The sequence below is a fragment of the Paenibacillus haidiansis genome (genome assembly GCF_036553665.1).
GTDB lineage: Bacteria > Bacillota > Bacilli > Paenibacillales > Paenibacillaceae > Fontibacillus > Fontibacillus haidiansis.
Genome location: NZ_JAZHPZ010000002.1, coordinates 515,827 through 573,497, shown reverse-complemented (window position 1 = coordinate 573,497; position 57,671 = coordinate 515,827). Strand labels below are relative to the sequence as shown.

General features: G+C 54.5%; 58 protein-coding genes and 2 tRNA genes (2 of these 60 only partly in view). 40 read left to right on the top strand and 20 right to left on the bottom strand.

Annotated elements, in window-relative coordinates; genetic code table 11:
- Positions 1-125: the 3' portion of an IS110 family RNA-guided transposase gene (locus tag V3851_RS07080; protein WP_331845814.1), read on the top strand. It extends 1,114 nt beyond the left edge of the window; only the last 125 of its 1,239 coding nucleotides appear in the window; its start codon lies off the left edge, out of view; the stop codon is at positions 123-125.
- Positions 126-419: 294 nt separating this feature from the next.
- Positions 420-1,307, top strand: a complete 888-nt coding sequence (locus V3851_RS07075; protein ID WP_331845813.1) for a LysR family transcriptional regulator — start codon at positions 420-422, stop codon at positions 1,305-1,307.
- 111 nt (positions 1,308-1,418) lie between these two features.
- On the opposite strand, the gene V3851_RS07070 is transcribed toward V3851_RS07075, so the two are convergent.
- On the bottom strand, positions 1,419-2,018 hold the full coding sequence (locus V3851_RS07070) for a class I SAM-dependent methyltransferase (RefSeq protein WP_331845812.1): 600 nt from the start codon (positions 2,016-2,018) through the stop codon (positions 1,419-1,421).
- Between the two features lie 241 nt (positions 2,019-2,259).
- Here V3851_RS07070 and V3851_RS07065 point away from each other — a divergent pair, with 241 nt between their 5' ends.
- The gene (locus V3851_RS07065; RefSeq protein ID WP_331845811.1) at positions 2,260-3,249 is read left to right on the top strand and encodes a glycoside hydrolase family 43 protein; all 990 of its coding nucleotides are present in this window, start codon (positions 2,260-2,262) and stop codon (positions 3,247-3,249) included.
- 131 nt (positions 3,250-3,380) lie between these two features.
- Here V3851_RS07065 and V3851_RS07060 read toward each other — a convergent pair.
- The 3 genes from V3851_RS07060 to V3851_RS07050 form a co-directional block, all read right to left on the bottom strand.
- A tRNA-Lys gene (locus V3851_RS07060) sits at positions 3,381-3,453 on the bottom strand.
- Positions 3,454-3,466: 13 nt separating this feature from the next.
- Positions 3,467-3,542 (bottom strand) — tRNA-Ala (locus V3851_RS07055).
- A gap of 203 nt (positions 3,543-3,745) precedes the next feature.
- Positions 3,746-4,051, bottom strand: a complete 306-nt coding sequence (locus V3851_RS07050) for a hypothetical protein (protein WP_331845810.1) — start codon at positions 4,049-4,051, stop codon at positions 3,746-3,748.
- Between the two features lie 240 nt (positions 4,052-4,291).
- On the opposite strand from V3851_RS07050, the gene V3851_RS07045 reads away from it, so the two are divergent.
- The 7 genes from V3851_RS07045 (at position 4,292) to racE (ending at position 10,170) form a co-directional block, all read left to right on the top strand.
- Complete coding sequence (locus tag V3851_RS07045; protein ID WP_331845809.1) at positions 4,292-5,203, top strand: AraC family transcriptional regulator; 912 nt, start codon at positions 4,292-4,294, stop codon at positions 5,201-5,203.
- A 94-nt stretch (positions 5,204-5,297) separates the two neighbouring features.
- Positions 5,298-6,290 (top strand): N-acetylglucosamine kinase, encoded by a 993-nt coding sequence (locus V3851_RS07040; protein ID WP_331845808.1) that lies wholly within the window; start codon positions 5,298-5,300, stop codon positions 6,288-6,290.
- Positions 6,287-7,594, top strand: a complete 1,308-nt coding sequence (locus V3851_RS07035) for a 6-phospho-beta-glucosidase (RefSeq protein ID WP_331845807.1) — start codon at positions 6,287-6,289, stop codon at positions 7,592-7,594. The genes V3851_RS07040 and V3851_RS07035 overlap by 4 nt, the downstream gene beginning before the upstream one ends.
- Positions 7,595-7,757: 163 nt before the next feature.
- Positions 7,758-8,045 (top strand): Dabb family protein, encoded by a 288-nt coding sequence (locus tag V3851_RS07030; protein WP_331845806.1) that lies wholly within the window; start codon positions 7,758-7,760, stop codon positions 8,043-8,045.
- A gap of 29 nt (positions 8,046-8,074) precedes the next feature.
- Positions 8,075-8,503: a DUF86 domain-containing protein gene (locus tag V3851_RS07025; protein WP_331845805.1), complete on the top strand. Its 429-nt coding sequence runs from the start codon at positions 8,075-8,077 to the stop codon at positions 8,501-8,503.
- 194 nt (positions 8,504-8,697) lie between these two features.
- Positions 8,698-9,168 carry a YtxH domain-containing protein gene (locus V3851_RS07020; protein ID WP_331845804.1) on the top strand — a complete coding sequence of 157 codons (471 nt, stop codon included), beginning with the start codon at positions 8,698-8,700 and terminating at the stop codon, positions 9,166-9,168.
- 186 nt (positions 9,169-9,354) lie between these two features.
- Positions 9,355-10,170, top strand: coding sequence for a glutamate racemase (gene racE / locus V3851_RS07015; RefSeq protein ID WP_331845803.1), 816 nt, complete (start codon positions 9,355-9,357; stop codon positions 10,168-10,170).
- 69 nt (positions 10,171-10,239) lie between these two features.
- Here racE and V3851_RS07010 read toward each other — a convergent pair whose 3' ends face one another.
- Positions 10,240-11,157: a diacylglycerol/lipid kinase family protein gene (locus V3851_RS07010; protein WP_331845802.1), complete on the bottom strand. Its 918-nt coding sequence runs from the start codon at positions 11,155-11,157 to the stop codon at positions 10,240-10,242.
- A gap of 101 nt (positions 11,158-11,258) precedes the next feature.
- Between V3851_RS07010 and V3851_RS07005 the strand changes: the two genes are divergently transcribed.
- From V3851_RS07005 to V3851_RS06985, 5 genes are all read left to right on the top strand, one after another.
- Positions 11,259-11,894: a TraX family protein gene (locus V3851_RS07005; protein ID WP_331845801.1), complete on the top strand. Its 636-nt coding sequence runs from the start codon at positions 11,259-11,261 to the stop codon at positions 11,892-11,894.
- Positions 11,895-11,937: 43 nt separating this feature from the next.
- The gene (locus V3851_RS07000) at positions 11,938-12,852 is read left to right on the top strand and encodes a M14 family metallopeptidase (RefSeq protein ID WP_331845800.1); all 915 of its coding nucleotides are present in this window, start codon (positions 11,938-11,940) and stop codon (positions 12,850-12,852) included.
- 289 nt (positions 12,853-13,141) lie between these two features.
- Positions 13,142-13,399 carry a hypothetical protein gene (locus tag V3851_RS06995; RefSeq protein ID WP_331845799.1) on the top strand — a complete coding sequence of 86 codons (258 nt, stop codon included), beginning with the start codon at positions 13,142-13,144 and terminating at the stop codon, positions 13,397-13,399.
- 78 nt (positions 13,400-13,477) lie between these two features.
- A complete protein-coding gene (locus V3851_RS06990) occupies positions 13,478-13,780 on the top strand; it encodes an iron-sulfur cluster assembly accessory protein (RefSeq protein ID WP_331845798.1) in 303 nt (100 codons plus the stop codon).
- Between the two features lie 28 nt (positions 13,781-13,808).
- Positions 13,809-14,042 carry a YuzB family protein gene (locus V3851_RS06985; RefSeq protein ID WP_331845797.1) on the top strand — a complete coding sequence of 78 codons (234 nt, stop codon included), beginning with the start codon at positions 13,809-13,811 and terminating at the stop codon, positions 14,040-14,042.
- Between the two features lie 96 nt (positions 14,043-14,138).
- Here V3851_RS06985 and V3851_RS06980 read toward each other — a convergent pair whose 3' ends face one another.
- From V3851_RS06980 to V3851_RS06970, 3 genes are all read right to left on the bottom strand, one after another.
- Complete coding sequence (locus V3851_RS06980; RefSeq protein ID WP_331845796.1) at positions 14,139-14,441, bottom strand: putative quinol monooxygenase; 303 nt, start codon at positions 14,439-14,441, stop codon at positions 14,139-14,141.
- A 135-nt stretch (positions 14,442-14,576) separates the two neighbouring features.
- Positions 14,577-16,529, bottom strand: a complete 1,953-nt coding sequence (locus tag V3851_RS06975) for an LTA synthase family protein (RefSeq protein ID WP_414859278.1) — start codon at positions 16,527-16,529, stop codon at positions 14,577-14,579.
- 57 nt (positions 16,530-16,586) lie between these two features.
- Complete coding sequence (locus V3851_RS06970; RefSeq protein WP_331845794.1) at positions 16,587-17,741, bottom strand: THUMP domain-containing class I SAM-dependent RNA methyltransferase; 1,155 nt, start codon at positions 17,739-17,741, stop codon at positions 16,587-16,589.
- Between the two features lie 146 nt (positions 17,742-17,887).
- Here V3851_RS06970 and V3851_RS06965 point away from each other — a divergent pair, with 146 nt between their 5' ends.
- On the top strand, positions 17,888-18,526 hold the full coding sequence (locus tag V3851_RS06965; RefSeq protein WP_331845793.1) for an O-methyltransferase: 639 nt from the start codon (positions 17,888-17,890) through the stop codon (positions 18,524-18,526).
- Between the two features lie 312 nt (positions 18,527-18,838).
- Positions 18,839-19,633, top strand: coding sequence for a glucose 1-dehydrogenase (locus V3851_RS06960; protein ID WP_331845792.1), 795 nt, complete (start codon positions 18,839-18,841; stop codon positions 19,631-19,633).
- 102 nt (positions 19,634-19,735) lie between these two features.
- Here the strand turns inward: V3851_RS06960 and V3851_RS06955 are convergent, their stop codons facing one another.
- The gene (locus V3851_RS06955) at positions 19,736-20,947 is read right to left on the bottom strand and encodes an MFS transporter (RefSeq protein ID WP_331845791.1); all 1,212 of its coding nucleotides are present in this window, start codon (positions 20,945-20,947) and stop codon (positions 19,736-19,738) included.
- A gap of 191 nt (positions 20,948-21,138) precedes the next feature.
- Between V3851_RS06955 and hemE the strand changes: the two genes are divergently transcribed.
- The 7 genes from hemE (at position 21,139) to V3851_RS06920 (ending at position 29,020) form a co-directional block, all read left to right on the top strand.
- A complete protein-coding gene (gene hemE / locus V3851_RS06950; RefSeq protein WP_331845790.1) occupies positions 21,139-22,203 on the top strand; it encodes a uroporphyrinogen decarboxylase in 1,065 nt (354 codons plus the stop codon).
- Between the two features lie 29 nt (positions 22,204-22,232).
- Positions 22,233-23,174, top strand: coding sequence for a ferrochelatase (hemH, locus tag V3851_RS06945; protein WP_331845789.1), 942 nt, complete (start codon positions 22,233-22,235; stop codon positions 23,172-23,174).
- Positions 23,175-23,336: 162 nt separating this feature from the next.
- On the top strand, positions 23,337-24,734 hold the full coding sequence (locus tag V3851_RS06940; protein ID WP_414859277.1) for a CapA family protein: 1,398 nt from the start codon (positions 23,337-23,339) through the stop codon (positions 24,732-24,734).
- Between the two features lie 34 nt (positions 24,735-24,768).
- Positions 24,769-25,515 (top strand): glycerophosphodiester phosphodiesterase, encoded by a 747-nt coding sequence (locus V3851_RS06935; protein WP_331845787.1) that lies wholly within the window; start codon positions 24,769-24,771, stop codon positions 25,513-25,515.
- Between the two features lie 27 nt (positions 25,516-25,542).
- On the top strand, positions 25,543-26,184 hold the full coding sequence (locus tag V3851_RS06930; protein WP_331845786.1) for a fumarylacetoacetate hydrolase family protein: 642 nt from the start codon (positions 25,543-25,545) through the stop codon (positions 26,182-26,184).
- Between the two features lie 5 nt (positions 26,185-26,189).
- Positions 26,190-27,029: a DUF92 domain-containing protein gene (locus V3851_RS06925; protein WP_331845785.1), complete on the top strand. Its 840-nt coding sequence runs from the start codon at positions 26,190-26,192 to the stop codon at positions 27,027-27,029.
- 17 nt (positions 27,030-27,046) lie between these two features.
- Positions 27,047-29,020, top strand: a complete 1,974-nt coding sequence (locus tag V3851_RS06920; RefSeq protein WP_331845784.1) for an ABC-F family ATP-binding cassette domain-containing protein — start codon at positions 27,047-27,049, stop codon at positions 29,018-29,020.
- Positions 29,021-29,098: 78 nt separating this feature from the next.
- On the opposite strand, the gene V3851_RS06915 is transcribed toward V3851_RS06920, so the two are convergent.
- Positions 29,099-30,559: a DHA2 family efflux MFS transporter permease subunit gene (locus tag V3851_RS06915; RefSeq protein ID WP_331845783.1), complete on the bottom strand. Its 1,461-nt coding sequence runs from the start codon at positions 30,557-30,559 to the stop codon at positions 29,099-29,101.
- A 187-nt stretch (positions 30,560-30,746) separates the two neighbouring features.
- Between V3851_RS06915 and V3851_RS06910 the strand changes: the two genes are divergently transcribed.
- Complete coding sequence (locus V3851_RS06910) at positions 30,747-31,310, top strand: TetR/AcrR family transcriptional regulator (RefSeq protein ID WP_331845782.1); 564 nt, start codon at positions 30,747-30,749, stop codon at positions 31,308-31,310.
- Between the two features lie 48 nt (positions 31,311-31,358).
- Here V3851_RS06910 and V3851_RS06905 read toward each other — a convergent pair whose 3' ends face one another.
- The 8 genes from V3851_RS06905 to V3851_RS06870 all read right to left on the bottom strand — a co-directional run bounded on the left by V3851_RS06905 (position 31,359) and on the right by V3851_RS06870 (position 41,411).
- Positions 31,359-35,573, bottom strand: a complete 4,215-nt coding sequence (locus V3851_RS06905; RefSeq protein ID WP_331845781.1) for an acyl-CoA dehydratase activase-related protein — start codon at positions 35,571-35,573, stop codon at positions 31,359-31,361.
- 8 nt (positions 35,574-35,581) lie between these two features.
- Positions 35,582-36,085, bottom strand: coding sequence for a MarR family winged helix-turn-helix transcriptional regulator (locus tag V3851_RS06900; RefSeq protein WP_331845780.1), 504 nt, complete (start codon positions 36,083-36,085; stop codon positions 35,582-35,584).
- Between the two features lie 569 nt (positions 36,086-36,654).
- Positions 36,655-37,464 carry a hypothetical protein gene (locus V3851_RS06895; RefSeq protein ID WP_331845779.1) on the bottom strand — a complete coding sequence of 270 codons (810 nt, stop codon included), beginning with the start codon at positions 37,462-37,464 and terminating at the stop codon, positions 36,655-36,657.
- Positions 37,451-38,488 (bottom strand): M42 family metallopeptidase, encoded by a 1,038-nt coding sequence (locus V3851_RS06890; protein ID WP_331845778.1) that lies wholly within the window; start codon positions 38,486-38,488, stop codon positions 37,451-37,453. The genes V3851_RS06895 and V3851_RS06890 overlap by 14 nt, the downstream gene beginning before the upstream one ends.
- A gap of 35 nt (positions 38,489-38,523) precedes the next feature.
- The gene (locus V3851_RS06885) at positions 38,524-38,850 is read right to left on the bottom strand and encodes a LapA family protein (protein ID WP_331845777.1); all 327 of its coding nucleotides are present in this window, start codon (positions 38,848-38,850) and stop codon (positions 38,524-38,526) included.
- Between the two features lie 78 nt (positions 38,851-38,928).
- Positions 38,929-40,719, bottom strand: coding sequence for an oligoendopeptidase F (gene pepF, locus V3851_RS06880; protein WP_331845827.1), 1,791 nt, complete (start codon positions 40,717-40,719; stop codon positions 38,929-38,931).
- A 198-nt stretch (positions 40,720-40,917) separates the two neighbouring features.
- A complete protein-coding gene (locus V3851_RS06875) occupies positions 40,918-41,091 on the bottom strand; it encodes a hypothetical protein (RefSeq protein ID WP_331845776.1) in 174 nt (57 codons plus the stop codon).
- Between the two features lie 86 nt (positions 41,092-41,177).
- Positions 41,178-41,411 carry a hypothetical protein gene (locus V3851_RS06870; protein WP_331845775.1) on the bottom strand — a complete coding sequence of 78 codons (234 nt, stop codon included), beginning with the start codon at positions 41,409-41,411 and terminating at the stop codon, positions 41,178-41,180.
- 225 nt (positions 41,412-41,636) lie between these two features.
- Here V3851_RS06870 and V3851_RS06865 point away from each other — a divergent pair, with 225 nt between their 5' ends.
- From V3851_RS06865 to V3851_RS06810, 13 genes are all read left to right on the top strand, one after another.
- Positions 41,637-41,834, top strand: coding sequence for a cold shock domain-containing protein (locus V3851_RS06865; protein WP_009222768.1), 198 nt, complete (start codon positions 41,637-41,639; stop codon positions 41,832-41,834).
- A 243-nt stretch (positions 41,835-42,077) separates the two neighbouring features.
- Positions 42,078-42,605 carry a helix-turn-helix transcriptional regulator gene (locus V3851_RS06860; RefSeq protein ID WP_331845774.1) on the top strand — a complete coding sequence of 176 codons (528 nt, stop codon included), beginning with the start codon at positions 42,078-42,080 and terminating at the stop codon, positions 42,603-42,605.
- Complete coding sequence (locus tag V3851_RS27070) at positions 42,578-42,817, top strand: WYL domain-containing protein (protein ID WP_462686681.1); 240 nt, start codon at positions 42,578-42,580, stop codon at positions 42,815-42,817. The genes V3851_RS06860 and V3851_RS27070 overlap by 28 nt, the downstream gene beginning before the upstream one ends.
- Positions 42,786-43,136: a WCX domain-containing protein gene (locus V3851_RS27065; RefSeq protein ID WP_462686680.1), complete on the top strand. Its 351-nt coding sequence runs from the start codon at positions 42,786-42,788 to the stop codon at positions 43,134-43,136. The genes V3851_RS27070 and V3851_RS27065 overlap by 32 nt, the downstream gene beginning before the upstream one ends.
- A complete protein-coding gene (locus V3851_RS06850; protein WP_331845826.1) occupies positions 43,058-43,912 on the top strand; it encodes a prenyltransferase/squalene oxidase repeat-containing protein in 855 nt (284 codons plus the stop codon). The genes V3851_RS27065 and V3851_RS06850 overlap by 79 nt, the downstream gene beginning before the upstream one ends.
- Positions 43,913-44,314: 402 nt before the next feature.
- Positions 44,315-44,707, top strand: coding sequence for a hypothetical protein (locus V3851_RS06845; protein ID WP_331845773.1), 393 nt, complete (start codon positions 44,315-44,317; stop codon positions 44,705-44,707).
- Between the two features lie 403 nt (positions 44,708-45,110).
- Positions 45,111-45,491 carry a phosphoribosylaminoimidazole synthetase gene (locus tag V3851_RS06840; protein WP_331845772.1) on the top strand — a complete coding sequence of 127 codons (381 nt, stop codon included), beginning with the start codon at positions 45,111-45,113 and terminating at the stop codon, positions 45,489-45,491.
- A 138-nt stretch (positions 45,492-45,629) separates the two neighbouring features.
- Entirely contained in the window at positions 45,630-46,622 is a 993-nt protein-coding gene (locus V3851_RS06835; RefSeq protein WP_331845771.1) for a LacI family DNA-binding transcriptional regulator, read from the top strand.
- A gap of 198 nt (positions 46,623-46,820) precedes the next feature.
- Positions 46,821-48,170, top strand: coding sequence for an extracellular solute-binding protein (locus V3851_RS06830; protein WP_331845770.1), 1,350 nt, complete (start codon positions 46,821-46,823; stop codon positions 48,168-48,170).
- A gap of 44 nt (positions 48,171-48,214) precedes the next feature.
- Positions 48,215-49,588 (top strand): carbohydrate ABC transporter permease, encoded by a 1,374-nt coding sequence (locus V3851_RS06825; protein WP_331845769.1) that lies wholly within the window; start codon positions 48,215-48,217, stop codon positions 49,586-49,588.
- Between the two features lie 4 nt (positions 49,589-49,592).
- The gene (locus tag V3851_RS06820) at positions 49,593-50,438 is read left to right on the top strand and encodes a sugar ABC transporter permease (protein WP_331845768.1); all 846 of its coding nucleotides are present in this window, start codon (positions 49,593-49,595) and stop codon (positions 50,436-50,438) included.
- An 18-nt stretch (positions 50,439-50,456) separates the two neighbouring features.
- Positions 50,457-51,614 carry a glycoside hydrolase family 53 protein gene (locus tag V3851_RS06815; RefSeq protein WP_331845767.1) on the top strand — a complete coding sequence of 386 codons (1,158 nt, stop codon included), beginning with the start codon at positions 50,457-50,459 and terminating at the stop codon, positions 51,612-51,614.
- A 15-nt stretch (positions 51,615-51,629) separates the two neighbouring features.
- On the top strand, positions 51,630-53,699 hold the full coding sequence (locus V3851_RS06810) for a beta-galactosidase (RefSeq protein WP_331845766.1): 2,070 nt from the start codon (positions 51,630-51,632) through the stop codon (positions 53,697-53,699).
- Positions 53,700-53,949: 250 nt separating this feature from the next.
- On the opposite strand, the gene V3851_RS06805 is transcribed toward V3851_RS06810, so the two are convergent.
- Positions 53,950-55,182: an MFS transporter gene (locus V3851_RS06805; protein ID WP_331845765.1), complete on the bottom strand. Its 1,233-nt coding sequence runs from the start codon at positions 55,180-55,182 to the stop codon at positions 53,950-53,952.
- Between the two features lie 235 nt (positions 55,183-55,417).
- On the opposite strand from V3851_RS06805, the gene V3851_RS06800 reads away from it, so the two are divergent.
- Both V3851_RS06800 and pfkA read left to right on the top strand, forming a co-directional pair.
- Positions 55,418-56,497, top strand: a complete 1,080-nt coding sequence (locus tag V3851_RS06800; protein WP_331845764.1) for a tetraprenyl-beta-curcumene synthase family protein — start codon at positions 55,418-55,420, stop codon at positions 56,495-56,497.
- Positions 56,498-56,518: 21 nt separating this feature from the next.
- Entirely contained in the window at positions 56,519-57,490 is a 972-nt protein-coding gene (pfkA, locus tag V3851_RS06795) for a 6-phosphofructokinase (protein ID WP_331845763.1), read from the top strand.
- Positions 57,491-57,575: 85 nt separating this feature from the next.
- On the opposite strand, the gene V3851_RS06790 is transcribed toward pfkA, so the two are convergent.
- Positions 57,576-57,671, bottom strand: the 3' end of a protein-coding gene (locus V3851_RS06790; protein ID WP_331845762.1) for an MATE family efflux transporter. The gene runs 1,278 nt beyond the window's last position; only the last 96 of its 1,374 coding nucleotides appear in the window; the start codon falls outside the window, past its right edge; the stop codon is at positions 57,576-57,578.

Here is a 57,671-nt window from a genome sequence, read left to right as displayed (position 1 = left end):
CTAAGCACCAACACAAACGCGCCCTCGTCTTAACGGCAAGAAAACTTGTGCGGCTGGTCGATGTGCTGCTACGCAACGACCAAATTTACACGCCTCGAAGGAAGGTGAATGCGGCTAAGGATTGACCGCCTCCTTTAGCTGAATCCCTACGGTAATTCCCAGTTATTTTTTGGTAAATACTCGCCATTTTCAACTGGGTTAGTTTCGTGATGCCTTTTTTCCTGACTCGTAGGAGGTTACCCTCAAAACTTTTTCCAATTTACACGAATCAGGGACTTGACATCATACCGCTGGACTTTTCCGTTAAATTAATTTACTTTCATTCACAGTCTATATCGAATAAGATCATAAATATAATATATGTTTTGCTTGAACTCATAACTTAAATATATGAGTCGAAATGGAAGGAGGAGCTGAAATTGAACCTGCACGCTTTGCGCTTGTTTCACATCATCGCGTCCACCGGGAGCGTGACCCGCGCTTCGGAGCTGCTTCACATCAGTCAGCCGGCGGTAACCGCACAGGTGAAAAAATTCGAGAAGGAATTATGCTTACCCCTGTTGAAACCGGAAGGTCGGGGAGTGGCGCTTACCGAAGCGGGACAGGAGCTGGCCGTGCTGGCGGAGAGATTGTTTGCGGCCGAGCGCCAAATCGAACGGTTTTGCGAGGATTATCGTAGCGGCGCAAAGGGAAATATCAATATGGCGGCGACCTATCTTCCCGCGCATATTCTCATTCCCGCCTGGCTGGCCAAGTTTAAGCGGCGTTATGAAGAGGTGGAGATGACGATTCGGGTGACCAATTCCAGCGAGGCGCTCAGGCTGCTGTTGAATATGGAAGTGGATATAGCGATTTACGGGGGATTGCCGGAAACGCCGCAAAGCGGGATCCGGACGGAGGAGCTGATCAGGGACGAGCTGTGGTTCGTCGTGGCCCCGGATCACAAGCATGCCAACCGGCGGGTTTCTCTGCAGGAGATGATGAGGGAGCCGTTCGTGATGCGGGAGGAGGGGAGTTCGACGCGGGAGAGGCTGTTTTCACTGTGCCGGACGTACAATGCGCCCCCTCCCCAAATCTCGCTGCAGTTTAACGGGCTGCATGAAGTCATTATGGCGGTAATCGCCGGGTACGGAGCGAATTTCGTATCCTCGATGGCCGTGCGGGAATACGTGGAACGAGGGGAGTTATGCCGGGTGCATGTCGAAGGAATAAGCCTTGTGAACAGCATTGCCGTCTGCACTAGGTATAACGAGCCGCTGTCCAAAGCCGCCGAGCATTTCTTGGACATGATCCGGCACCATAAATGAGCGTTTCGTACGGAAGGATGAATTGAACTCACGCTATTTTCTGCCGAAAAACACTCCAAAATCCAAATACTTGTACATGCATTCGACTTCCGTAAACCCGGCCTCTTCCATTCAGGCGAGCTGGTCGTTCAAGCGGGCGTTGATATCGACCTTTCTGCGTTCTACCGATGCGTCGATGGCGGATTGCGCAAGCCCGCTTTGTCCGATCGCGTCCAGCCAGCGCTTGCGGAAATAGGCGTCGGCCCTCGGGCTGTTCCCGGCCACCTGATCCGCATTGACGAACACGCCTCCGTCTTCCAGAGCGCCGTAAACGGCACGGAACAGCCGGCGTTTGGCCGGATGGGTCAAATGATGGATCGACAAGGAAGAGACGACGATATCGTAGCTTTCCGCAAACGGATATTCCGTGTAATCGGCAACCACATACTCGAAGTTGGTCTTGCCTTGGAATCTTTGCTTGGCTTGTTCCAGCATATTTTCGCTTAAATCCATCAGCGTAAAATGAGCCTGCGGATATTTATGCCACAGAAAGCCCGAAAGAAGTCCGGTGCCCGCCCCCAAATCCAGAATGCGCGGGGAGGAAGCATCGCTTTCGGCCAGAGATAAAGCCATTCCGTAGAAGTCGTCGAAGCAGGGAATGAGCCCTCTGCGCTGCAAGTCATAATCCTTTGCGACAGCATCGAATAAAGTTTTTACATCGGCATGCCCCATATCTTTTTCTCCTCTCGATCGGGAATAGCCTCATTTTACCGGAAGCCAATAATCAATGGAAATATATAAATGCAATTCGACTTATAGGAATGTCCTATAGGAAAAAGATTCGAATGTGCTGTAAGATGTAAAGTTTGCAGGATACGAACTATATTTTGCTTTATTCACCCGGCCGTGTTTTTCTGGTACGATGGACTTTGAAAGCGATTAACTATTAACACTATTATAGGAGGAAAAAGACGTGACAAAACCTGTGCAACCCAATGAGCCGATAGTAACCCATATTTATACCGCGGATCCTTCCGCGCATGTATTTGAAGGCAAAATATATATTTATCCCTCCCATGACCAGGATCATGAAATGGTCTCGAACGACAACGGCGACCAATACGATATGGAGGATTACCATGTCCTGTCCATCGACGGGGAAGGAGCGCCTTGCGTGGATCACGGGGAAGCGCTTCACCTGAAGGATGTTCCGTGGGCCAAGCAGCAGATGTGGGCTCCGGACGCCGCTTTCAAAAACGACACCTACTATTTGTATTTCCCGGCAAGGGATCATGACGATATTTTTCGTATCGGCGTAGCGACCGGTTCTTCGCCTGCGGGACCGTTCAAGCCCGAGCCCAATTATATTCCCGGCAGCTTCAGCATCGACCCCGCCGCCTTCCAAGACGACGACGGCAAGGCGTACCTTTACTTCGGCGGCCTTTGGGGAGGCCAGCTCGAGAAATGGCGGACAGGCCAATTTAACGATAACGGCGAGGGACCTGCGGCGGACGAACCGGCACTCGGGCCGAAAGTCGCGGAATTGACCGAGGACATGCTGAGCTTCAAAGAAGCCCCGGCCGAAATTTCGATCGTGGACGACAACGGCAATCCGATCCTGGCCGGGGACGAGGAGAGAAGATATTTCGAAGGGCCTTGGGTACATAAGTATAACGGCTTGTATTATTTATCCTATTCCACCGGAACGACGCACAGCATCGTTTACGCCGTCAGCGATAGCCCGAAGGGGCCTTATGTCTTCAAGGGTAAAATCCTTACTCCCGTCGTAGGCTGGACCACGCATCATTCGATCGTCCAATTCAAGGATAAGTGGTACCTTTTCTACCACGACAGCTCTTTGTCCGGCGGGGCGGACAACAAACGCTGCGTCAAATTTACGGAACTGAAGTATAACGAGGACGGGACGATTCAAACGATCGATCCGTACAAGAGCGAAAACTAAGTAGGTGTTTAAAGGCTGATTCCGCGGATTCCATCGGAGTCAGCCTTTTTTAGGTCTCGGGCAATCCCGGGCGAATCCGTGAATGTGAGGGCAAAACAAAAAACCGGCAATTCTGCCGGTTTTCGTAATTATGGATCGTCAGGGGCTCGAACCCTGGACCCCATGATTAAGAGTCACGTGCTCTACCAACTGAGCTAACGATCCGTATGAAGTTGTTTGGTGGAGCCTAGGGGGATCGAACCCCTGACCTCATCGCTGCCAGCGATGCGCTCTCCCAGCTGAGCTAAGGCCCCTCAAATCTTCTCGAAAGAATATCGATCAAATCTGTCCGCTCAAATAATATACCATGCGGGCGCATATCATTGCAAGTGTTTTTTTAAAAAATTGTCGACTTTTTTTTGGAAGCAAATCAATTGGTATACGTGACCCCTTGGTATGCCTGAAATCAGCAGGTATATAAAAAAATCCGGCATTGCTGCCGGATAAAGGGGATGGTTCAGAACGATATGGAGGATATGCGCTGGAAGGGGATGATGACGGGGTGACCCCGAATATCTTTCAGCTCCAGGAAATCGGATTCGACCGATACCAACGTTCCTTGGATCACCGCCTCGCCGATGGTTACCGTCATGAAATTTCCCACGGCTTCGGACAGTTTGTCCTTGCTTAACGGGTCCGGGAACTCCGCTTCCAGAATGGCTTCGAGCTGATCGACACGAATGGCGAGCAGCTCCAAACGAGCTTCGAGCGTTCGGATGCGCCTGCGCATAGGAGTGGGCAGCAGGATTCGCAGTATACCCAAAGTGTTCACCTCCTTTCCCAAGTTTTTTGTCTCGCGCGCTATGGCGTTCCCGACCGCTGCGGGAGACAATATATGATATGTTTGCTAGTTTCATAGGGTTTGGACAAAGTGAAGAAATGCGCGATAACAAAGGATGCATTTATTCCGGGGCGGCTATTGTCCGCAAAAAGACCGTATGGTTCAATAGGAAATGGAGATATATGATCGGACTCATGATTTGTTAGGAAGGAGGATGAACCGGTGGAACTTTCCGATTCCATTTCATCGCGCCCGAAGATTCAACCGGACGAAATCGTGCTGCCGTCAAGCTTTCCGCTGTCGGTATCCAGCACGAAAGGAGTAAGCCCTTCGTTTCAACGGCTGCATTGGCACCGTGCGCTGGAAATTAACTGGATTATCGGCGGCAGCGGAATGTACGTCATCCAGGGCCGGGAATACCGGTTCCGGGAAGGGGACCTGTTTATCATCGATTCCCAGGATCTCCACCGCGCGTACGAGGGCAAAAATCTGGAAATGGCGATCGTTATGTTCGAGCCTTCCCTATTTGGGACGGAGCAAAGGTATGATCCCGATATTTTGCTCCCTTTCCGTCAAACCGGGAGGCAATTTTCCAATCACGTTCCGCACACGCACCCCGCGAGCGCAAAGCTAGGCTCGTACATCCGGGAGATGATGAGGGAATATAAGTCTAAGGAGCCGTCGTACATGTCGGCGATTCGGGGACTGCTGCTCCTGTTCCTTGCGGAAATGAACCGGCGGCTCAAGACGGAGCAGGAGGATTTCCGGCGCGTGAGCGAAGGGCATGTGGAGCGGATCCGCGAATGCATCCGGGTCATGGATGCGGATCCGATCCGGCCCTGGACGTTAAAGCAGCTTGCCGAGCTTGTTCATTTAAGCCCTTCGCGATTCAGCGCGCTGTTCGGTCAAATCGTCGGCACCTCCCCGATGAATTACCTGGTTCAACTGCGGCTTACGCATGCGGTCGGGCTTCTCGAGCGGGAGGGGCTAAGCATTCTGGAAGTAGCGGAGGCGAGCGGGTTCCGTAATCTTTCGAATTTTAACAGGCTTTTTCAACATCATATCGGGATTACTCCGAGCGCGATAAGAAGGCGGCTTCGCGGCGAAGGCGAACCGCCGCATCGGCCCAAATGAGAAATTCAGTAAGATCGTATCAGCGATCAAGACTATTGCAGGGGAATTGCAATAGTCTTTTTTGTATGCTGAAGAGGAAAGGGGGAGAAGGCGGATGGACTTTTTTATGGGCGTGGACGCCGGAGGCAGCAAAACTTACTCCCTGATTGCGGATGCAAGCGGCAAAGTCGTGGGGAGAGGGAGAGCCGGAAACGGCAACCACCAGATTAATCTCCGGGAGGCAAAGCGCAACATTGCGTCGGCTTGCTCGCAGGCGCTGGAGGAAGCCGGCCTTGCTCCCGGCGATCTGGCATTTGCCTATTTCGGTCTGGCGGGAGCGGACCGGGAGCCGGATTACAAAATTTTGCGGCCGATGATTGCAGGGCTCGCAATACCCAGGCATGCCATCACCTGCGATACGATGATCGCGATGCGCGCCGGCAGCAGCCGCCCTTACGGGGCGGTGGTCATTAGCGGGACCGGATTCAACGCGGCGGCGCGGAACCGGGCGGGCGACGAGCTTCAGTACGGCGGCTTCGGATTTATGTTTGGAGACGGCCACGGCTCCGGGCGGGGGCTGGCCAATTTGGCCTTCCGCTCGGCGGTCCGCGCCTGGGACGGGCGCGGGAAGCCTACGCTGCTCCACGACCTGGTGCTGGAGCGGACTGGGTTTGCCGGCGTGCCGGACATGCTGGATGCGGCGCTGGACGCCGGCTATGAACCGCCGCTGCATCTGGCCGAGCTGATGTTCCGGGCGGCGGCCCAGGGCGACGAGGTAGCCTCGGCTATTTTGGCACAGGAGGGTGCGGAGCTCGGCAACGCGGCGGCGGCTTTGATCCGGCGGCTCGGCATGGCCGGGGAGGAATTTGAAGTGGTCCTGGGCGGAAGCGTGCTGGCCAAGAGCGCGCCGGGCGTGATGCATGAGGCGCTGGCGGAACCGGTACGCCTTGCGGCTCCGAACGCCAGAGTGGTTCAGATTACCATGGAGCCCGTCGCCGGAGCCGTGCTCAGCGCCATGGACCATGCGGGATACCGCCCCGGACCGGCGGTGCTGGACCGACTGAGAAACATATCTTACGCCGATTTGAAGGGAGACGATGTGAAATGACGAAACAACGCGGGATCAAGATCGCGGTGATTGGCGGGGGCTCGTCTTATACGCCGGAGCTTGTAGAAGGGCTTATTCTGGGGTACGGGGAGATGCCGGTTTCCGAGCTTTGGCTGGCCGATATCGAAGAAGGCGGACAGAAGCTTGAAACCGTAGGGAATTTGGCCAAACGGATGGTAAAGAAATCCGGACTGCCGATCGACGTTCATCTGACGCTGGACCGGCGGCAGGCGATCCGGGGAGCGGACTTCGTCACGACGCAAATCCGCGTCGGCCTGCTCGCGGCCCGGAAGCTGGATGAGCATATTCCGCTCTCCCATGGCGTTATCGGTCAGGAAACGACGGGGCCGGGCGGCATGTTCAAGGCGCTGCGCACGATCCCGGTCATCCTGGGCATTTGCCGGGACATCGAGGAGTTGGCGCCGGATGCCTGGATGCTGAATTTTACCAATCCGGCCGGGATGGTGACGGAGGCGGTGACCAAATATTCGCGCGTGAAAAATGTCGGCCTGTGCAATTCGCCGATCAACTTCAAGAAATTTCTGGCCGAGGCTTACGAAACCCCGGAAAGCCGGGTGCTGCCGGAATTTGTGGGGATCAATCACCTTCACTGGATGACCTCGGCGCTGGTTGACGGCAAGGACCGGCTGCCGGAGCTGCTGGAAGGGAAGGGGGAATACACGGCGAAAAATGTGCCCACCCTGGGCTGGGATCCGGAATTTTTGTCCTCCTTGGGGGCCGTTCCGACTTATTATCTGAAGTATTACTATATGACGGAGGAGATGCTTGAAGAGGAAAAGGCCGCGCTGGCCAAGGGCGGCACCCGCGCCGAGGTCGTGAGCAGGGTGGAAAAAGAGCTGTTCGAGCTTTATGCCGACGAGACGCTGGAGGAGAAGCCGAAGCAATTGGAGCAGCGGGGCGGTGCCTATTATTCCGAAGCGGCCGTGCAATTAATGAAATCGCTCTACCTCGGCAAGAACGATATTCAGACTTTAAATGTGCCCAACGGCGGCATTTATGACTTTCTTCCGCGGGATGCCAGCATCGAAATCAACTGCGTCGTCACGGCGGAGGGGCCGATTCCGCTCGCTCCGAAGCGGATTCCGCGGCAGGTCAAGGGGCTTCTTCACGCGGTCAAAACCTACGAAAGCCTAGCGATCGAAGCTGCGGTGACCGGGGACCGCGGGACCGCCCTGCAGGCGATGGTTCATCATCCGCTCGTCCCGTCGGTTTCGACAGCCCAAGCGTTGCTGAACGAAATGCTGGAGGCCCACAAAGACTATCTTCCGAACTTTTTAGCATAAACGGCTAATCGGCGGAAACAACGAAACAAGGAAAGCGGCTTTGCCTTGAACTTTGGGCAGGGCCGCTCTTTTCACGTAAATCGCATTCGCCCGCCGTTCCCACCTTCCTTGCGCCTGTCCGGTATGTTATATTTTGAATAGTTAAGGAAAAGGAGATGGCGGAATGATCAAGCATATCGTGTTGTTCAAATTAAAGGATGCCTCCACGGAAAACATCGCGGATGCGGCCGAAGTGCTGCGCGGCCTGAAAGGCAAGGTGGAGCAGCTTAGAGAGCTGGAAGTCGGCATTGATGTCGTCAAGTCCGCACGCTCCTATGATATCGCGCTGGTGGCGACCTTCGATTCGCTGGAGGATCTGGAAGGATATCAGGTACATCCCGGACACCAAAAAGTGATCGAGTATATGAATCGGGTGCGGGAAAGCTCGGTTGCCGTGGATTTTGAATTTTAGGCCTACATACGAATAAGGGGGCGAGCTCCATGTACTATGTGAACCGGGAACAGATCGAGCGTAGATTGAATATACTTCCTGAACTGACGCAGGTGCTTCAGGCCGCCGTTTCGGCGGAGGAACCTTCCCTGGTGGAGCGGTTTGCCGAAGAGAGAGCGCTTCATTTGGCGATCGAAATCGTCACGGATGTGGGGAGCTATCTCATCGACGGGTTTATTATGCGGGATGCCAGCAGTTATGAGGACATCGTCGATATTATTCTTGACGAGAAAGTGATCGAAGCCGATCTCCACGCCGTACTCCGAACACTTGTCGGCTTGCGGAAGCCGCTTGTTCAGGAGTATTTCGACTGGGACCGCAGCGGAGAGCATGAAATGGCGAAGTCGCTGCCGCAGGCCCTGGAGCGCTTTGCTCGCGGGGTGCGGGCGTATTTGGACAAGGAAGGCATCCGCTCTTAAAATTCGCTTGGACTTTCGCCCAGATTTTTTTCGGGAAGTGTGACGGGATAAGCCCGTTTTGCTTATAATACATTATCGATATAGGCATTCGCCCTGGAAGAAGGATGGGAACCGGCCGATAGCGAAGCGGGGGCCGGACGCAAGTTCCCTGTTCCGTTTGTCCCGGGAGTGTGCCGGACAAGGAGAGATGAATCGTGGGCAAAGGGAATAAAGGCTGGATTTGGGGTGCCGCGATCGGGACGATTGTCGGCTCAGTGACGGCGCTGCTGCTTGCGCCGAAGGCGGGAAAAGAGCTGCGGAAGGATATCGCCGAAGGTGCGCGTCAGGTTGGCGAGAAAACGCAGGAGGTTGCCGGGAAAGTCAGCGAGCAGGGCAGCCAATTGGCCAGCAAGGTCAAGGAAACGGCCGAGAGCCTGGTGACCGAATATCAGGCCTGGCGCACGGCCAAGGGGAATGCGGAACAGGATGACAAGGATGTGCTGGTGTCTGCCGCCTCGGATGAGGAGGATACGATACCGGAAGAGACGGCCGTGATCGGTGTGGCGGAAGATGAAGCCTATGCGACGGCGGAAGCAGACGCAGCGGACGAGGCGGAAGAGAGCTTGGAACCGTCTGCCGAAGACGAAGCCGCCGCAGCCGATATTGAGCCGGAACAAAAATCTTAATCTGCAGAATATGAGCCAATAAGACCCGCAAGGGTCTTTTTGCTCGTCTAGAACATAAATTTGGCAATCCGTCCATTAGTTGTCCCCCCGCAAAAAATGGGGTAAGATTAGAGGTACGCTTTATGCCGGAAACTCATAAAGTAGTAAAGAAGACGTATTTCAAATTTTTTGGCAAAAGGAAGCGGTATGTTCGTGCAGCAAGCCATCGCAATACTAGACTCGGGCGTGGGAGGCCTCACTGTCGTCAAGGAAGTCATGAGACAACTGCCTAGAGAGAAGATTATTTATTTCGGGGACACCGCTCGCGCTCCCTATGGCCCCCGTTCCCCGGAAGAGGTGCAACTGTTTACCGAGCAAATTGTGGATTTTCTGATTCAATTCGCTCCAAAAATGATCGTAATCGCGTGCAATACCGCAACGGCCGCAGCTTTGGATTACATCCAGGATAAAGTCGCGATTCCGGTGATCGGCGTCATCTACCCGGGTGCCCGTGCCGCCATCAGCGCCACCAAGACCGGCAAGGTCGGGGTGATCGGGACGGTCGGAACGATCCGGAGCGGGGCTTATACGACCGCACTCAAGGAATTGAACCCGGCGATCGAAATCGTCAGCGAGGCTTGTCCGACGCTGGTACCGCTGGTGGAACAAGGAAACTACGAAATGCCGGAGGCGCTGGACGTAGTATCCGAAGCGCTTCGCGAAATTAAGCAATATCCGATCGATTGCATGATATTGGGCTGTACTCATTATCCTTTTCTTTCAAATGCAATAGGACAAGTGATGGGGCCGGCGGTCAAGCTGATCAGCTCCGCGGACGAAACCGCCCGGGAGATCAGCACGGTGCTTCATCAGAAAGGGCGTTTGGCGCGGGGGAGCGAATTGCCGGTGCACCAGTTTTTCTGCAGCGGGGACCCGGAAATGTTCCGCAAAATCGCGCTGAACTGGCTCGGCAAGCAAATTGAACTGACACCGATCGTCTGGCAGGTTGCAAATCCGGTTTGATGAAAAGGTAAAACCTTTGGACAGGAATTCTTTCCCGCCAAAGGTTTTTTTGCACCGTAAATGTTATATCTATATCACAAGGCCGTTTTGGCTTTGGCATATGACCCGCACGGCGCCAGGATCCGCCGTCGCGGTAAGCGGGGTGGAGGCGACATGCTCGCCGTCCCCCAAGGCCATTCTGGGCAAGCTGCTCTGAATGGCGACTTTCCGCCCGCGCAGCATTGTGACAAAGGAGAAGCGGGTATGCTTGCCAAACAGCAGCGTCGGAAACAGCAGCATCAGCTTCAGGCGGGAGCAGTCGTGAACGACGCAAACGTCGAGCATGCCGTCATCGGGCTCCGCTTCGGGACAGATCGCCAGCCCCCCTCCATAGGAGGTCACGTTATTTACGGCCGCAAGCCAGGCCGAAGCGAAAGTATACTTGGCCCCGTCGCAGTCGACGGTCAACGGGGCGGGCCGAAAGGTAATCAGCGTATGAAAGACGCCGATAATATAAGCAAGCCGGCCCATGCCGAGCAGGTTGCATATTTTCTTGTAGGCGCTGCGGTTTACATTGTCGGCGACCTCGGCGTCAAAGCCGACGGCCAAAGCGGTGAGCGTGCTGCCGCCTTCGATCGAAATAAGATCGGCCTGCCGGAATTTCCCCTCGAGCAAAATATTCAGCGCGTCGATCGTTTTGCGCGGAATACGGAAACCGCGGGCCGTGTCATTGCCGGAACCGGAAGGAAATACGGCGAGCGGAATACTTGAGCCGCGCATGGCCGGGAGCAGACTGTGAATCGTCCCGTCCCCGCCCACGACGCCCACCGCGTTCAGGCCATCGGGATGCATGAGTTTCTCCTGCAGGTATGAATGCGCTTCCTCCGCGCTGCGGGTAATTATATGATCATAAGGGATGCCGCGGCGCTCCAGTTCCTCGCGGATTTTTTTCCATACCCGGCCGCCTCCGCCGTTCCCCGATTTTTCGTTTACAATAAATAAATACATGGTCAGTCCTCCATCAATTCAGCAAGCGGTACACTGCATTTTCAGTTTAAGCAATTTAAGATTAAAAAGAAATAAATTTAAATAAAGAAGGAGTACATTTTATGCAGCTGATTGCAATGCTTACCATGCTGATCGATCATATCGGCCTGCTGTTCTTTCCCGAAAATGTAATCTGGAGAGTGATCGGGCGAATCGCCTTTCCGCTGTATGCCTACGCGATTGTTCAAGGCTATCTGCACACCTCCAATTTCAAACGATACGCGGCCCGGCTGCTGCTGATCGCCCTGATATCGCAAATCCCTTATCAGCTCGCATTGGTTCCCGATGGCCTGAACGTGGTGGCGACGCTGCTGGCGGCGCTGATCATGCTGCGGCTGCTGGACGGCATGAAGCCCGGACCTTTGCCGGTTCTCTTCATCGCGGCCGTCTGCCTGCTGATGGAGATACTTCCTTTCGATTACGGGGCATATGGACTTCTTCTCGTGCTTATATTCAGATATGCGCGTTCCGCGGAGATGCTGCTCATGCATCTATTGCTGAACCTCGTTTATTTGCTGGCCTACGGCTGGGTGATTCAAATGTTCAGCTTGCTGCCGACCCTGGTCATCGCTTTCGGTCCCGGAATATGGAGAAAACTGGAGAACCGAAGGGTGCCGTCTTGGCTTTGGCGGTCCTTTTATCCTGCACACCTCTTCGTCTTGGCGTTTATAGTTTACGGGATGCGCATGTGGCAGTAGCTTTGCGGAATGATGGATCATTCATTTGCGAAGGGAGATGATCATGATGGCTGGCGCTGGCGATTGCGATTGCGCAAAAACGCCTATAGCGGCTTTGGAGCGAGGCGGCTACCGGAGCGGGGATTTCGTTGGGCAATGTCACCGGCTGCTCGATAAATATCCCGCTCTGACCGTCCGGACCATCGGTACGAGCGTGCTGGGCAAGCCGATAGTGGCCCTGATTTTGCAAGGCGGGCCGGAAGCCGTGCATATCAATGCGGCGGTCCATGCGAACGAGTGGATCACCGCGCCGCTGCTGCTGCGCTTTGTGGAAGAGCAAGCCGCAATGCGGGCGGCGGGCGGAGCCCGCGGCCTCGAAGCGGCGACGCTGTGGGCGGTGCCGCTGGCCAATCCGGACGGCGCCGATTTGGCGCAGGACGGCATCCCGCCCGGCTGCGCCTGGGCGGAGGACCTCGCCGCGTGGAACGGCGGCAGCGGCGATTTCCGCCGCTGGAAGGCCAATCTCCGCGGCGTCGATTTGAACGACCAGTTCCCGGCTTGCTGGGAACTGGAGCGCGAGCGCCGGGGCGTGCCGTGCCCGGCGCCGCAGGATTACGGCGGCACGCATCCGCTCAGCGAGCCGGAGGCGGCCGCCCTCGCCCGGCTGACGCGGGAGGTGCCGTTCAGCCGGGTGATGTCCTTGCACACGCAGGGCAAGGAGATTTATTGGAACTACCGCGACCGCGAGCCGCGGGAGGCGGAAGCGCTGGCGGAGCGGCTCGCGGCCGCGGGCAGTGGGTACCGCGCCGTCAAGCTTGAGGGGAGCGATGCGGGCTACAAGGACTGGTTCATCGACGAGTTCCGCCGCCCCGGCTTCACCGTGGAGGCGGGGGAGGGCGTGAACCCGCTGCCGGCGGAGCAATTTGACGAGATCTATGCGGACCTCGCGCCGATTTTGGCGGAATTTATCCGGGGGTAAGGCACCCCCGGATTTTTTATGGGAATCTTGATTGGATTATTCCAATGAGTCGGAGCGTCTGAAGGAAAATTTTATATTCTCACTGGAAAAATCCAATGAAGAAGGCGGAAATCGGGGCAATACCGGCCGAATTCGTCCGCGAGATTGGAAATATCCAATCAGGCGCGCAAGAATTGTCATTCTGCTTGCCCTTCACTTGGATATTTCCAGTGGAACAGAGCAGATCTATTTATTCCTATGAAAATAGGGTATCTTATCGTATAACGTATTATAAAAGGGGGAACGAACGATGAAATGGTCGAAAATATGGTCGCTGCGCCGCTGGGGTTATGTTTTCCGCCGGGTTCCCCGGCTGCTGCGTTCTTCCCGGGTTCCGATTACGGACAAACTGCTGCTTGTAGTGCCCGCCTTGCTGTATTGGGTTCTGCCGGACGTTCTGCCCTTTGTCCCGATCGACGATATGGCGGTGACGATGCTGCTGATGAACTGGTTTGTGGAGCGGGCCGAGCGCAAGGAGCAAGCCGGCGCCAAATCGATGCTTAAATAACCGTCGGCCTTGCGCGTTAGGCGATGTTTCTTTACAATAGGAATATTGAAGATGTCATTTTTGGATAGGAGAGATCATATGGGCGTCAAGATTACCCGCAATGCGGCGAAAGTGATAAAGAAGGAAATGGAAAAGGAAGAGAACAAGGGGCTTGTATTGAAAGTTTTCATCACTCATGCGCATGGAGACCATGCTCATTACGGCCTTGATTTGGTCAAGCCGGGGGATAAAGATAACATTGTTTCGACCGACAAAGAAATCGACGTCATCGTCGACACGAACGAACCGCTGCTCGACGGCGTAAAGATCGACTACCTGTATTTCCCGCAAGAAGGCTTCGTTATCACGAACCCTTCCCATGGAAATCACGGGGATCACTAATTCAGCACGAAATAAAGAAGGTATTGGCATGGCTAACGATATACGAATCTGCGACAAATGCAATCATATCCGAATGAAGACATTCGTGCCGAAGCTGCAAAAGCTGGCGCCCGACGCCGAGATCAAAATCGGCTGCAAATCCTACTGCGGGCCTTGCGGCAAGAGAGCATTCGTCTATATTAACGGCCGCTATGTCAGCGCTCCGACGGAAGACGAAGTGCTGGCCAAGGCCGCACCCTTTGTTAAAAAGCCGAAGGAGTAACGGCTATAACGGCTATTCGCCCCGATAAACGACAAGCTGCCCGATTCCGTGGATTGGAAGGGGCAGCTTGTTTTTTTTCTTTCATGCGGAAGGCTGCTACAGTCCCTTGCCGCCGATGGGCCGAACCGGGTAGGATTCGACCCCTGCGATTAGCGGTCTTGCCTGCTGAATCAGGGCTTTGCCCGCCTCATTGTTCAGCGACGCTTGATGCGCCTCCTCACCGCTCCAAATCTCGGTGACCCAAACGGCATCCGGCTCGGTTTCCGACAGGCTGATAATGTATTTCTCACAGCCCTCAAACCCTTCCGCAGCCGCCGCAGCGCCGAGCAAAATTTGCGCGAGTGCGTCGCGTTCCCCGGCTTTAGCGGTAAATTTCACATTCATTCCATATTTGCTCATCGAATCGCCGCTTTCCAAAGTATTGATTAACGAAAAATATGGCAGATACACTCATGTCCCATTATAGCCCATGTAATTCCCCCGGGCCAGTGCGCGGAACGGACGAACTCAGGCGCCTCACGGCCAATCGGGTTTCTACCTGCTTGGGGCTCCTTCTTTCAATTCCGGAATAAAATCGCCCATTATCAGTTTATCCGACATTTGCAGCCGTTCCTTCGCCTCCTCATGCGGAATCCGGCATCGTTCGATATCTGTCTTCTCACGGGTGGTGAGATCGTAGCAGTTGCCGTTTTCAAACAGGTTGTCCGGGGAAGGAATGTAGTACAGCTTCCCGTCCGTAAAGGCGCCGGAGCGTAAGACCACGAATTTGTCCCCCGAGGCGAACAGGTTGTTGCCCATCATATAGTAGGCATCGCTAGGGATGCCGAGCAGATGCATAAGCGACGGGGCCATGTCGAGCTGCCCGGCGGGCTGGTCGTAAACCCCGGCCGCTTTGCCGTCCGGCAGATGGATCAGCAGCGGCACCTGATTCATGATTTGGTGCATATCGAGCTCGGAAAGCGGCTTGCCGAGGAATTTTTCATAATTGGCCTGCTCCGTAATCGAGTTGTCATGGTCTCCGTAAACATAAAGAATCGTGTTCTCCCAAAGCCCGTCCCGCTTCATCCCTTCGACCAGTTCGCCCAAAGCGGCATCCGCGTAATGGATCGATTCCAGATAGTTTCCGAATAGGGTATCCTTAAATTCGCCCGTATCAAGCTCGCGGATAGAGGCCGGAAGAGAGTACGGATGATGGCTGGATAACGTAATTAAGAAGGAATAGAACGGCTGCGGTTCCGCGACCATAAATTCAAGAGATTGCCGGAAGAACGATTTATCGCCGAGCGACCAGCCGAGCGATTCGTCCATTTGATAGTCTTTTTTGCTGTAAAAACGGTCGTACCCCATTGCCTTATACATATTGGTCCGGTTCCAGAAGCTTCCCTCGTAAGCGTGAAATGCGGCGGTTTCGTAGCCGGCCGATTTCAGGATCTGCGGCAGTACGTCATACGTATGGTCGGGATACCGTACAAACACGGACCCTGTCGGCAGTGGGTGCAGTGAGCTCTGCGAGGAGAAATCCGCGTCGGAGGTGCGGCCCTGGCCGGTTTGATGATAATAATTGGAATAATACAGGCTCTCTTGCATCAGCTTATTGAAATTCGGGGTGATTTCCTGTCCTCCGATCTCTTTGCCGATCATGAAATTCATGAATGCCTCCACCTGGACGACAAGAACATTGCTACCCTGGTAAGCGGCGAAGGTGTCATTATTCTCGGTTCGGGATTCGCCGGCTTGGCGGAACCAGGATGCGAATTTCTCCTTTTCGTCGGCCATAAGGTTCGGCTTGCCGCCGAGATGCTCTTTGGCGTAGCGGTAAGCGTCGTAATAGTGAAAACCGAGCAGGCCCGTGACGTTGTACAAGGAGATATTCCACCAGGCGCCTTCAAACAAGCCGACCGCCCACGTCGCGGCATAGAACCGGATGGGTCCAAGCGTCAGGACGAACCCGAGCGCGAAAACGGCCAGTCCCTGAATGAACCGGGACAACCGGCGCGGCCGGCCGCCTTCCCGCGCGCTGCGGATGTGAGACCGTACTCCGTCTCTGCGGCGATAGATCGACAGGCCGCATTTTATCGCCAGCCAGACGATCCAATCGGCAACGAGCCACAGATCGGAGAAGGAGATCAGCGACAGGATGCTGTCCCCGAGCTCGCCGACCTGACCGGCCTGGAGCAGCACCGGAACGGTGATGAAATCGCCGAAGTAACGGTAATATACCAAATCGGCGAAAATAAGTCCCGTCAGCAGCACGTTCAGAAAGAGGAGAGCGAATGACCGCCCCCGGCGGGGCAGCCAAAGCGTCCAGAAAGACACGAGCAATATCGATCCGATGGCGATGACATCGTCGAGAAGATTCATATCAATATATCTTGCGTGCAGGTTATTATGCAATATCACAAGCTTGAAAAAGATGATCAGAATAAAAACAATATATTCAAAATGGCGGTAAGCCGGCAGCTTGCGAATAAAATGATTGGATTTCATAGGTTTAGCCACCTTGGGCAACCTCCTTTCGAAACGGAGAAACCCTCCACCCGGGCGCTAATGCCGCGGGGGAAGGGGTCCGAGAAATTGCAGATATTGGCACTCGATCCGGCCGTTGAACAGCTTGCGGCGCTTGTCCGCCTTGCGCTGGAAATCGTGCTCGAATTGCTTGGTCGGCGTCAGTGCGAAGAACGACCAGGTCGGGAGCTCGGCGGCGACGCGGCCGAGCTGGGCAATGAGCCGGCGCACCTCTTTCTCCTCACCGATCCGCTCGCCGTACGGCGGGTTCGTAATCAGGCAGCCGTAGTCGCCCTCCGGCCGGATTTTGGCGGCCGGGAGCACCTGGAAGGCGATCTCCTTGGCCAGCCCGGCGCTTTTGGCCGCGGCTTCGGCCACTTCGATCGCCTTCGGATCGATGTCGCTGCCGGCGATATTCAGCGGAATATCGTCCCGTACGGCATCGATCGCTTCTTCGCGGGCCCGCTGCCACATGGATTCCGGCAGCGCCGGCCAGCTTTCCGCGTTGAAGCTGCGCCGCAGGCCCGGCGCGATGTTCCAGCCGATCATCGCCGCCTCGATCGGCAGCGTGCCCGATCCGCAGCACGGATCGTAGAACGGCCGCGCCGGGTTCTGGTTCCAGCGGCTGAGCAGGATCAGCGCCGCGGCCATCGTTTCCTTCAGCGGCGCTTCGGTCGCCACTTTGCGGTAGCCGCGCTTATGGAGCGCCGGGCCGGTCGTGTCGAGCGTCAGCAGCGCTTTGTCGTTTAGCAGGTTGACCTCGATCACATAGCGCGGCCCGTTCTCCTCGAACCATTCCTTGCGGTAGCTTTCCTTCAGCTTTTCGACGACCGCCTTTTTGACGATTCCCTGACAGGCGGGCACGCTGCTGAGCTGGGATTTATGCGACCGGCCCTCGACGGGGAATTCGCCGTGGACCGGAATCCATTCCTCCCAGGGCAATGCCTTGGTGCCCTCGAATAATTCATCGAACGTGAGCGCGGTGAACTCGCCCATTTTAATCAAAACCCGGTCCGACGTGCGCAACCATAAATTGCAGCGGCAAATATCGGCCATCGTTCCTTTAAACGTAACCCGGCCGTTCTCCACGGCGGTATCGTGGTATCCCATTTCTTTCAACTCGCGGGCGACGACGGCTTCGAGCCCCATCGGCGCAGTGGCGATCAGCTCCAACAGTTGTTCTTGTTCCGGCATGAGATTCTATCAACTCCGTGTCATACTTGTGGTTATAGCGCAAAAACCATACAATTCAGTATAGGCCAATGTCAAATAAGATACAAACGGAAATACCGATGATTTTTGGATTGTTTGCCGGATTTAAAAAAAGGAGAGTGTGGGAGATGACTCCTGAGGAATATAGCGAGGCCTTGTATCCGGAGGATCAAGTGCTGCGGAGCGTAACGGAATCTATCATAGAGAGCGGCATCAACGATGTGTCGATCGCGCCGGGCTACGGGAGGCTGCTGACGATGCTGGCCGCGGTATCCGGAGCCGGCTCCATCCTGGAAATCGGCGCCCTCGGCGGGTATAGCGGCATCTGTTTGGCACGGGGCATGAAGCAAGGCGGGCGCCTACTGTCATTGGAGCTTAAGGAAGAAAACGCTGCCTTGGCCCGGCGAAACCTGGAACGCGCCGGATACGGCGAAGTGACGGATTATATGATCGGACCGGCGCTGGACAGCTTGAAGCTGCTGGAGGAGCGGGGCGAGCGTTTCGACTTTTTCCTGATCGATGCGGACAAAGGGAATTATCCAGCGTATTTGGAATACGCGATCCGGCTTGCCGCGCCCGGCGCACTCATCGCCGGGGACAATACGCTGCTGCGCGGACGGACGCTGAACCCCGACAAAAACGGCCCCTCGGTCCTCGCGGTGCGGAAATTCAATGAAATGATCGCCACGGACGAACGGCTGATAAGCACGATGCTGCCGGCCTTCGACGGCCTGGCGCTCGCGGTGGTGAAGCCTGCAGATGCTTAACCATATTGGCAATTAACTGGATTTCCTCCAGTTGATTTGCTTTTAAAGGGCTTTGCGGAGCAATTAACTGGAGAACCTCCAGCTAATTGCTCCGTTTTTCGTTGCTTCCCAATGAATCGCCTGAAATAACGGCAGGTTTTCCAGTTATTTTTATTGAATCGCAGTCTGATTTTAATTTAACTGTAGATTTTCCAGTTAGTTTGTGTTCCCAGTGAGTGAATTCATTCGCTTAAAACTTAGCCGATAGTGCATCACTTTCCGCCATAGCGGTTAAATTATTTACATCCCTACTTCTACAAGGATGTGAAAACTTTGAGCAAACGATTGGAAGGCAAAGTAATCGTCATTACGGGTGCCGCGATGGGACTCGGGCAGGCGACCGCGATGGAAGCGGCCAAAGAAGGCGCGAAGCTGGCGTTGGTCGACCTTAAAGAAGACGCGCTGGAACAGGCGAAGCAGGAGCTTAAGGCCAAGTATCCGGATGCGGAAGTCTTAACGGTGACCGCCGATGTTTCCGACGAGGGGGCCGTAAAGAAATACGTCGATGAAACGGTCAAGGCTTACGGTCGAATCGACGGATTTTACAACAACGCGGGCATTGAGGGAAAACAGGCGCTGATTCCGGATTATGATGTCGATATGTTCAAGAAGGTTATCGATATCAACCTCTTGGGCGTCTACTACGGTCTGCGCTATGTGATTCCCGTCATGCAAAAGCATAATTATGGCCGGATCGTCAATACCGCTTCGGTCGGCGGGATTCGCGGCGTCATCAACCAGGTTCCCTACGTGGCGAGCAAGCACGCTGTTTCCGGCATGACCAAGAACGCCGCGCTCGAATTCGCCCGTAGCGGCATCGTCACCAATGCGATCGCGCCGGGCGCGATTTTGACACCGATGGTTGCGGGCTCTTTCAAGCAGGTTAACCCGGAAGACCCGCAGAAGGCGGAAGCCGAATTCGCTCAAGGCAACCCGACCAAACGGCTTGGGAAACCGGAGGAAGTAGCCAGAGTAGTAGTCTTCCTGCTGAGCGAAGATTGCAGTTATGTGAACGGCCAGACCATCGCCATCGACGGCGGGCAATCCAACACGTACGGCTTTGTTTGATCCATCGGCGCCCAGGTTTCCATAGCGACAGATACAAACAAGCCCTCGCCATTTCCCAAGGCGAGGGCTTGTTTGTGTCGCGGTTTATTCCTTTAATTCGCGCTACTTGAAAGAAGCGACCTTCGGCTTGGCGTACAGCTTGAATCTGACCCAGACCGTGTTGATAAACAGCAGGACGCCGGAGATGATGAAGATGCCCTCAATCCCGATATAGCCCGCCAGAAAGCCGCCGATGATGGAACCCATCATGTTGCCGAGCGCCATCATGCTGCTGTTGAAGCCGAAGGCCCGGCTCTCCATGCCGTCCGGGGTGTAGAACCGGATCAGCGCGTTGACGCTTGGCAGCAGGCCGCCCATGAAGATCCCCATCATAAACCGGACGATGATGAGCTGCCAGACGGTGTGTACGAAGGCTTGCGGAATCAGGGCGGCCGCCGCGCCGATCAGGGAATAGGTCAGTATCCGGTGCGCTCCGAACTTGTCGCTGACCCTCCCGAGCACGGGGGAGGTCACCATGTTGGAGATGCCTGTGACCGCGGTGGCGAAGCCGGCCCAGAACGGCACGTCCGACGCCGTCCCGTGCAGCCTCTCGACGTATAGCGGGAGCAGGGACATCGGGCTGATCATGGCGAATTGCAGCAGGATGGTTACCGCAAATAGAGCCGTCAGCTGCGGCGTTTTATTTAATTCAAGAAAACCCTGCAACACGGATACCTGAGGCGTATGGGCCGCCTCCTCCCGGTCGAATTTCTCGCGGACGAAAAAGAGAGCCAGCAGGGAGGCCGCGAACAGCAGTGCGCCGGTAATGTAGAAAATCGGCCGGAAACCGACCCGTTCCGCCATCAGCCCGCCGATCAGCGGCCCGAGAATGGTGCCGGCGACGTTACCCGACTGGATCGTACCCATGGCAAAGCCCATCCGGTTCTTGGGCGCGGTGCCCGATACGAGCGACACGGCGGCCGGATTGAAGCCGGAGATCGTTCCATTCAGCAAGCGGAGCAGGAGAAGATGCCACGGCTGCGTGGCAAAGCCCATTAGCGTAATGACGACCGCCATGCCGAAGCCGGAGCGCAGCAGCATGATTTTGCGGCCGTACCTGTCAGCCAGCTTGCCCCAGATCGGCTGAAACACAAACGAGGTTGCAAAATTGGCGGCGAAGATCAGGCCGGCCCATAAGCCGATGGCCCGCTCTCCAACCACATGCAGATCTCTGGCCAAATACAGCGATAAAAACGGGGTGATCATCGTCATTCCGGCATTGACCAGGAACAGTCCGAACCAAAGCACAATGAGATTGACTTTCCAGCTCTTCAATGTGCTTTCACTTCCTTTCAGGGATTCTGGGTGCAAAACAAAGTCTTTACAGTATAACATAAATATTGACATGCTCAGGGAGAGCATTGTCATATGTTTGTCACTTGGACGAGCCAGTGTGACGGTTGTTACTTACTTTTAAAAGAGGCATAATATATATTGAAGGTTTACGATGATTGGAGGCATTATTTGTGGCTTATAACGATCGGTTCATCCGCGCCGCCCAAGGGCGGGAGGTGGATCGTCTTCCGGTTTGGTACATGCGCCAGGCGGGCAGATACGATCCCGAATACCGGAAGATTAAAGAAAAATACAGTTTGCTTGAAATATCGCTGCAGCCCGAGCTGGCGGCCGAGGTGACGATGATGCCGGTACGCAAGCTGGGGGTGGACGCCGCCATTTTATATTCGGATATTATGAACCCCGTCGCTTCCATCGGCATTGATTTCGATATCGTCAAAAATATCGGGCCCGTGATCGACAATCCGATCCGTTCCAAAGCGGATATCGACCGTTTGAAGCCGATCGACGTCGAGAAGGACCTGCCGCACATCCTGAAAACGATCGAAATTTTGGATCGCGAGCTGGATGTGCCTTTAATCACTTTTGCCGGCGCTCCGTTTACGATCGCGAGCTATTTGATCGAAGGACGCCCTTCGAAAAGCTATATTCGCACAAAGAGCATGATGTACGGGGAGCCGGAGCTTTGGGACAAGCTGATGGAAAAGCTCGGCGATATGGTAATTACCTACCTGCGCGCCCATGTGGCCAGCGGCGGAAAGGCGTTCCAGCTATTTGACAGCTGGGTGGGATCGCTGGCGCCGAAAGATTTCGAGCGCTATGTGCTGCCGACGATTACCCGTATTTTTGCCGAACTGAGCGATTTGGATGTAACGAAAATTTATTTTCCCGGCGTAAGCTCCGGGGAACTGCTGCCGACGTTGACGGATATCCGCGCCGATGTGATCGGCCTAGACTGGCGCATGTCGATCGGGGAAGGCCGCCGCCGGACCGGCGGGAAGTTTGCGATGCAGGGCAACCTGGACCCGTATATTCTTACCGCTCCCATGGACATCATTAAACAGCAGGCCAAAGATATAATCGACCAGGGGATTCAGGCTCCGGGGTACATATTCAATCTGGGGCACGGCCTGTTTCCCGAGGCATCGATCGACAAGCTGCGCGAATTGACCGACTATGTGCACGAGTATTCGGAACATGCGATCGAGAAGCGGAAGCCGAAATTGAAGTCATAATATCCATTTTTTTGAAGAGGTGAGCAATTATGCAAACAAAAATAGGCGTTTTGGTGATGTCTTACGGCACACCGGCCAATATGGATCAGGTTGAGGCTTATTATACGCATATCCGCCGGGGCAACCCTCCGACCGCGGAGCAATTGAAAGAGCTTAAAGACCGCTATGAGGCGATCGTCGGCGGCGTATTTCCGCTGCGGGAAAATACCGACAAACAGGTGGCGGCGCTGCAGGAAACGATAAACCGGCTGAATCCTTATGCGGATAAAGAGTTTGTCTGCTATCAGGGGCTAAAACACGCCAGTCCGTTCATCGAGGACGGCGTCGCCGCCATGGCAAATGACGGGATCAAGGAGGCGGTCGGCATCGTGCTGGCTCCCCATTATTCGGTGATGAGCATCGGCGGCTACATCAAACGGGCGGAAGCGAAGGCGGCGGAAACCGGGATCGCGATGAAATGCGTCCGCAGCTATCATCTGCATCCGAAGCTGATCGAAGCTTTGGCGGCCCGGGTATCGAAGAAGCTTGACCAATTCGAGGAAGCCGGAGCGCAGCGGGATAAGGTGAGAGTGCTGTTCAGCGCGCACAGTTTGCCGCAAAAAATATTGGAAATGGGCGATCCTTACCGGGACCAGCTCATGGAGACGTCCAAGGCCGTTGCCGAACGCGCGAAAGTGACCTCCTGGCAATTTACGTGGCAGAGCGCAGGGCGGACGCAAGAGCCCTGGCTCGGCCCGGACATTCTCGATACACTGCGCAGCCTGAGCCTGGAGCAGGTCGAGGATGTGCTGGTTGCTCCGGTCGGGTTCGTTTCCGACCATTTGGAAGTGCTGTACGATCTCGACATCGAAGCCAAGGCGATCGCCAAGGAGCTCGATATGCGGCTCGAACGGATCGATTCGCTCAACACCGATCCGCTTTATATGGAGACGCTTAGCGACGTGATTTTTACAACCTATGCCGGGAAATAAATGGGCCTAAACGAATCCGGCGCGTCTCGCGCCGGGAAATTAGGCCGAAAGAGCCCTTCGTCCAAAATAGGCGAGGGGTTCTATTTATTTCGGGTTACCTGATATAATAAAATCAATCATGTTCAGGAAAGCAGATGATAAGAGGAAAAAAGGGGTTTAATGATGTATCCACCGCGTTCGGAGAAATACAAGAAGCAAAAGCAGGAAAAGCAACGGCGGCAGAGCCGCTTTTGGCTTGGATTGAATTTATCACTGATTTTCATCATCGTTGTCTTGGGCGCTTATTTTTATTTATCCGACCGCACGATGCAAGGCGAACCGGGTACGGGCAATAATGATCTTCCGTCTTCCGGAGCCTTTGAGCAGGACGGCAATACGGCGGCCGGGAACGATCGGGAAGGCCAGGGCCAAGTTTCAATGGATTCCGGCGCTGAGGACGAGGATGTGGCGCAGATTCCCGCGGATCCCGGCGACGCTTCCGAGGTCGATCCGGCCAATGCTCCGGCGGACGAAGAAGGGACGCAGAATGAGGAGGGCGTACGGGATCCCGCCGACTCGGGGGAACGGCTGCTCATTCATTTTGCGGGGGACACGATATTCTCCGGCAAAGTCGCCGACAAATTGCGCAAAGAAGGTTATGATTATCCGTATCGATACGTCAAGGAGCTGTTTCAGAACGACGATCTCAGCATCGTGAATCTGGAAACGCCGGTCACGGACGGAGGCACGGCGGCGGAAAACAAAACCTTTGTATTTAAGTCTTCGCCCGAGGCATTGCCCGAGCTCGCCAAGGCCGGCGTGGAAGCGGTAAACCTGGCGAATAACCATACGCTGGATCAAGGCGTCGAGGGGCTGCTCGACACGATGGATCACTTGAAGCAAAATGGCTTGCTCTATGTCGGTGCCGGCAAGAACGGCAAAGAGGCATATGCACCCGTCTATATTGAGCGGAAAGGGATCAAAATCGCCCTATGCGGCTTCAGCCGCGTCATTCCCGACAAGTCTTGGGCTGCCGGAAACAATCCCGGCGTGGCCGCGGCTTATGATTCGCGCCAAGCCGTGAAGGCGGTCCAAACGGCCCGCAAGAACGCGGACCTGGTGCTTGTCGTGGCCCATTGGGGGAAAGAACGCACCACAAAGCTCGAAGATCATCAAACGGCGCTGGCCCATGAATTTATCGATGCCGGCGCGGACATGGTCATAGGCGGACATGCGCATGTACTGCAAGGACTGGAGAAATATAAAGGGAAATGGATTGCCTACGGTACGGGAAATTTTATTTTCACGAAATCGACGGATGCCAGTACGTGGGAAACCGCCGTGTTTGCCGCGGAATGCACGCGGAAGGGCGACTGCGAGCTGAAACTGATCCCGTTCAAAACGGAGCTGGCTCAGCCGGTGCCTATGACGAAGGAGGAAGGAGCGGAGCTGCTGGGAACGGTGGAGGCTCTGTCGCCGGGCGTCTCGATCGAGGCTACCGGCAGAGTGAGCGCCGCGGCGGTGAAGAGCATGGGATCCGCGGAACCGCCGGAACCTTCCGAAGTCTCCGACAATACTTGAAGTCTCTAAATTACCTCATGAGGAGCGTGGGAATGTGCCGAACCAATGCGTAGCTCATCGGGGATTCTCCGGAATCGCGCCGGAGAACACGATGGCGGCGATCACGCTCGCGATGGAGCAGCCGTATGTCGATTGGGTCGAGGTCGACGTCCAATTGTCGAAAGACGGCGTTCCTCTGCTGATACATGACTTCACGTTAAACCGGACCACGAACGGCCGGGGACCTGTGAAGGACAAGACATGGGCAGAGCTTAAGGCGCTGGACGCCGGGAGTTGGAAATCCAAAGCCTATGCCGGAGAGCGGCTGATCAGCCTCGACGAATTTCTGGACAAAATTTGCGGGCGGCTGAAAGCCAATATCGAGGTCAAAACCGAGGGCGATATGTATCCCGGCATCGAAGAGAAGATAATAACGGCCGTCCGCAAACGGCACATGGAACAGGATGTCGTCCTGACATCGTTCGAGCCGCGGATTTTGGCCAAGATCAAAGAAATCGGGCGGGGAATGCGCACGGGACTGATCATCGACGGCAAACCGAAGGATTTGCTGCTGCGGCTGCAGCTGCTGCATTGCTCATTCCTTTCGATCAACTACCGGCATTTGACGTCGGAGCTGGCCGGCAAAGCGGCCGGACGCGGCATCGAGGTGATGGCCTGGACGCTGGACGACGCCCGGCGGATGCGGCGGGTGGCCGCCATGCACAAAGACGTTCTCATCTGTACCAACCGCCCGGATATTTGGCGCAAGGCGATCAAGGAACCGGACGCAGATAGGGTTTAACCAAAGGATAATCGGGAGGCGCTTAGGATGAACAAGACGATAGCCAATGTATACTGTGTCGGCCGCAATTACCGGCTGCACGCCGAAGAACTCGGCAACGAGGTGCCGAAGGAGCCGCTGATCTTTCAGAAGCCGTCGCACGCGGTAGTCCCGATGGACAAAGCGGAGCTTGTCCTGCCGGAGAACCGCGGCGAAATTCATTACGAAACCGAGCTTGTCCTGCGGATAGCCCGGCGCTACGAGCCCGGCATGACGGTGGACGAGCTTGTCGACGTGATGGCGTTCGGCATTGATTTTACGCTGCGCGATGTGCAAAGCGTGCTGAAGCAAAAAGGGCAGCCGTGGACGGCGGCCAAAGGGTTTAAAAATTCGGCGCCGCTGACGCCTTATCTCGCTTTCCCGGGAGTCGGCCGCATCGCGGACGAGGACTTTACACTGCGGAAGAACGGGGAGCTGGTGCAATGCGGCAACGCCTCCAACATGATCTTTTCGCTGCAGCAAATTGTGGACTATATCGGGGACCGTTACGGTTTGGATGAAGGGGATCATATTTTTACCGGTACCCCGGAAGGGGTAGGGCCCGTTTTCCGCGGCGACCGGCTCGAGATTGCTTACGGGGCGAACGTACTGGGCGAATGTATAATCGCTTCCGGCCCGTCAGCCGGGTAATGATCATGACGGATTGGATCATCGGGGCGCTCTGCGCCCTTTTGGTCTCTGGTGCCGCCTTTTGGAAAGGATCGCTGTCCCTGTCGGGCATGATCGCGGCATGGGTCATGGGAACGGTATATTACGGAGCGGGCAATTTGTTTTGGTTTGGCCTGCTGCTCCTGTTCTTCATCACCTCGTCGCTGTTTTCCAAATTGCGCGGGGAGCGGAAGCGGGAACTGGAGAAATCGTATGCCAAGAGCGGGCGAAGAGACGCGGGGCAAGTGCTGGCGAACGGCGGCTTGGGCATGGCCGCCTGCATCGGAAACGCGCTGTGGCCGGACCCGGCATGGGCCTATGCCTTCGTGGGCACGATGGCCGCGGTTACCGCGGATACGTGGGCGACCGAATGGGGCGGGCTCAGCCGCAAGCCGCCGCGGTCGGTGCTGACCTGGAAGCCGCTGCCTGCCGGAACGTCCGGCGGCGTCTCTCTGCTCGGCAGCGCTGCTGCGCTGGTCGGAGCGATGGTGATCGGCGGCGCGGCCTGGACGCTGCTGGCGCTCGGCGGCGGCACGGGGGAGCCGGACACGGCATCCGCTTATTCTGCATTGCCCTTATGGCAATGGCTGCTGATCGGCGGGGTGTCCGGGTTTATCGGCGCGTTCGCCGATTCCGTGCTCGGCGCGACGCTCCAGCGGATGTACCGCTGCCCGGTATGCGGCAAAAGCGTGGAGGTCAAGGCGCATTGCGAAACAGCCACGCTGCAAGGCCGGGGCCTCGCCTGGATGAACAACGATATGGTGAACGCGCTTAGTTCCCTCGCGGCCGGTTTGATCGCCTGGGGCCTTGGCTTGATGCTTGTTTAAGAAAGTGGGAATAAACGATGAATATTATGACCGTCGAACATTTGACGAAAACCTATGGCGAAAAGGTGCTGTTTCAGGACGCTTCGTTTGGCATGGAGGAAAACGACAAGATCGGAATCATCGGCGTGAACGGTACGGGCAAATCGACGTTTCTCCGCGTTATCGCCGGACTGGAGCCCGCCGATGAAGGCCGGGTATCCGTCAACCGGGATACCCGGGTCACTTTTCTGGCGCAAAATCCCGAATTTGATCCAAACATCACCGTGCTGCGCGGCGTGTTTCAAAACGGCGGCCCCGAACTCGCGGCCGTTTCCGCTTATATGGAAGCGATGGAGGAGCTGGAGCTCCTGCCGGACGATCCGGGGCGGCAGGCCAAAGTGGCCAAGCTGAGCCAGGATATCGACCGGCTCGGGGCTTGGAGCCTGGAAAGCGAGGCCAAGAGTGTGCTCGGCCGGCTCGGCATTACCGAGTTCGGCAAAAAAATGGGCGAGCTGTCCGGGGGGCAACGCAAACGCGTCGCACTTGCGTCCGCGCTGATTATCCCTTCGGAGCTGCTCATTATGGACGAGCCCACCAACCATATCGACAACGAGTCCGTCGGCTGGCTGGAAGCGTATCTGCAGAAGCGGCGCGGTGCGCTGCTCTTGATCACGCATGACCGCTATTTCCTCGACCGGGTCTGCAATGTCATGCTGGAGCTGGATCACGGGCGCCTGTTCCGCTACGAAGCGAATTACAGCCGCTTCCTGGAGCTGAAGAGCGAGCGCGAGGAGCGGGAGGCGGCCTCGGAGCAGAAGCGGCAGAACCTGCTGCGGAACGAGCTGGCCTGGATCCGCCGGGGGGCGCAGGCGCGTTCGACCAAGCAGAAAGCGCGGATCGAGCGGTTCGAGAAGCTGCAAAACATGAAGACGGAATACAAGAGTACCGCGCTCGATATTTCTGTCGCCTCCACCCGGCTGGGACGCAAAATTCTGGAGATTTCCGATTTGCGGAAATCGATCGGGGACCGGCTGCTGATCGGCGATTTGACGTATACGGCCGTCCCTGGGGACCGCGTCGGCATCGTCGGCCCCAACGGCAGCGGCAAGTCCACGCTGCTCAATATGATCGCCGGACGGACCCAGCCGGATGCGGGCGGGATCGAGCTCGGCCAGACCGTGAAGCTGGGATATTTCACCCAGGAGCATCAGGAGATGGACGGCAAGCAGCGGGTAATCGAATTTATCAAAGAGGCGGCCGAGGTCGTCGAAACGGCGGACGGTTCGCGGATCACGGCGGCGCAGATGCTGGAGCGCTTCCTGTTCCCGCCCGCGATGCAGTGGACGCCCATCGCGAAGCTGTCGGGCGGAGAGAAGCGGCGGCTTTATCTCCTCCGCGTGCTGATGGGAGCACCGAATGTGCTGCTGCTGGATGAGCCGACCAATGACCTGGACATTCAGACGCTGACCGTCCTGGAGGCGTATCTCGACGAATTCCCGGGCGCCGTCTTCGTCGTATCGCACGACCGGTATTTCCTGGACCGGACCGTCGACAAGATTATGGCGTTTGAAGGCGGCGGAGTCGTCGCCGTTCATGTCGGCGACTACAGCGATTACGAGGAGCGGATTCAGGCGGGCGGCTCGGGAACATCGAGCGTCAATATTCATGCGGCATCTTCCGCCGCCTCCACGTCCAAGTCCGGGAGCACCGCCGACAACGCTTCCGACGGTGCGAAAGGAAGCGCCAAAGACCCTGCCCGCGGGGAAAAGCTAAAATTCAGCTACAATGAGCAGCGCGAATACGAGACGATCGACGAGCGGGTGGAGGAGGCGGAACAGCGTCTGGCCGGGATCACCGAGGACATGGCCGCGGCGGCCAGCGATGCGGTCAAGCTTCAGGAGCTGATGCAGGAGCAGCAGCAGGCGGAAGCCGAGCTGGAGCGGTTAATGGACCGCTGGGCCTATCTCAATGAATTGGCCGAGAAGATAGAGCAGCAGAAAAATCAAAATTAATCATTTTATTGGCAATATACGAAAAGCCCAATTTCTCACGAAAAATTGAGAAATTGGGCTTTTTATGATCCATTTTATTTAATTCTCGGCAACGGTTTTCTTTTGCTCCGCTCCCTCTTTCTTTTTGCCCGGCATGAACAGGGTCATTATGATAGCTATGATGCCGACAGCGGTGATGAAAATATAAGCTTCGCTTGCGCCAAATATGGAAGCAGCCTTCGTAATTTGCGCTTTGGAGAGCAAGCTGCCGGATTCGGCCAGTTGAACAGTATGATGTTTGGCGCTTATCGACATAATCGTAACGACCATCGCCGTTGCGATGGCACCCGCAACCTGGCGGACTGTATTCGTCACGGCGGACCCGTGAGCGCCCAGTTGTTTCGGAAGTGTATTCAGTCCGGCTGTGGTGATCGGCATGGTCAGCAAACTCATGCCGATTCGCAGAAGGATGGTTCTGAACATCAAATAGCCGTAACCGGTCGTTTCGGTCAGGCCGGTAACTCCCCATACGGCGGGAATGATGAAGATCAGGCCGATCAGCGCCAGCGGTTTTGCGCCGAATTTATCGAATAAGCGGCCGGATATCGGAGACATCACGGCGTTCAATAATGCGCCCGGCAGCATCAGCAAGGCCGTGTCCAGCACGGAATATCCTCTGCTGGATTGCAAGTACAGCGGTAGTAAAATCATATCTCCGTACATGATCATGGTTACCAATACATTAATGATTGTCGTGATCGTAAACGTTTTGTCCTTAAACACCCGTAAGTTAAGCATAGGATCGCCTGCAAGCAGCTGACGGCGGCAGAAAAGCACGAGAAAGAGGAGCCCCAGAGCCAGGCAGGAGAGCACCAGGGCGCTCCCCCAGCCCTTGTCGCCCGCACTGCTTAAGCCGTAAAGGATGCCGCCGAACCCTAATGTGGACAAGATGATGCTTAGGATATCGAGCTTTTGCTTGGAAGTCTCCGATACATTGACCAAGAGTTTATAGGATAGAGCGATCACGATGGCGACAAGTATGAACATGCCAATAAATATCCACCGCCATGAATACTGTTCAATAATGATCCCCGCCAAAGTAGGGCCGATGGCCGGTGCAAATACCATTACAAGTCCGGTCATCCCCATGGCCGTTCCGCGGCCCTCAACAGGAAAGATCGCAAGCACGACCGCCATTAACAGAGGCATAATAATTCCCGCTCCGGCAGCTTGAATGAGCCGTCCGATCAATAAAACTTCAAAACTCGGGGCGATGGCGTTAATCAAAGTACCCGCAAACAGCAAAAGCATGGAACTGATGAAAAGCTGGCGGGTGGTAAACCGTTTCATTAAAAAAGCCGTCACCGGAATCAAAATCCCGTTCACCAGCATAAATCCGGTCGACAGCCATTGAGCCGTTGAGGCGGAAACCGCAAATTCCTCCATCAAAGCAGGCAGAGCGACATTCAGGATCGTTTGATTCAGAACGGATAGAAACGAACCCAAGAGTAAGACGAAGAGAAGCAGTCCTTTCTTTACTTGTTGCTGAGGTTGACTCATGTTGAACTACACTTTCCTTTCCTATTTCATTATTGGCATCGAGTTGTATAATTGATACTGTGTCAATAAATCATAACATGAAAAAAATGAAAGTATCCATTTGCAATTTTCAAGAAAATGTATACTAATTAACGGATTTTGAATATATGTCGCAAAAGTCAAAAATTATAGACGAAGGGTTGATAAAATGCCTAACAATGAAAACGGAAAGGTCGATCCCCGAATAAAACGGACAAGGCGAATGTTTAAAGCTGCACTCATTTCACTGATCCAGGAAAACGGCGATATCAATAAATTGACCGTTCAAAATATTGCCGACCGGGCCGAATTAAACCGTGCGACCTTCTATTTGCACTATCGCGATATTGATGATCTCATAGAACAAATGCTTAATGAAATGCTTGACGAGCTGCATAAGACGATGAAGCCTTTATCCGAGGATAACCCGCCAATTGCAAAAGGTTCCCGTAAACAGGTTGTTGCATTTCTTGAGCTTTTTTATCACAATACGGGGCTCTATAAGGTAATGCTGGAGAATAAAGATTTTCGCCGCAGAGTGTATGAAATACTGCTTGATATCATCACGTTTTGGGCCGAAGACAGAAAAGCGAACGGGCGGCCGTTCAAGGTGCCGAACGAGATCATTGCGGCTTCGACGCTCGGCATCGTATCCTGGTGGTTGCAAGAAGGGACCACCTATAGTCCAAGCTATTTGGCTAACATGATCATTTCGATGGTTAATGGCAACTAAAAACACCTCCAATTCACCGGCCCGGGTGAACTGGAGGTGTTTTCTATATTAGCAGAGAACGCCGCTGGCGATGGACATCATCAGCTTGATCCGGTTGATCTGGTTGACCTCGCTCGCTCCGGCGTCGTAATCGATCGCCGCGATGTTGGCGTCGGGGTAGATCTCCTTCAAGCCTTTAACCATGCCGCGGCCGGTAATATGATTCGGCAGGCAGGCGAACGGCTGAATGCACACGATATTGTTCACACCGTGATCGAGCAGCTCCATCATTTCCGCGGTCAGGAACCAGCCTTCGCCCATCTGGTTGCCGACGGATACGAGGCGGCTGGCTTTGTCCGCCAGGTCATAGATGCTTTCTGGAGGAGTGAGGAACCGGCTGTGCTCCAGCGCTTTTTTCACCGGTTTGCGGTACATTTCCAAGTAACTGATCACCATCGGGTTCAGCAGCCCGAACATTTTGCTCTTGCCGAGCTGGTCCGCTTTGTAGATCGGATTGTACAGGCAGTAGAACATGAAATCGAGAAAATCGGGAACGACCGCCTCGCCGCCCTCGGCCTCGATGATGTCAACCAGCTTGTTGTTGGCGTCGGGATGGAACTTGATCAGAATCTCGCCGACGATGCCTACCCGGGGCTTGGCTTCTCCGGTCAGCGGCAGCGCTTCAAATTCGGCAACCATGTTCCGGATATTGTCCTTGTACTGGTTAAAAGAGAAATTTTGCAGCGAATGGCGGGCAATCGTCATCCATTTGCGGAACAACAGCTCGGTATCGCCCTTATGCAGCTCGTAAGGGCGGAAGCGGTAGAGCAGGCGCATCAGCAAATCGCCGTAGCACGAGGCGGCGATCAGCCGGTTGATCATTTTCAGATTGAGCTTGAAGCCCGGCTGGTTCTCCAGCCCGGAAATATTGAGCGAGATGACCGGGATTTGCTCCATCCTCGCTTCTTTCAGCGCCTTGCGCAGCAGGCCGATGTAATTGGTCGCCCGGCAGCCGCCCCCGGTCTGGGTCATGATGACCGCGGTCCGGTCCGGGTCGTACTCCCCGCTTTTCAGCGCGGCCATAATTTGCCCGATGGTCACGATGGCCGGATAACAGGCGTCATTGTTGACGAACTTGAGCCCTTCCTCGGTCGTTTCCTTGCTCGCCTGCTTTAGTACCTTGAGCCGGTATCCGGCATCGCGGAATACCGGTTCGAACAATTCGAAATGGATCGGCGAAACCTGCGGCGCCAGGATCGTGTAGCCCTCTTTCATTTGCTTGGTGAACGGCGCCGGAGCTGTCGGGGCCGTTCCGCCGCCCGGTGTCGTCATCGCCGCTTCACGCTCCCTCATGGCGGCGAGCAGGGAGCGCAGCCGGATTCGGGCCGCCCCCAGGTTGCTGATCTCGTCGACCTTGATCAGGGTGAAGGTTTTCCCTTCGCGTTCCAGAATTTCCTGGATCGCATCGGCGGTAATTGCGTCGATGCCGCAGCCGAACGAAGTGAGCTGCACCAGCTCCAGATCGGTCCGCTCCGTGACGGCATAGGCGGCGCGGTACATCCGACCGTGATAGGTCCATTGATTGACGATCGGCAGCCGGTACTTGACCGTACCGAGGTGGCAGATCGAGTCTTCGGTCAGCACGGCCAGACCCATGCCCGTAATCAGCTCGGCGATGCCGTGGTTGATCTCCGGATCGGTATGGTACGGATGCCCGCAGAGAACGATTCCCTTCGTGCCGGTGCGCTCCATATAGGCGAGCGTTTCTTCGCCTTTAAGGCGGATGTCCTCCTTGGCCTGCTCCGCTTCCTCCCACGCGTCGTCAAACGCGGTGTTGAGCTCATCCTTCGGAATGTCCGGGAAGGTCTCCTGGAGACGCTTGCGCAATACAGGTTCGGAATCGAAATTGAGGAACGGGCTGACCAGTTTCACGCCACCGTCCTTGAGGGCATCCACATTGGTGCGGATCACCTCGGGATAAGAGGCCACCACCGGGCAGTTAAAATGGTTGTCAGCGGACGTATCCTCTTTCTTCTCGTAGACGACGGCGGGGTAGAATATAAAGTCCACACGGCTGTCGATCAGGCTCTGAATATGCCCGTGCGTCAGCTTGGCGGGATAGCAGACGGATTCCGACGGAATCGTCTCCATGCCGCTTTCGTACAGCTTTTTGCTCGATTTCGGCGACAGGACGACCCGGTAACCGAGCTTGGTGAAAAAGGTGTGCCAGAACGGATAATTCTCAAACAGGTTCAGCACGCGCGGAATGCCGACCGTACCCCGGGTGGCCTCGTCAGCCTTCAGCGGGGAATAATCGAACATCCGCTCATATTTGTACTCCGTCAAATTCGGTAAATCGTTCTTCTCTTTTTTCTGGGTGGCGCCGCGTTCGCAGCGGTTGCCGGTGACATGGAAGCTTTTGTCCGGGAACCGGCTGACCGTCATGGCACAATTGTTGCTGCAAAGGCGGCATCTTGCATGGGAAACCTCGTAAGTGAAGGTATACAGTTCTTCCCGGGGCAAAATTGTGCTGACGCCGCAGCCGGAGTAACTCTCTCTAGCGATCAGCGCGCAGCCGTAGGCGCCCATAATCCCGGCGATATCCGGGCGAACGACCTCGCGGCCGGTAAGCTGCTCGAACGCCCGCAGCACCGCGTCGTTCAGGAAGGTTCCGCCCTGGACGATAATCTTTTTGCCCATTTCCTCGGGATTGCGGATTTTAATCACCTTTTGCAGTGCGTTCTTGACCACGGAATAGGCGAGGCCGGCGGAAAGGTCCGACAGGGTCGCGCCCTCCTTCTGCACCTGCTTCACTTTGGAATTCATGAAAACGGTGCAGCGGGAGCCGAGATCGACCGGCGCCTTCGCCTGCATCGCCTGGGCCGCGAACTCCGTTATGCTTAGGCCAAGCGTGCCGGCAAAGCTTTCGAGGAAGGAGCCGCAGCCGGCCGAACAGGCTTCGTTCAGCATCAGCGAGTCGATGGCTCCGCCGCGGATTTTGATGCATTTCATATCCTGACCGCCGATATCGAGAATAAAATCAACCTCCGGCAGGAAGGAGGACGCCGCTTTATAATGCGCGACGGTTTCCACTTCGCCGCCGTCAACGCGGAATGCGGTTTTGACCAGACCTTCGCCGTAGCCGGTCACATAAGAGCGGGCGATGTGGCAGCCCTCGGGCAGCAAATCGTAAATTTCGTTCAAGGCTTCGCGGACGGAAGCGAGCGGGTTCCCCTTATTTCCGGCATAGAACGTATGCAGGATCTGATCCTCGCTGCCGGTCAGCACGAGCTTGGTCGTCGTGGAGCCCGCGTCGATGCCGAGGAAGCACGGGCCGGTGTACCCGGCCAAATCCATGCGCGCGGCCGAGGCGGCCTTGTGGCGCGAGCGGAAGGCGGCAAGGTCCGCTTCGTCCTTGAACAGCGGCGGCAGCAGTTGGCTGTCGCCGCGCGCGGCGCTTGCGAAGTCGACTTCCCGCAGGCGCGCATGCCACTCGGCGAGCGGGCGGGACTCGCCGTCCGCGCCGTGCAGGCAGGAGCCCAAGGCGACGAAGTATTGGCTGCGCTCGGGGAAGAGGATTTCATCCTCTTTCAGACCGAGCGTCACGGCAAACCGTTCCCGCAGCATCGGCAGGAACGTCAGCGGTCCGCCGAGGAAGGCGACCTTGCCGCGGATCGGGCGGCCGCAGGCCAGCCCGCTGATCGTCTGGTTGACGATGGATTGGAAGATGGAGGCGGCGATATCCTCCCGCCGTGCCCCTTCGTTCAGCAGCGGCTGGACGTCCGTTTTGGCGAATACCCCGCAGCGGGAGGCGATCGGGTAGATCGTCTCGTGGCGGCTCGCCAGCTCGTTCAGGCCGGCGGGGTCGGTTTCCAGTAACGCCGCCATCTGGTCGATGAACGCGCCGGTGCCGCCGGCGCAGGCGTTGTTCATTCTCTGCTCGATGCCGCCGCTGAAATAAATGATTTTGGCGTCTTCACCGCCGAGTTCGATCGCGGTATCCGTTTCCGGCGCGACGATTTTGACCGCTTTCGTGCAGGCTACGACCTCCTGCAGAAAGGGGATGCCGGCAAGCTCCGAAAGGGCGAGCCCGGAGGAGCCGCTCATGCAGACGGTGGCTTCCGCGCCCGGGTACCGCTCCATAACTTCCCCGCAAAGAGAGAGGACGGCGGTTTGTATATCCGAATAATGGCGGACGTAATTTTCATGGATAATTTCCGATTGATGTATGGCGATGATTTTCGCGGTGGTCGACCCGATATCCAGTCCAATATGCAGTAGCATAATTTCACCTATTCCTGTTCCTGTATAGAAGTTGCAACGGTTGCGTGCGGTTCGTTCGGCTCGAGCGAGAACTTATCCCGGATGCTTTCCAAAGAAGAGAGGAAGATCGCCAGATGCTCCTCGGAAAAATCCTCAAGGATGCCCTTGAACACGCGGTTCCGCTTTTCGATCATTTCATCGAGGACGGCTTGCCCGCCCGGGGTGATTTGAATCCAGCAAACCCGCTTGTCATTCTTATCCTTGACCCGCTCCAGCAGCCCGTCTTTAACCAATTTATTCACCGCGATCGTGTTGGCGCCGGACGACAGTCCGACCTGCTCGGCGATTTGCGAGATCATGCTGGGACCGCTGCGCGATACCGCCAGAAGAATGAAAAACTTGCTTGGTAAAATCGACTCGCCATCATTAAAAAACAACCTGCCCATATGATGGGCTATGGCCAGCGTCGTCTCGCAGATTCCTTCCACGACATCCTGGCCGCCGCGATCCTGTAAAGCATGAGCATCGTCCATCGCCCGAAGCCTCCTTTTTGTCCAAAAAAGTTTTATGATAAAGTTTTATACTCAAACTTTATCAAGGCAAGCGCTTTAAACGCTGTAAAATTTATAACACCCGGGGCGCTTGAAATAAATTTTTCTGACGATGGGGGAAATGATCCGATGTGATCCGATGTGATCTGATCAGATCCGCTCCGATCGGTTTGGCTGTAACTTCCGATGCCTCCTGTAATCTTGCGGAGAGCAAAGTTCCTGCGATTATGCATCTTTTTCGCCGGACTGTCCGAGGCCGAAAGAAATTCCTGCAAAAGTGCATCCATTTTCGGGCCATGACCCCGTTGCAAGCAGATATCTGGTGAAAACCTGCACATTTGCAGTTTTTTTGACGTTTATGGCCTTATGGAAGATAAAAGCCTGCACATTTGCAGGAATTCTCGGCGGGAACCGCCACGTTTGGACTGGTGGAGGGGAGAAGGTAGGGGATAGGCACGCATATGAAAAGGGAGCGGTAATTAAAAAGACACCGCTCAACTAATAAACGGTGTCTTTATGGCTATGTGTGTTGTAAACGGGACGGCTAAGAGTCAGCGGATGACGATGATCTGCTGCAGGTCCCGGGAGTCGCCGTAGAGCGAATGCTCGGCGGCCTTGAGCTGGGCGGAGCCGTCGCCGTCCAGGAAGACGCCCTCTTTGGCGGTGCCCGGGGCAATCCCGGCCGCGACGGCGGCGCGGAATTCGGCGGCGGTGCAGCGGTCGCCGGTGGCGACCAGCCAGAGCAGGCCGGTATCGTCGTAGACGAGCCCGGAGCGCAGGCGCCGCTCGTTCGGGTAGGGCAGGTGCTCGCGGAGCATGGCGGCCTCCCAGCCGGCCTCGTCGCCGAGGTTCATGCTGACGCCGCCCTGAGCGAAGTAACGGCCACGGTCCGTTACCTCAAGCTCGTCGGCGGCCGAGACGACCTGAACCGAGAAGCGGCCGGCGGCTTCATCCCAAACGAGCGTGCCGCGGGGATACTTGGCGTTGAACCAGCCGGAGCCGTATTCTCCGGCCCGGCCTTTGACAGGCATGTCATTGTTCACCGCGATCGACAGCACGCTGCTCTGGTAGAAGAAGCCGCCGTTCAACCCGTACACGCGGTAATCGCGGAGCGGCCGGTCCGCGGCCCGCAGCTCGATATGCTCCGGCTTTACCGCCAGCGCGTAAAGCTCAACTCCGCCTCCCGCGGGCGGAGCGATATGATGGAATGTATAGTTGCGGGGAAGCAGATAACCGCTTCCCCAAGCCAGCATTCCGAAGATGCAGAGCGCCAGCAGCGCCGCGGCCCCGGCCGCCAGCGGCCACCGGCTGCGTGACGAAGCCGGCGCTGCCGCGGCCTTTCCGGCATCAGCCGGCAACATAGGCGGCAAGCAGTCTGGCCGTGTTGACGACCGCCTGCTTATGCGTTCTTTCCATGGCGTGCGACGCGTGCACGCCCGGGCCGATCAGCGCGGCGCGGATATTGTGGCCGCCGCTCAGCGCGGCGGAGGCGTCCGAGCCGTAATGCGGATAAATGTCGACCGCATAGGCGATCCCGAGCTCCTGCGCCAGCTCGATCAACCGGCCGGTCATCTCGTAATCGTACGGACCGCTGGAATCTTTGGCGCAAATGGAGACATCGGTCTCCTTGCAGCTCAGGTTATCGCCCATCGCGCCCATGTCGACGGCGATCATTTCATTTACGCCGTCCGGAATCCAGGACGCGCCGTGCCCCACCTCCTCATAATTGGAAATGAGGAAGACGAGATCATGCTTCGGTGTCCAGCCTTCGCGCTTGCTCGACTCCAGCAGACCGAACAGGGCGGCGACGCTCGCCTTGTCGTCCAGATGGCGGGACTTCACATACCCGCTCGGCGTGATCACCGGCCGGGCGTCGAAGGAGATGTAGTCGCCAACGGCGATTCCGAGCTTCAGCACATCGTCTTTGCCCGCTACCACTTCGTCGATGCGGACCTCCATATTTTGTTCCTCCCGCTTGAATGTCCGGGCATCGTCATAGACATGGACGGAAGGATGGGAGGACAGAATCGTGCCCGTATACACCTTGCCGCCGCGAGTATGGATTTGGCAGTATTCGTTCTCGATGCTGTTCATCATAAATCCGCCGACGGACGTGATCGCCAGCGTGCCGTTCGCGTTGACGGCGCGAACCATCGCCCCGAGCGTGTCGACGTGGGCGCTGAGCGCGATTTTGCGCGAGGAATCGCGGCCTTTCAGCTCCAGCAGCGCTCCGCCCTTTTCGTTCTGAGAGAACGGGATGCCGAGCTTCTCGGCTTCGGTGCGGATCAGGTTCATAATGTCCCGGGTGAATCCGCTCGGGCTGGGCGTGTCGAGCAGCTTCTTCAGCAGGTCCAGGATATAAGCTTCATTCGGTTGAATATTCATAGGTAGCCCTCCAAAATTTGAGATCAAGGTTGTAGTTATTCTTGGGACGGGGTCATATCTTCAGGGGCCGCCGCGGCGGTATCTCCCGGCGCCGGGAAAACATAACCGGTAGCCTCTTGGATATGTACGAGTTTTGCGTTTAAAGTCTTGACTTCTTTCTGTAGACGGTAGCCGCGATAAATGCCGAAGGAACCGATGATGATGCCGCCGAGCAGGGTGGAGCCGAGGATGAGCAATATCAGCGGCAGACTGACGGAGCCGAACAAAAGATTGACCTGTACGGGATCGACGTTGATCACGGCGAATACGGCGGTGATCAGCGCAAATACGAGCGCAAGGATTAATGACCATTGAATTTTCACGAGGGAACACCTCCTTCTTATTGACAGTATAAAATCCCCTGCCCCAAAGGAGCAAGGGATTCACTGAGTGACGGAAGCTTATTTCGTCAGATTCTCCATTTGTTCGATGATCTCTTCGAATACGCTCATCGCTTCGCGGATCGGCTGCGGCGAGGACATATCCACGCCCGCTTTGCGCAGGATGTTGATCGAGTAGTCGCTGCCGCCGCTCTTCAGGAAGCCCAGGTAACGGTCGACCGCGGGCTGGCCTTCCTCCAGGATTTGTTTGGAGAAGCTGGTGGCCGCCGAGAAGCCGGTGGCGTATTTGTACACGTAAAAGCTCGTGTAGAAATGCGGAATCCGCGCCCATTCCATCTCGATGTCCCGATCGACGTTCATCTCTTTGCCGTGATATTTCACGTTGAGATCGTAGTAAATCGACGACAGCTCTTGCGGAGTCAGCGATTCTCCGGTTTCCGCCCGCTCATGGATAATTTTCTCGAACTCGGCGAACATCGTCTGCCGGAATAACGTCGTCCGGAATTGGTCGGCGTAGTAGGTGAGCAGGTACATTTTTTGCTTCGGATCGGTCGAATGCTTCAGCAGGTAATCCATCAGCAGCGCTTCATTCGTCGTCGAGGCGACTTCGGCCAGAAAGATCGTGTACTGCGCATCCCGGTATTTCAACGCTTCATCGGAGAAATAGGAATGCAACGCATGGCCCATCTCATGGGCGAGCGTAAACATGCTGTTCAGATTGTCCTTGTGGTTCAGCAGCACGTACGGATGCGTTCCGTAAGCGCCCCAACTGTAGGCGCCGGTCCGTTTGCCTTCATTCTCGTAAACGTCGATCCAGCGGTTGTTGAAGCCGTCGCGGAGGACGTTCAGATAATTTTCGCCAAGCGGGGCAAGGCCTTCTTCCACCGTCTTTTTGGCTTCGTCATAAGTGATGTCCCATTTGTATTCTTCCACCAGCGGGGCGAACAGATCGTACATATGAAGCTCGTCGACGCCGAGCAGTTTTTTGCGCAGCTTCATGTAGCGGTGCAGCAGCGGCAAGCTTTCGTGAACCGTGTCGATCAGATTGGTGTAGACTTCCTTCGGGATGTTGTCGCCGTACAGCGACATTTCCAGCACGGACGGATATTTGCGCACCTTGGAATAGAACATGTTTTTGTTGACGTTGGCGCTCAATGTTGCCGCGATCGTATTCTTCTGCTTGCCGTAGGTTTCGTAAACGGCTTTAAAGGCGCGGCGGCGCACATCGCGGTTCGGACTTTCCAGGAACTGAATGTAGCTGCCGTGCGTCAGTTCGACCTCGTTCCCGTTCTCGTCTTCGATCTTCGGGAATTTGATATCGGCGTTGTTGATCATATAGTAAATGTTATTCGGCGCCTGCGACAGGTTGCCGACCTGGGCGAGCAGGGCCTCTTCGGTTTTACTTAACACATGCGCTTTCTCGCGCTTGATTTCCTGCAGCGTAAATTTGTAGTCCGCGAGCTCCTGATTTTCGATCAGCGCGTCTAGCTCGTTCTCCGGCAGGGACAGAATTTCCGGCGTAATATAAGAAAGAGTCTCGCCGATTTCCACATTCAGCTTCTTGGCTTTTTGGGACAGCGCTTGATATGTAGGGTTGGTCGTATCTTGGTCGTGGTGCATATGGGCGTAGACATAAAGCTGTTCCAGCTTCATCGAGATTTCGTCCTCCAGGGTGAAGATCGCTTTAATATTTTGCGCGCTGTCCAGCTTGCCTTCGAATTCGGCCACTTTCTTTTTTAACCCTTTGACTTCTTCCAGGGTTTGATCCCAGGCCTTTTGATCGGGGAACATGTCTTCCAGTTTCCAGGTATTCTCCATTTTGACTTCGGAACGCTTCGGTAATGTGTTCATCGGAATCCTCCTTTGGTTTGGGTGAGCTGATTCGGCCTCCGCCCGCTGTCCGGATGCGGCACCCGGCACGGCGGCAGCCATGATGGATACGGTCAACAGAAGGGGAAACAGGCGAAATTTTTGCATTTTAATAGGAAACCTCCCTTTGGTTCAAGAGACATTTCCCTAGTATGCCCGCAGTCCTTCCGCGTTATGATGTCATAAGCCCATGCTGAAGAAACTGTAAACCAACAAACAAAACGCGACGGCCACCATAACGATGGCAACGATGGCAAAGCCGCGTCTTAACTTGGGAGGGATGTTGTTTTTCGATAAAATAATTACGACTCCCAGCGCAAACGCGCAAATGATAAAAATAACCAAACTGTCCATGAACTAAAGCTCCATCCCTTAAACGTATTATGGTTGGCCGGCGCCTCGCGGCTTTATGCCGGAAGGCCGAAACATGCGTGCCGGCTTTAGACCTGCTGGAAAGCGTCCATGATGTCCTGCCATTCCTGTTCCCTGCCGGCAAATTCTTCCTTGGGGAAGCGGCGCTGCGCCCACTCCATTAAAGCCGGACGGCTGAGAAAGGTATGGGATTCCTCGCCCCACTGGTCGGAGATTTCGCGGAGGATGAGGTTTTTGCCCTGTACCTCCACAGTCATCATATTCCATTTGTCCTTTTTGTATATTTGATGTTTTTTGATCATGGTAACGGCTCCGATCTTGGCGACAATGAATTGCGGCCACTTTCTTTGGAAATATTTTTATGAAAATGATAACTCACGCCTTGCGGGAAAGCAAATGATTATGGATGGACAGACCCAATAAAAAGAAGAAAATTTACCGGCGATGACACGTTGCATTGTCTTGGGTCATAGAGTATAATATGGTTATTCGTCAATGATGACGATTATTTTTAGGAGGTTGTTCATTTGAAAGGTACAGTTAAATGGTTTAACGCAGAAAAAGGCTATGGCTTTATTCAAGTTGAAGGCGGCGAAGACGTATTCGTTCATTTCTCCGCAATCCAAGGCGAAGGTTTCAAAACTCTAGAAGAAGGCCAAGCTGTTGAGTTCGAAATCACCGACGGCAACCGTGGTCCTCAAGCTGCTAACGTAATCAAATTATAAGATCACTTCCGAATCAATTTCGGATCACTTATAAAGTTTGGTTCCAAGCACGATAACTGAAGAACACAGCTCTTATGGGCTGTGTTTTTTTTGCGTTGTTGAAGGAATATGATTCGGAAAGGATTTGGATATAGCTTGGAGAATATAAAGGTACATAATAATGAGCGCTTTGAGGAATAGGTGACAAGCCGTTGTCACTGATAGCATGTTAAGGTAAAGCTGGCCGGGAGGTAATGAAGCGGGATGAAGCGGATGGACCGGATGATGGCGATAGTGATGGCGCTTCAGCAGCGGGCGGAGACGGCCCAGTCGCTGGCGGACAAGCTGGAGGTGTCCAAGCGAACTGTGCTGCGCGATGTTCAAGCCTTGGCGGAGATGGGCGTACCGCTCTACGCGGTATCCGGACCGGGTGGGGGTTACCGCCTGTTGGACGGCTACCGGCTTCCGCCGTTGCAGCTTACCGCCGAGGAGGCGCTGACTCTGCTGCTCGCCTTGGAGGGCATGACCAAATACAGCGACGGTCCGTTCCGGCAGGCGGGCTGGACGGTGGCGGACAAAATCCGCTCCGTCCTGCCGGAGCAGATGCTTGGCCAAATTGCGCCATGGCTCAAGCATGTCGGGCTGGAGGTACCGGAGCGGCCCACCAAGACGCCGCATTTGCACGCTTTGGTGCAGTTTGCGGCGGAAGGCGCCTGGCTCCGTGTGCGCTATATCGTTCGCAGAACTATCGGCGCGAATTGGATTTGCGACCCGCTCGCGTCTATGCGTTAGGCGGCTTCTGGTATTGCGAAGCCTACTCCCTGCAGCACGGGGAGACGCGAACCTTCCGCGCGGACCGGTTTGAGGAATTGCGCAAGCTTTCGGCGGAGGAGCGCGCCGCGGCGGAAGGGCGGCCGGATTGTCGCGAAGCTTACCTACCGCGGATCGCTGTTGGCGGAGCAGGACGCCCATATGGGGCACTTGGTCAGGCAGACGGGCGATGAGCAATGGGAGGTTGATTTCCATTGCCCGGAGTCGGAATGGAATTGGGCGATCTCTTTCTTTTTTTGGCTCGGCCCGGATGCGGAGGTGCTGGAGCCCCGGTCCCTGCGGGAAGCTTTAAAGGAGCGGGCCGCCGGTTTGGCGGCAAGATATGTTCGTAAACTATGTTTGAGGTTGACGAAGGGGAGGAATCATCTATGGGCACCACTAATTCTCAAGTACTCGAAAGCGGCAGGAAGTTTATCTACAGCAGCGCGAGGCTGCTGGACCGGATGCGTTTCGCTTATCATTTTGAAGGCGGAAGCCGGGAGAAAGTACTGAACGCGCTACGGCTGTACCAGAATGCCGACGGCGGTTTCGGCAACGCTTTGGAGCCGGATATGCGCGGCCCGCACAGTCAGCCGGTGGCGACGGAGACGGCCCTGTTGGTGATTAAAGAAGTGGACGGGTGGGACAGCGAACTGATGGATGGCGTTCTTTCCTATTTGAAAGAAATTACACTCGAAGGAGGCGGCTTTCCCCGCGCCACGACGGCGGTCAACGATTATCCCCACGCCCCGTGGTGGACGACGGAGAAAGACGGCGTTCCGTCGCTGAACCCGACGGGGAGCATCATAGGAATGCTGCTCGGGCAGCGGGTGCGGAACGATTTTCTGGAGGAAGCGTGGTTCCTTAATAGTGTGGACTTCCTATGGCGTTGCATGGAGGAGTCCGTACCCGGTGATTACCACGACGCGGCGCAGTGGATGTCATTCCTGGGGAATGCCGCCCGGATTGAACCGGAAGAGCGGATCGCCAAGTATCGCTCTTTGCTCGACGATTGGCTTATGAGCCCCAACGGTATCGAGAAAAATCCCCACGCCGAAGGCTACGTGCATAAGGTGCTCGATTACGCGCCCGCTCCGGGCTCCTACGCTTCTCGACTCGTCAGCTCCAATGAGCTGGCGCTGCATCTCGACTGGCTTGTAGGCGCTCAGCGGGAAGACGGCGGCTGGCCGCTCAGCTTCCCGGCCGTTAGCCCGGCCGGAGAGCAGGAATGGCGCGGCTGGTTGACTGTGGAAAACCTGAAGATTCTGAGAGCGTATGGGCGGGTATAGCAGCTAAACAAGGAGAACCCCTTTTGAGATATTATCTCGAAAGGGGTCTTCCGCTTTCCCGACTGACACTAGCGGACATGGTGGCCGTTATTTTGCGCAAGGATGCTTTTTTCGGAATCTACCGGACACCACAACCTCTATTTGCTAACCTTCAATAACCGCACTATACCAATGATTCCGGCAAGCTGACAGAAACAACGGCGGCTTCCAGTAGCGCAAGTTGAAAATATCATAGCAAGAGATGTAGCAAACAAAATTAATGAAATACCAGTCGGGGAGACGAAAAAATTCGTTGTTCCAGTCAGTGCCTCAAAGCTTGTAGAATATAGGGCCTATAACCGAGGCGGTGGAAATGTAAATATTGGAACGTATTATCCAAGATAAAGAAAGAGTGAGCGACTAATGGAATACTCCCATCTTCAATCGTGGTATTGTCATCCAAGAGAACTATCAAGTACTGAAAAGGATTGGATGGCAAAAATGTTGGACGTTGACCTTCCATACAGGGATATTTTGAAGGAACAGGTGGAGAATTCAAAAGCTATTGGAGAGTGTAAGTGCGGTTGCAGAACTATAAATATTCAAGTAGATCAAACTGCTGCTCGAAAATTCCCATATTCAATAAGAATACCTGTAGAAATGTCAGTTACTGAAGAAGGAAAACCACCAATATTATTTTTACTGCATCTAATTGACGGATATATTCATGAATTAGAGGTATTACGAGTTGATTCCACTCCAATTATTGGAGATATTGAATTTAGAAATGCAGAAGTTTTGGTGAATATTGAATAATTTTTAAGTATAAAAGCTGTATAAAAACATGAGATGGTATTTATAATTCAAGAAAATAAACTTGGTGCCGTTTAGTTTTTCGGTACCAAGTTTATTTCGACTCTAAGCAGACTCTTGAACGGAAAAACCAGATCGAAAATTGGGAAATTGACTGTATGTGTAACTTTGCAGACTAAACCTTTGGGTAGCGATATTCAGGAAGAAGATATATCTAGATTACAAAAGAAGTTAGCAATGGAAGAAACAATGTCAAATCCAGCATCAGGTAAACCTATTAACGTTCCCATGACACTCGTAGGCCAAAGGAAGAGGGATGGGTTAAAATGGCTCAGAATGTTAATGAGATAGAAACACAAGAACTGGGCAGGTGGATGATTTTAAATTTAAAAACTAGGAGGAAAGTATGGAAGTACAATTAAAAAACGATCCGAAGTTATCTGATTTATCCTACAAACTTGGGTATACAAGTAAAACTAAATTTGATTTTTTGAAGCATGTCGGCTATCTTGTATTTGGAATCTCTATTTGGAATAGCGCATTACAATATCTTTTAATTGAGCATGAAGGTGGTTTGCCTTCTTGGTATCCTGCCGAAATATTTAGTTGCTTTGATATGTCACTTCCTTATAATTGGTACCATAAGTTTTATGGCTATGAAAATGAAACAGGAATTATTTCAGTATGGGGGTATAAAGAGTTAGTAGAGAGCCAGGATTATTATATTGGGTTACAGGAAAGGCAAGCTGAGGATATAAATATATTTTTAAAACACATCACGAAATGACCGAACCAATTTATCTAAAATTATTAAGCCGCTGACAAGCGGTTTTTTTTCTCATTACCCCAAGTAAAACTTTTACTTAATCATTTACTTACCCGCCGAAATAGTGTAATATGGAAATCGTGAAATAGGAGGGATAACGTGGCTACGATCAAAGAGATAGCCGAGAAGGCCAATGTGTCCATCGCGACGGTATCGAGAGTGCTGAATAACGATCCCAAGCTGTCGGTGACGGAGAAGACGAGGGAGCGCATTTTTGAAATCGCCGATCAGATCGGGTACCGCAAGAAAACGGTCCAGCAGGTGATCAAAAACGTGGCTTTTCTGTATTGGTTCTCGGAAAAGGAAGAGCTGGAGGACGTGTACTATAAAACGATCCGGCTGGAAATCGAGCAGCAGGCGGCGGAGCGGAATATCGAGCTGGTCGTGTATAAAATCGGCGACGGCATCGAGGCGATCCATCCGGAGACCGAGGGGTTTATCGCCGTGGGCCGGTTTTCGAGCAAGGAGTTGGAGTATTTACATAAAATCACGCCCAATGGCGTGTTTATCGACAGCGTGCCCGATCCCGACCATTATGATGCGGTGAGACCCGATTTACGCTGGATCACCCGGAAGGCGATCGATTATTATCTCGAGAAAGGGCACCGGGATATCGGGTTTATCGGCGGCGTCGATATCGACCCCGACACGAAGGAAGAGCGGATCGACGTCCGGGAAGAGTCGTTTCGCGACTACTTGGGCAAGCTCGATTTGCTTAACGAAGCTTACATCTTCAGGGGCAAGCATTTCTCGGTAAACGACGGTTACGAGCTGATGCTCGGGGCGATCGACAAGCTGGGGCCGAATCTGCCGACCGCCTTCTTCGTCGCGGCGGATCCCATCGCCGTCGGCTGCCTGCAAGCGTTGAACGAAAAAGAAATTTCGATCCCGGCCAGGGTCAGCGTGCTAAGCATGAACAACATCAGTGTAACCAAATATGTATCGCCTCCGCTAACGACTTTCCATATAGACATCTACGAATTATGCAAGGATGCGATATCGCTGCTGCTGGAGCGGATTATTGCCAAGAGGTCTTTGGTCAAAACGATTTATTTAAACGCTGAATTGATCGTGAGGAAAAGTACGACTTAACAAGCGGAAGAGCGGTAAATCTAACATTTACTGCTCTTTTTTTATTGTCCCGGAAAAGGGAGAAAATAGGAAAATGAATTTTACTAATTTAACTTAAATATTTTATCTTATAATCGTTGATATTTTACTAAAACGGTGCTAGTATAAATTGGTGTAAGCGTTATCCACTCACAATAAATTTGCACAGGGGGCAAACAGATGAAAAAGTTGGGACTGCTAAGTTTGACATTATTGCTTGTAAGCATGCTCGCGCTGGCCGGATGCGGCAACGGGTCCGAGAACGGGGCGACAGGCGGCTCCGGCGGCAACGCCGCGAATTCCGGGGAAAGCGAAGGAATTCAGTGGGACGCGGAGACGAACGAATATGTCATGGAAGAGCCGATTGCATCCGGGGAAGTTCCTTTGAAGATTTGGGTCGAGTATGAGGAATACGGAAAAGCCCTGCAAGAAGCTTTCGCCAAAAAATATCCCAATGTGAAAGTTGAGTACGAAATCGTACCGAAAGTCGACAGCGTGGAACGAATGGCGCTCGACGGCGAGGCCGGTAAGGGAGCCGATGTGTTTACGACCAACTACGACGAGCTGGGCAACGCCATCGACAATGCGACCGCCGCGCCGGTCGGAAATTATGAAGCTGCGCTCAAAGAAAGAATTTCCGAGCCGTTCATCAATGTGGTCACCCGAGACGAGCAAATGTACGGAGTTCCGATCTCGACGGAATCGATCGCGTTGTTCTACAACAAAACCCTGCTCAAAGAACTGACCGGCAGCGATGAGCCGGCGACCACTTGGGAGGAAATTTCGGAGCTCGCCCAAACCTATAACAATCCGGCCACCAACCAGTGGACGATCCGTTTCCAGGCCGGACAAATCTATTATGCCTATTCTGTACTGTCCTCGCTGGGCTGGCATTTGTACCAGGACGGCGATCTGGACAACCCGAACTTCGAAGCGCCCGAATTGAAAGCGGGTCTGGAATATTACAAAGGTCTTAGAAACATCTGGAACGTCAACTCGGCCGACGCGACCTATGATTCGATCGAGAACGAATTTATCAAGGGCAAAACGCCGTATGTCATCACCGGGCCTTGGGTATTCGCCGATTTCGATAAGGCCGCCGCAGAGAACGGCTTTGAATACGGCGTAACGAAGCTGCCGAAGGTGGCGTCCGGCGAAGAAGCTTCCTCGTTCTCGGGCATTTCGGTTGCGGTCGTATCCGGTTATACCAAATACCCTGCGGCAGCGCGTGTATTCCTGAATTTCATGGCCTCCGACGAAGGCGCGGCAGCGCTGCATCAGTCGACCGGGGCGATTCCGGCTCTCAATGAGGAGCACCTTAACAACGTGGAAGGCATTGCGGGCAATGAACATATTGGGGGGATCGTGGCCCAGTCCGAGAATGCCGACCTGATGCCGCAGGTTCCCGAATATCTGTACACTTCGGGCAATTCGCTCATGGTCAACGTGTGGGACAACCTGCTCGGCGTAGAAGAAGCGCAGCAAAAAGCGACGAAAGAATATACGGAAATGAAGGCGTTAGTGGAATAATCCGCGCGTGTGCCGTCTTGAACTTGGAATAAGGATGTGGAGAAGTGAACGAGCAGGCAGATCGAAGAGCGCCGCTGTGGATAGTTGGAATCTTCTCCTCAGTAATATGGGGAGCGGGACAGCTGCTGAACAAGCAGTTTCTGAAAGGTTTTATTTTCTTCTGCATTTTTGCCGGCAGTATAGCCGTTGAGATTTTAACGGGAAATTACGGTTCGATGCCGCACGGGTTTTCCTTACGGGAAAACGGCGGTTTCTTCCTGAAAGGGGTATGGGGGCTCGTTACATTGGGCACCCAGCCCCGCAAGATGGGAATCACCGGTCTCACCGAAGGTGATCATTCTATCGTGCTGATGGTCAACGGGATCATCGCGGTCATGGTTATCGCCATTTTACTGTTTTTTTATATTTGGAATATCCGGGACGCAGTGAATGGAAGAAAGAGAATCATCCAAACCGGGGTTTGGCAAACCTCGACCGAGTATTTTAAAAAGCTGTGGGAATCGATGTATGCGTACATCGTGCTTTCCCCTTCCATCCTGCTGCTGTTGTTTGTAAGTCTACTGCCGATCGTGTTCGGCGTTTTGATCGCTTTTACGGATTACACCCGGAACAATATTCCGCCGACGAAGCTGATTCACTGGGTCGGCCTGGATAATTTCATCACCGTCACCCAAGTGTTTTCCTGGATGCATACCTTCCTGGGCGTACTTAGCTGGACGATCGTTTGGGCGATTCTCGCCACGGTGACGACATATTTCCTCGGTTTCTTCCAGGCGGTCCTCATCAACAGCCCGCGGGTGAAATTCAAAAAGCTGTGGCGGAGCATCTATATCCTGCCATGGGCGATTCCCGGCATGGTGTCCGCGCTCGTGTTCAAATCGATGTTCAACGGACAATTCGGTCCGGTCAGCCAGTTCCTGGTCGATATCGGACTGACTTCCGAACGAATTTTCTGGTTCACGGACCCCAGCAATACGACCCTGGCCCGGGTCATGGCTCTGATCATCAATCTTTGGCTCGGTTTCCCTTATTTCATGGCATTAATCGGAGGTACGCTGACGAACATTTCCGACAGCTACTATGAAGCGGCGCGCATCGACGGCGCGACTAGCGGCCAGATGTTCTGGAAAATAACGTTTCCGATCGTGTACAAAGCGACCGCTCCGCTATTGACGATGAGCTTTGTGAGCAACTTCAACAACTTCGGGGTCATTTACTTCCTGACCGGCGGCGGCCCGGCCAATCCGAACTATAATTTCGCCGGCAGCACCGATTTGCTCATCACGTGGCTTTATAAATTGACGCTCGATAACCGGCTGTACAACATGGGCGCCGTCATGTCGATTATCGTCTTTTTCATCGTCGGAACGTTCTCTTTATGGAATCTGAGGAAATCGAAAACCTTCGAGGAGCTATGATGGTATGAATAACAAACGAAAGAGCCATTCGGGGAAATGGAAAACGGCGCTGATCTATCTGGAATTGATCGTCATGGCCCTGGTCATCATTTATCCGGTCATCTGGATTGTCGGATCCTCGTTCGGCAGCTCCAAGGGACTGGCCAACGCTTCGGCGATCCCGGCCAACCCGACCCTGCAAAATTTCAAGGACCTGCTGACCAAGACGGATTTTCCTTTATGGTATATGAACACATTAAAAGTCGCATTCGCCAACATGTTTTTCGGGGTGCTGATTTCCACCCTGGGGGCCTACGCCTTTTCCAGATTTAAATTCAAGGGGAAAAGAGCCGGCCTGCTCAGCATTTTGATCCTGCAGATGTTCCCAACCTTTTTGACGGCAATTGCGGTCTATATGCTGTTCTTGAACTTCGGGCTGCTGAACAGCCTGACGGGCCTTATCGTCGTAGGGGTTGCGGCTCAACTTCCGTATAATTTATGGCTGCTGAAAGGGTATCTCGACGGCATTTCGCCGAGCTTCGACGAGGCGGCGCTGATCGACGGCGCATCGCGCACGCAGATCTTCGTGCGGGTTATTTTGCCGTTGGCCAGTCCGATGCTGACATTCGTGGCGGTAACGCAGTTTGCCGCGCCGTGGATGGATTTTATTTTGCCGAAACTGCTGATTTCCAGCGAAGAGAAAAAGACGGTCGCCATCGGGCTGTTTTCGATGATCAGCGACGAAACGAGAAACGAATTCACCTTATTCGCCGCGGGCGCGGTGCTGGTGGCCGTACCGATCGCCGCTCTGTATATCGCGCTGCAGAAATACCTGATCAACGGCTTGACGGCCGGCGGGGATAAAGGCTAGAGAGAGGGAGAGAGGACCATGGAGCAGTTTTTTATGAAGGGTGCCGACGTCTCGATTATTAAAGAGGTTGAAGCGTTCGGCGGCGTATTTTATCTGGATGGTCAAGAGAAGGATTTGTTTGAAATATTGAGCGTTAAGGGCATCAACACGATCCGGCTGCGCCTTTGGGTCGATCCGTACGACGATGATAAGCAGCCTTATCTGGGAGGCACCAACGATCTGCAGACGACGATCGAACTTGCCAAGCGGGCCAAGCAATACGGTTTGAAGTTTATGCTCGATTTTCATTACAGCGATTTTTGGGCCGATCCCAAAAAGCAATCCAAACCGAAGGCGTGGCAATCCTTAAGCGGAAAGCAGCTGGAGGATCAGGTTTATAACTATACGAAGGAAACCTTGGAAGTGTTCAAGGATCAACATATCGTTCCGGAATTCGTGCAGATCGGCAACGAAATCACGAACGGAATGCTTTGGCCTGAAGGCAAGACGCAGAAATATCTTTTCGAAGAGCGGAAATTTGAGGACATGGACCCGCAGGAAAAGAAGGAAGGCTACGACCGGCTCGCCGGGTTGATAAAAGCCGGAGTGCGCTCGACTAGAGAAACGTTGCCGGAAACGGCGGGCCAAGTGATTTTGCATCTCGATTTCGGCGGCGCAAACGATCTGTACCGGGGCTGGTTCGATGAGATCACAGCGCGGGAAGTGGACTACGACATCATCGGGCTGTCCTATTATCCGTTCTGGCACGGAACCTTGGAAGATTTGCGTTCCAATATGGAAGATATCAGTGCGCGCTACAACAAAGACGTGCTTGTGGTCGAGACTTCTTACGGGTTCACCGGCGAAGTGCCGCCGGGAGGCGCGGCGATCTTTTCGGCCGAGCTGGCCGAGATCGGGGGATACCCTCCGTCCGTGGAAGGGCAAGCGGCGTTCCTGCGGGATCTGATGGCGACCGTGAAGCGGGTGCCGGAAGGGCGCGGGCTGGGCATCGTGTACTGGGAGCCTGCCTGGCTGCCCGTGAACGGCACGAGCTGGGCCAGCTACGCCGGGATGAAGTACGGCAACGACATGGGCGAAATGGGCAATCATTGGTCCAATCAGGCCATGTTCGATTTTGACGGCAACGCTTTGGATTCTTTGAATGTGTTCAAAGCCGGCCCAACCATCGAGGAGTAAGGAGCTAACTTAGATATGACGAAAAGGTGGAAGACGGTTCATCCCAACGTAAAGGGGCTGCTGCACGGCGGGGATTATAATCCCGACCAGTGGCTCGACTCACCCGAAGTGATCGACGAGGACTTCCGTCTCATGGAACTGGCGCATGCAAATACGTTCTCCGTCAATATTTTTGGCTGGAGCGCGATCGAACCGACGGAAGGCGTGTATGCCTTCGAATGGCTGGACCGCATTATGGACCGGATTGCCGCCAAGGGAGGGCATGCCATTTTGGCGACTCCGAGCGGCGCGCGGCCGGCGTGGCTCAGCGAGAAGTATCCCGAAGTGCTGCGGGTAGGACCGGGCCGGGTAAGGAATTTACACGGAGAGCGGCACAATCATTGCTATACCTCGCCGGTTTACCGGGAAAAGACGCAGCAATTAAACCGCATGCTGGCGGAGAGATATAAAGATCATCCGGCGCTGATCCTGTGGCATGTGTCCAACGAATACGGCGGCGAGTGCCATTGCGAGCTATGCCAGGAGGCGTTCCGCAATTGGCTTCAAGCGGAGTACAAGAACGACCTTGCGGCGTTGAACCATGCCTGGTGGACCGGGTTCTGGAGCCATACGTTTACCGATTGGAGCCAGATCGAATCGCCGGCGCCGCATGGGGAAAACCAGGTGCACGGACTGAATTTGGACTGGAAAAGATTCGTAACGCATCAAACGATCGACTTCTACAATAACGAGATCAAGCCGCTGAAGGAAATTACGCCGAATATCGCGGTTACCACGAATTTCATGGGCAGTTATCCTTATATGAAGCCGGATACCGGGCTCAATTACGAGGAGTTCGCCAAAGCCGTCGATGTCGTCAGTTGGGATTGCTACCCGGCCTGGCACAACGATTGGCAGTCAACGGCTTCGCTGGCGAAAGACGTGGCCTTTGTGAACGATCTGTATCGTTCCTTGAAGGACGGACAACCGTTCCTGATCATGGAAAGCACGCCGAGCCAGGTCAATTGGCACGGGATCAACAAGGCGAAGCGGGCGGGGATGCATAAGCTGTCGTCGGTGCAATCCGTCGCGCACGGCTCGGACTCGATTCTGTATTTCCAATGGCGGAAAAGCCGCGGTTCTTCGGAGAAATTCCACGGTGCCGTCGTCGATCATGTCGGGCATGAGCATACCCGGGTATTCGCCGATGTGGCCGAAGTAGGCGAATGGCTTGGGCAATTGCCGGACATCGCCGGAACTTCGGTACGGGCCGAGGTCGCGATTATATTCGACTGGGAAACGGAATGGGCGCTCGCCGATGCCCAGGGCTTCGGCAAGGACAAGAAATATATCGAGACCTGTCAGGAGCATTACCGCGTGTTCTGGGAAGCGGGAATCCCGGTAGATGTGATTACGCCGGACAAACCGGTGGATGGGTACAAGCTGGTCATCGCGCCGATGCTGTACATGATTCGCGACGGGTTCGCCGGGAAAATGGAGCGATTTGTGGAACAAGGAGGCACCTTCGTGACCACGTATATGACCGGTGTCGTCGACCGGCATGACCTGGCCTTTACGGGGGGCTTCCCGGGACCGTTAAAACCGCTGCTCGGCATTTGGTCCGAGGAAGTGGACAGCCTGTATCCGAGCGAGACCAGAGAACTAACGATGCGGGACGGCACGCGCTATCAGGCGCATGATTATTGCGAATTGATCCATGCCGTTTCCGCTGAAGTCGAAGTCGCGGCCCGCTTCGATTCGGATTTCTACGCCGGACAGCCCGCGATTACGGTGAACCGTAGGGGGACGGGGAAAGCGTACTACATCGCGTCCCGCAATGAAGCGAAGTTTCACGATGATTTCTATAAAGGGCTTATGGAGGACCTGGGGATCCGGCCCGCCCACGGGTTGAAGTCGCCGAAAGGCGTGTCCGTGCAAACAAGAACGGATGGGGAAACCGAGTATATCTTCGTGATGAATTTTACCGAGGAGACGCAACGCGTGGAGACGGACCGGAGCTATCGGAATGTTATTTCCGGGGAAATCATCCGGGAAGCCGTTGAATTGCCGCGGTATGGGGTATTGATTCTGAAAGCGGCTGTTTAAAACGACAAGTTGAACAATATTTGCTTATACACCGGAATAACAGGGCTGCCGTCATTATTTTGCGGCAGCCTTGTTCCATTTCCGCCGAGCTTGTTCAATATACTAACTTGACAACAACTTTTGAATCAACCAGGGCTTAATCAGCGGTATTATGAAGCAGTTTCATGGAATCGCCGAACTGATGAAATACGTCGAGCTGCAATAAAATAACGCCGCATGCGCATGGGCGGCGTTATTTCATTGCTCGTCTTTAACCGGCGGACTCCTCCATCGCGGGCTTCGTTTCCGTGGCGGCCGTTCCGGCCGGGACCTGATTCGGCAGCATTCGCGGCCCGCGGAAGAAATACCGGCTGGCGAAGCCAAGGCAAGCGAGCATAGCGAACGACATGGCGGTGAAATAGAAGTTCTGTCTGCCGAACTCCTCGAACACGACGCCGCCCAAGGTACCGCTCAGCAGCCCCGATGCACTGGACCAGACGATTGTGTACAAGGCCATTCCGGTGGCCCGGTATTCGTCCGGAATCAGCCGGGTGAGCATGCGGATGGCGGTGACATAGAACACCCCGAAGGACAAGCTGTGCAGCATCTGGATCGCGACGATCGCCACGGCCGAGTCCGCGATCCCGACCAACAGGAAGCGGGCGGCAAAAGCCAGGCTGGCGAACACGAGCAAGGGCAGCTCTTTGATTTTTTCCCCATAGAGGCTGAGCAGCAGGAAGATCGGAATTTCGGACACCGAGGAGGCGAACTGCGACCAGCCGATGATTTTCTCGCTGGCGCCAAGCTCGTTCAGCGTTACGGTAAGAAAGGCATCGTTCATCCGCACGGCGATGCCGAGCGAGAAGACGCAGCCGAAAAACCAAAGCAGCTCCTTCTGCTTCAAGATGCCCCAGATGCCGGAAAGATCCATCTTGGCGACAGGGCTTGCCTGATCTTTAATGAATAGGGTGATCAGCAGCGCCGCCGCAGCGATGGCGATCATCACTGTCATCGTGTGCGACGAGCCGACGAAGGAGAGGACATAGCCGATAACCAAGGCAAAGAAGGCATATCCGATCGAGCCGAAGATCCGCACGGTAATAAAGCTCTTGTTGTATCTTTGGGCGGCGTTTATGGCGATCGTGTCGGATAGCGGAAAAACCGGGTAATAGAAAAAGTAGAATATCGTAATGACCAGCACGACGACCGAGAAGCTGGTGGAAGCCGATAATACGGTGCATAGAATAATTTCCCCGATCAGAAGAATCAGCATAATTTTCTTGATCGTCCTGTATTTGTCGCTAGCGATGCTCCACAGCAAATTGGCCACCAGTGAGATCATGGGACCAAGGGCATACAGGATTCCGATTTGGCTGCTGGAGAAGCCGAGCCCGGCATAAAACTTCGGAAAGTAGGATGATACGAGCACGCTCGTACCGAAAATGGTAAAGGTAAAGGCGCGCAGCCAAGGCAGTTCAGGCCGGGCTGATGAAGAAGGCTTCATAGTATTTCTGTAGGCTCCGTTCCGGTTGATTTAGTTGTATCATGGATACTCCGCACATATAGATTTTAGTATAGCACAGACCCGGGAAAAAGGGATTAGAAACTGCGCCGGATCTGTGTATAATATGAGGCGCAGGAAACTGTGACTTTGTTTATTTGTGCAAAAAGTTGGATCATATTATAATTAGAATGATTTTTTAATATTGGTTTTTTAACAACGTAGCGGAGGCAGGCCATTGATTGAATTGGAGCAAAGCCGAAACCAGTTTCCAAGGGAGCCGATAAGGCTGATGAGCCGCGTGTATAAGTTTATTCTGCCCGATGTCCGCAAGGAACTGGATGGTTGGAGACACGAGGCGGACGCGATTCCCGATCCCGAGCTGAGAAAGCAGGCGCTTGCCAGCATAAAGACGAAAGAATTCCATTGTCAGGGCGGGGCGGTGTATGCCGCCGCCAATTTGGACAAGCGTGAAGTGTTGGTTCCTTTAATTGTAGCTTTTCAGACGATCAGCGACTATTTGGACAATTTGTGCGACCGGAGCACCTCGTTGGACCAAAACGATTTTCGTCTGCTGCACCGGAGCATGCTGGATGCGGTAGATCCCGGTACGGGTTTGCAGGATTATTACGCGCTTCGCGACGAACGGAACGACGGCGGATATCTTCACCGTCTGGTGCGGACTTGCCGGGACAATATCGCCAAGCTTCCGGGTTATGCCGCGGCCAAACCGTACATTACCGATTTGGTCGGCCTTTATTCCGATCTTCAGGTATACAAGCATATCGATCCGAATCTCCGGGAAGAAGCGCTGCTTCAGTGGTGGGAACGGCATAAGCACCGGACGCCGCAGCTGAGATGGAACGAATTCGCCGCAGCCACGGGGTCCACTTTGGGTGTGTTTATGCTGTTTCTGGCGGCAAGCAACCCGAAATTGGACGACGGCAGCGCGGAAGTCATCCACAGTTCCTATTTCCCGCATGTTTGCGGTCTACATATTATGCTTGATTATCTGATCGATCAGGCGGAAGACGAAATAGGCGGGGATTTGAATTTCTGCAGCTATTACGAAAACAAGGAAACAATGCTGAGCCGGATCGCTTTCATTGTGGAAGAGGCGCGCCGGGATATTAAGCGGCTGCCCGCTTCCTCGTTTCACCGGATGATTATCGAAGGGCTGCTGGGGCTTTATTTATCAGATCCGAAAGTTAGCGAGCAGAAAGAGATCCGCGAAGTTTCCCGCCGCCTGATGAAGCGAAGTCCGCTGATGCGGGTGTTTTTCTTTGCCAACAGCCGCTGGATCCGCAAATATCTTTAATAATTTTTAGGAGGAATCATCATGTCAGCAGTTAAAAAAATCGCAGTTCTTACCAGTGGAGGAGATTCTCAAGGCATGAACGCGGCGGTGCGTGCCGTCGTCCGCAGCGGCTTGTATTACGGCCTGGAAGTATACGGCATCCAGCGGGGTTACCAAGGCCTGCTTAACAACGATATCTTCGCTATGGATATTCGCAGCGTAGGCGACATTATCCAGCGCGGGGGGACGATTCTGCAATCGGCGCGCTGTCTGGAATTCAAGACGCCGGAAGGCCAGCAAAAGGGCGCGCAAATTTTACGTGACCGCGGTATCGACGGACTGGTCGTCATCGGCGGGGACGGTTCATACCAAGGCGCCGAGAAGCTGAGTAAGCTGGGCATCAAGACGATGGGTCTGCCGGGAACGATCGACAACGATATCTCGTTTACGGATCACACGATCGGCTTCGATACGGCGGTGGGCATCGTCGTGGATGCGGTCAACAAACTGCGGGATACGATGTCTTCCCATGAACGCGCGTCCGTCGTGGAAGTTATGGGCCGCCATTGCGGGGACATCGCGCTTCATGCCGGACTAGCCGCCGGCGCGGAAACCATTCTGGTACCGGAGGTGCCGTTCGATTTGAATGAGGTTGCCGACCGGATGAAACAGAACTTCGATAACGGCAAGAGACATAGCATCGTTATCGTGGCCGAAGGCGTGGGCAAAGGCGAGGAAGTCGTCGAAGCGATCAAGAGACGCCAGCCTTCCGTCGAGCCGCGTGCTACGGTGCTCGGACATATTCAACGCGGCGGATCGCCGACGCCGTTTGACCGCAATCTGGCCAGCCGCCTGGGCGACTTCGCCGTTCGCAGCCTGATCGCAGGGGAATCGAACAAAGCCTGCGGCATGATCGGCGGAGACATGGTGCTCACCGATATCGAGAAGGTCGTATCCACCAAGAAACAATTCAATATGGAGCTGTATGAGCTGGCATCCCGTTTGTCGCAATAATTGATCCTAAACAAAAAGCTGCCCTTGGAGTCATAACCGTTGACTCGAAGGGCAGCTTTTTTGTTCCCGGAACGGCGATCGACTGTCAGCCTTCGGCGGGCTTGCCTGCCGTTCCCTGCGCCATCCGCCTTTGGATGACGACGAGGCGGCGCAGCAGGAGTATCGCCGCGACACCGAGCCC

Excerpts from the sequence above, each read along its gene's own strand:
- V3851_RS07070 (WP_331845812.1), bottom strand. The coding sequence starts at position 2,018 with ATGGGGCATGCCGATGTAAAAACTTTATTCGATGCTGTCGCAAAGGAT.
- V3851_RS07040 (WP_331845808.1), top strand. The coding sequence starts at position 5,298 with ATGGACTTTTTTATGGGCGTGGACGCCGGAGGCAGCAAAACTTACTCC.
- V3851_RS07035 (WP_331845807.1), top strand. The coding sequence starts at position 6,287 with ATGACGAAACAACGCGGGATCAAGATCGCGGTGATTGGCGGGGGCTCG.
- V3851_RS07030 (WP_331845806.1), top strand. The coding sequence starts at position 7,758 with ATGATCAAGCATATCGTGTTGTTCAAATTAAAGGATGCCTCCACGGAA.
- V3851_RS07025 (WP_331845805.1), top strand. The coding sequence starts at position 8,075 with ATGTACTATGTGAACCGGGAACAGATCGAGCGTAGATTGAATATACTT.
- racE (WP_331845803.1), top strand. The coding sequence starts at position 9,355 with ATGTTCGTGCAGCAAGCCATCGCAATACTAGACTCGGGCGTGGGAGGC.
- V3851_RS07010 (WP_331845802.1), bottom strand. The coding sequence starts at position 11,157 with ATGTATTTATTTATTGTAAACGAAAAATCGGGGAACGGCGGAGGCGGC.
- V3851_RS07005 (WP_331845801.1), top strand. The coding sequence starts at position 11,259 with ATGCAGCTGATTGCAATGCTTACCATGCTGATCGATCATATCGGCCTG.
- V3851_RS07000 (WP_331845800.1), top strand. The coding sequence starts at position 11,938 with ATGATGGCTGGCGCTGGCGATTGCGATTGCGCAAAAACGCCTATAGCG.
- V3851_RS06995 (WP_331845799.1), top strand. The coding sequence starts at position 13,142 with ATGAAATGGTCGAAAATATGGTCGCTGCGCCGCTGGGGTTATGTTTTC.
- V3851_RS06990 (WP_331845798.1), top strand. The coding sequence starts at position 13,478 with ATGGGCGTCAAGATTACCCGCAATGCGGCGAAAGTGATAAAGAAGGAA.
- V3851_RS06985 (WP_331845797.1), top strand. The coding sequence starts at position 13,809 with ATGGCTAACGATATACGAATCTGCGACAAATGCAATCATATCCGAATG.
- V3851_RS06980 (WP_331845796.1), bottom strand. The coding sequence starts at position 14,441 with ATGAGCAAATATGGAATGAATGTGAAATTTACCGCTAAAGCCGGGGAA.
- V3851_RS06975 (WP_414859278.1), bottom strand. The coding sequence starts at position 16,529 with ATGAAATCCAATCATTTTATTCGCAAGCTGCCGGCTTACCGCCATTTT.
- V3851_RS06970 (WP_331845794.1), bottom strand. The coding sequence starts at position 17,741 with ATGCCGGAACAAGAACAACTGTTGGAGCTGATCGCCACTGCGCCGATG.
- V3851_RS06965 (WP_331845793.1), top strand. The coding sequence starts at position 17,888 with ATGACTCCTGAGGAATATAGCGAGGCCTTGTATCCGGAGGATCAAGTG.
- hemH (WP_331845789.1), top strand. The coding sequence starts at position 22,233 with ATGCAAACAAAAATAGGCGTTTTGGTGATGTCTTACGGCACACCGGCC.
- V3851_RS06940 (WP_414859277.1), top strand. The coding sequence starts at position 23,337 with ATGTATCCACCGCGTTCGGAGAAATACAAGAAGCAAAAGCAGGAAAAG.
- V3851_RS06930 (WP_331845786.1), top strand. The coding sequence starts at position 25,543 with ATGAACAAGACGATAGCCAATGTATACTGTGTCGGCCGCAATTACCGG.
- V3851_RS06925 (WP_331845785.1), top strand. The coding sequence starts at position 26,190 with ATGACGGATTGGATCATCGGGGCGCTCTGCGCCCTTTTGGTCTCTGGT.
- V3851_RS06920 (WP_331845784.1), top strand. The coding sequence starts at position 27,047 with ATGAATATTATGACCGTCGAACATTTGACGAAAACCTATGGCGAAAAG.
- V3851_RS06915 (WP_331845783.1), bottom strand. The coding sequence starts at position 30,559 with ATGAGTCAACCTCAGCAACAAGTAAAGAAAGGACTGCTTCTCTTCGTC.
- V3851_RS06910 (WP_331845782.1), top strand. The coding sequence starts at position 30,747 with ATGCCTAACAATGAAAACGGAAAGGTCGATCCCCGAATAAAACGGACA.
- V3851_RS06905 (WP_331845781.1), bottom strand. The coding sequence starts at position 35,573 with ATGCTACTGCATATTGGACTGGATATCGGGTCGACCACCGCGAAAATC.
- V3851_RS06900 (WP_331845780.1), bottom strand. The coding sequence starts at position 36,085 with ATGGACGATGCTCATGCTTTACAGGATCGCGGCGGCCAGGATGTCGTG.
- V3851_RS06895 (WP_331845779.1), bottom strand. The coding sequence starts at position 37,464 with ATGTTGCCGGCTGATGCCGGAAAGGCCGCGGCAGCGCCGGCTTCGTCA.
- V3851_RS06890 (WP_331845778.1), bottom strand. The coding sequence starts at position 38,488 with ATGAATATTCAACCGAATGAAGCTTATATCCTGGACCTGCTGAAGAAG.
- pepF (WP_331845827.1), bottom strand. The coding sequence starts at position 40,719 with ATGAACACATTACCGAAGCGTTCCGAAGTCAAAATGGAGAATACCTGG.
- V3851_RS06875 (WP_331845776.1), bottom strand. The coding sequence starts at position 41,091 with ATGGACAGTTTGGTTATTTTTATCATTTGCGCGTTTGCGCTGGGAGTC.
- V3851_RS06870 (WP_331845775.1), bottom strand. The coding sequence starts at position 41,411 with ATGATCAAAAAACATCAAATATACAAAAAGGACAAATGGAATATGATG.
- V3851_RS06860 (WP_331845774.1), top strand. The coding sequence starts at position 42,078 with ATGAAGCGGATGGACCGGATGATGGCGATAGTGATGGCGCTTCAGCAG.
- V3851_RS27065 (WP_462686680.1), top strand. The coding sequence starts at position 42,786 with ATGGGGCACTTGGTCAGGCAGACGGGCGATGAGCAATGGGAGGTTGAT.
- V3851_RS06845 (WP_331845773.1), top strand. The coding sequence starts at position 44,315 with ATGGAATACTCCCATCTTCAATCGTGGTATTGTCATCCAAGAGAACTA.
- V3851_RS06840 (WP_331845772.1), top strand. The coding sequence starts at position 45,111 with ATGGAAGTACAATTAAAAAACGATCCGAAGTTATCTGATTTATCCTAC.
- V3851_RS06830 (WP_331845770.1), top strand. The coding sequence starts at position 46,821 with ATGAAAAAGTTGGGACTGCTAAGTTTGACATTATTGCTTGTAAGCATG.
- V3851_RS06820 (WP_331845768.1), top strand. The coding sequence starts at position 49,593 with ATGAATAACAAACGAAAGAGCCATTCGGGGAAATGGAAAACGGCGCTG.
- V3851_RS06815 (WP_331845767.1), top strand. The coding sequence starts at position 50,457 with ATGGAGCAGTTTTTTATGAAGGGTGCCGACGTCTCGATTATTAAAGAG.
- V3851_RS06810 (WP_331845766.1), top strand. The coding sequence starts at position 51,630 with ATGACGAAAAGGTGGAAGACGGTTCATCCCAACGTAAAGGGGCTGCTG.
- V3851_RS06805 (WP_331845765.1), bottom strand. The coding sequence starts at position 55,182 with ATGAAGCCTTCTTCATCAGCCCGGCCTGAACTGCCTTGGCTGCGCGCC.
- pfkA (WP_331845763.1), top strand. The coding sequence starts at position 56,519 with ATGTCAGCAGTTAAAAAAATCGCAGTTCTTACCAGTGGAGGAGATTCT.